Below are 56,264 nucleotides of genomic sequence, written 5' to 3'. Positions count from 1 at the left end.
GCGCTCAGGATCAGCAGCGCGCCGCGCCGGTCCAGTTCCCTGCGGGCCCAGGCGAAGGCCGCAGCAACCCGGGGACGCTGCATCCAGCGGAAACGGTCTGCGCCGATCCGGCGCCCGATCAGGTAGGCGATGTTGTCCCCCGCTATCGCGCCGACGGCAGCAACGGCGGTCACCAGCCAGATATTCGGGGCTCCGGCGGATACCGCGATCGCAGCCAGTGCCACGACCACCGATTCGCTGGGTACCGGCGGGAAGATCCCGTCGATCAGGCAGAGAGCCAGAAGCAGTGGGTAAATCCACCATTGCGCTGCCGCGTCGATGATGAAGACGCTGAGCGCGTCCATGAAAGTCTGCACGAAGTGTTCCTGTCCGCTGGATACCTAGTCCAACGATGCCATGCCGCATCTTGTGCCGCTATCGGGTAGATCCCTGACCGGGCCCCCATCGCTCAACGCCGCAGACCCCGCGGTGCGCCGGGGCATCCCCCGCTCCGGCCGCACGATTTCATCGTAGCGGGGCCGGGGGAACGCCGGGAAGAGCTTGCCCCGGTGGATATATATCCGTGCTGCCCCAGTTGTTTTCAGCTGGGGTCCTGGGCGCGTCAGGCCACCCGGTCGATGATCAGCCGCCGGGCCGGCCGGCTCCCCTCCGGGGCAATAACGACGGCGCCGCGCAGCGCCTCCTTGGCGCGGTCGAACCTTTCGGGGGTATCGGTCAGCAGCGTCATCAGCGGTTCGCCGGCGCGGACCACCGCCCCGGGCTTGGCGTGCATCCGCACGCCGGCCCCGGCCTGCACGGCGTCTTCCTTGCGGGCGCGTCCAGCACCGAGCCGCCAGGCGGCGACGCCGACGGCCAGGGCGTCCAGTTGCATCAGCACGCCGTCGGCCTCGGCGTAGACGACTTCCGACTCCCTGGCCACCGGCAGCCTGGCGTCGGGATCCCCGCCCTGGGCGCGGATCATGGATTTCCAGACGTCCATGGCGCGGCCGTCCCGCAGCGCGGCAGCAGGGTCGGCATCCGTCACGCCGGCGGCGTGCAGCATCTCCTCGGCCAGCCTCACGGTCAGCTCCACGACGTCCTCGGGGCCGCCGCCCGCCAGCACCTCCACGGATTCCTCGACCTCGATGGCGTTGCCGGCGGTCAGCCCGAGCGGCGTGCTCATATCGGTCAGCAGTGCCACGGTGTTCACGCCCGCGTCCTGGCCCAGGGCGACCATGGTTTCGGCCAGTTCCCGGGCGTTGCGCTCGTCCTTCATGAAGGCCCCGCTGCCGACCTTCACGTCGAGCACCAGCGAGCCGGTGCCTTCGGCAATCTTCTTGCTCATGATCGAGGAGGCGATCAGGGGGATCGCCTCGACCGTGCCGGTCACGTCGCGCAGCGCGTAGAGCTTCTTGTCCGCGGGAGCCAGACCGGCCCCCGCCGCGCAGATCACGGCGCCGATCTCGGCCAGTTGGCTCATCATCTCGTCATTGCTGAGCAGGGCCCGCCAGCCCGGAATCGACTCGAGCTTGTCCAGGGTGCCGCCGGTGTGGCCGAGGCCGCGGCCGGACAACTGGGGCACCGCCACGCCGAAGACTGCCACCAGCGGGGCCAGCGGGAGGGTGATCTTGTCCCCCACGCCGCCGGTGGAATGTTTGTCGGCGGTCGGCTTGCCGAGCGAGGAGAAGTCCATCCGCTCGCCGGAGGCGATCATCGCCGTCGTCCAGTGCGCGATCTCTTCCCGGTCCATGCCGTTGAGCAGGATGGCCATGTTCAGCGCGGACATCTGCTCGTCGGCGATGGTCCCGCGGGTGTAGGCGTCGATGGTCCAGGCGATCTGCTCCGGGCTGAGCGTTCCCTTGTCCCGCTTGGTCCGGATGATGTCCACGGCGTCGAATGTTTCGGTCATGTCCTGCTCCTTAGGTGATGCGTTCCGCCCGTCAGGCCAGGTGCTGCGGTCCGAAGGCGTCGGGCAGCACCTGGTCCATGGTCCTGATGCCGGCCGGCGTCATCAGCAGCATGCCGGGCGCGCGGAACTCGTACAGCAGCTGACGGCACCGGCCGCACGGCATCAGGGCGTTGCCCTCCCCGTCCACGCAGCTGAAGGCGGCCAGTTTCCCGCCGCCCGTCATGTTCAGCTGGCTCACCAGCGAACATTCCGCGCACAGGGTCAAGCCGTAGGAGGCGTTTTCCACGTTGCAGCCGGAGACGATCCGGCCGTCGTCGGTGAGCGCGGCGGCGCCGACCGGGAAGCCCGAGTACGGCACGTAGGCCAGCCGCATGGCGGCCTCCGCGGCCTGCTGGAGGGCGTGCCAGTCCACCTGGGCCGTCGTTGGTGCTTCCACGGTCATCCCTTGATGTACGGCACGCCGCTGGCGGCCGGGGGTCGGGCGCGGCCCACCAGGCCGGCGACGGCGAAGATGGTCACCACGTAGGGCAGCATGGCCAGGAACTGGTTCGGCACCGTCGAGCCCAGGGCGCTGAGCACGTACTGGAGGTTGGTTGCGAAGCCAAACAGCAGCGCCGCGAAGAACGCATACAGCGGGTTCCAGCGGCCGAAGATCAGCGCCGCCAGGGCGATGTAGCCCTGCCCGGCGGTCATGTCGCGGCCGAAGCTGGAAACAAGGACCAGGGTGAAGAAGGCGCCGCCGAAACCGGCGACGACGCCGGCCAGCAGCACGTTCATGAACCGCATCCGGTTGACCTTTACGCCCAGGGTGTCCGCCGCCTTGGGGTGTTCCCCGACGGCACGGGTGCGCAGGCCCCACTTGGTGTGGAACAGGCCGAAGTAGATCACGGCCACCGCGACGTACATCAGGTAGCCGACTACCGACTGTTCGAACAGGATGGGGCCGATGATCGGGATGTCGGAGAGCACCGGAATGCTGATGATCGGCAGCCGCGGCGGAGAGTTCCAAGTGGCCGAGTCGGCCGAGAGGACGGTGGAGAACAGGAAACCGGTCAGGCCGGAAACCAGCACGTTGAGCACCACCCCGACGATCACCTGGTTGACGATGTACTTGATGCTGAACACCGCCAGTACCGCCGAGACGAGCACGCCGCCGACGGCCGCTGCGGCCAGGCCGATGAACGCGTTGCCGGAGAGCGATCCGGCAACCGCGGCGGAGAAGGCACCGAACAGCAGCTGTCCTTCGATGGCGATGTTGACGACGCCGGAGCGCTCGCACAGCACGCCGGAGAGGGAGCCGAAAATCAGCGGCACGGCCAGCGTGACCGAACCGGCCAGCAGCCCGTAGAGGGCCACGTTGGGGGTCCGGGCGCTGCCGACCACCCAGGTGAGGAATCCGACCACGAACAGCACGGCAAAGACGGCCACCAGCCAGCCGGGGACCTTTCGTCCGGACCGGACCAGCATGAACGACCAGACGGCGGCGGCGAGCATCAAGACGGCCGTGACCCAGCCGGTGACGACGGCCGAGAGCACCACCGACGGCAGCACCACAGGGTCGTTGGGGTCCGACAGCCGGAAGGTCACCGAGTTGTCCGGTGCCCCGACCGCGAAAACCAGGACGGCCGCGAAAGCCAGGACGGCCAGGATGACCGGCGTCTTCCAGTTCCGCACGGTGTCCGCGGCGGCTGGGCTTTGCTGCGGGGCGGTGGCGGTAACCGTGCTCATGCTGCACCTCCGGTGCTTGCGGTCTTACGGGGTCTTGCCGTCAGCTTGCCCGGCTCGGGGAGCCGGAAGATCGCGCGCACGAGCGGCGGCGCCGCGATGAACAGCACGATCATGGACTGGACCACCAGCACGATGTCGATGCCGGTGCCGGTGTTGGTCTGCATGGTCACCCCGCCGGCGCGGAAGGCGCCGAACAGCAGGCCGGCCGCAAAGGTGCCCCACGGCGTCGAACGTCCCAGCAGTGCCACGGTGATGGCGTCGAACCCGAAACTGGCAGCGACGCCCGAGGTCAGCACGCGTTCGGTGCCGGCCACCTGCGCGACGCCTGCCAGGCCGGCCAGGGCGCCCGCCAGCACCATCACCACGACGTAGCCCTTGGTGACGCTGATGCCGGCGGTGCGCGCGGCGTGCGGATTGGAGCCGACCGCGCGCAGCTCGAAGCCGATGGTGGAGCGGTTAAGCAGCCACCAGCAGAAAACGGTGGCCAGAATGGCTACCACGAAGCCCCAGTGCAGCCGGAAGGTGTCGCCGAAGAGCGGCGGATACATGGCCGTGGCATCCAGCTGCGGGCTGATCGGGTTGGTGGAGCCCGGTCGCTGGAACGCGGGCATGGTCAGCAGGTACAGCACCAGGTTGATGGCCACGTAGTTGAGCATGATCGACAGGATCACTTCGTGGGCACCGGTCTTGGCCTTCAGCAGGCCGACGAGGCCGCCCCACAACGCGCCGCCGATGATGCCGGCGATGATGACCAGGAGCAGGTGCAGGCCCACCGGAAGGTGCCAGCTGAAACCGACCCAGGCGGCCAGGGTGGCGCCGATGATGATCTGGCCCTGCGCGCCGATGTTGAACAGTCCCGCGCGGAACGCCAGCGCCACGCCCAGGCCTGCGCAGATGAGCGGCGTGGCCACGGTCAGCGTCTGGGTCAACGGGTAGATCATCCGGGCGAACGTGGCGCCCTCAAAGTTGAAGATCGAGCCCTGGAACAGGGCGGCGTAGGCGTTGGCGGCGGCCGTCCAGCCGGCAGCCAGCATGTCCTGCGGGCGGGCGAAGAAGTAGCTGGAGGTCCGGGCGACTTCCTCGTTCGTCAACGCGATCAGGATGCCGCCGGCGATCAGGGACAGCACAATGGCGAAGACAGCCACCAGCGCGTTGCCGGAGACGATCCGCTGCATGATGGTCTGATGCGCGCGCAACTCGGGGTGCAGGCTCTCCCCCGTGGGCAACACGGCCGGCGGTGCCTGGGTGCCGTCGCCGAGGGCGGCAGCCGCCTCGAGCCGCTGCTCGTCGCCCTCCGCCGCGGGCGTTCCCGCGTGTTTCGACCGCTTCCCGTGCTTGCCGGACTCGTCCGCGCTCATTCCTCGCCTCCTTCGGCGTCTGTCTGCTGTACTTCGGCGTCCGTCCGGTGTGCCTGTGCTTCCTCTGCGCTCATGCCGGCCATCATCAGGCCCAGCTCGCCGCGCGAGGTGTTGGCGGGGACGATGCCCATCAGCCGGCCCTGGTAGAGCACGGCGATCCGGTCGGCAAGTTCCAGCACCTCGTCCAGTTCGGTGGAAACGATCATCACCGGCGTGCCGACGTCGCGCTCGGCGACGATCCGCTTGTGCAGGAATTCGATGGAGCCTACGTCCACGCCGCGGGTGGGTTGGGAAGCGATAAAGAGCTTCAACGGCCTGGACAGTTCCCGGGCCATGACCACCTTTTGCTGGTTTCCGCCGGAGAGGGTACCGGCCGCCGCCGCCGCAGACTGGGTGCGGACGTCGAACTCCGAAATGTATTGCTCGGCGTTCCGGGCGACCAGGGCCGGCTTCATGGCCAGGCCGCGGGCAAATGGCGGCTGGTCGTAGCGGTTGAGGATGAGGTTTTCGGCCACCGAGAAGGTACCGACCAGGCCCTCGACGCTGCGGTCCTCCGGCACGAAACCGACGCCGGCCTCGATGATGTCCTTGACCTTGCGCCCCACCAGTTCGCGGCCTTCAAGCCTGATGGAGCCGGACACGTGGTCCTGCAGCCCCAGGATCGCCTCGGTCAGTTCGGTCTGCCCGTTGCCTTGGACGCCGGCCACCGCGAGGATTTCGCCGCGCGCTATGCCGAAACTGATGCCGTCCACCACGCGCTGGCCCGTGGCCGAACGCACGGTGAGGTTGTTGACGGTGAACGTTTCTTCGCCCGGCCGGGCCGGTTCCTTGTTGAGGGTCAGGCTGACGGCGCGGCCCACCATCATTTCCGCCAGTTCGGTGGTGGAGGCCGAGGGCGGCGCGTCGCCGATGACCTTGCCACGGCGAATGACCGTGATGATGTCCGAAACCGCCTTGACTTCACGCAGCTTGTGGGAGATGAAGACGATGGCCTTGCCGTCGGCCTTGAGCTGGCCCATGATGCCCAGCAGCTCATCCGTTTCCTTGGGCGTCAGGACGGCGGTCGGCTCGTCCAGGATCAGCACTTCGGCGTCCCGGACCAGGGCCTTGATGATCTCGACCCGCTGCTGCACCCCGACCGGCAGGTCCTCGACCACCGCGTCGGGGTCCACCTCGAAACCGTATTGGTCAGAGATCTCCCTGATCCGGGCCCGGGTCTCCTCCAGATTGAGTTGGCCGCCGGCCTTGGTCGCCTCATTGCCGAGCGCCACGTTCTCGGCCACGGTGAACACCGGGACCAGCATGAAGTGCTGGTGCACCATGCCGATGCCGGCCGCCATGGCGTCCCCGGGGCCGTCGAAGGTCACGGGCTTGTCGTCGACCAGGATCTGGCCTTCGCTGGGCTCGTAAAGCCCGTAGAGGACGTTCATCAGCGTCGATTTCCCGGCGCCGTTTTCACCCAGCAGGCTGTGCACCTGTCCCGGCTGCACCACCAGGTCAATGTGGTCGTTGGCAACCAGGGAGCCGAATCGCTTGGTGATTCCCTTGAGCTCGAGTTTCAAACCCCAACCCACCTGTTCTTTGTCCGTAGGTACGACGGTCGTCATCCAGCGGCGCGGTGCCGGACGGTGCTGCTGCCCGGACGCTGTGCCTAGCCTAAACCGGTTCGGCCGATTACAGCGCGAACCGCCGCCCTCGGCACCGGTGTCCGGTACGGAGGGCGGCGGTCCGCTGCGTGCTTACTGCTGCGGGCTGGCCTTGGATTCGACCTTGATCTCGCCCGAGATGATCGACTCCTTGATGGTTTCCAGTTCCGCCTTGGTCTCGTCGGAAACCGCTGCGTCGAGGTCATGGAACGGGGCCAGTGCCACGCCGCCGTTCTCCAGGGTTCCGACATACGGCGAGCTGTCGAAGTTGCCCTCGGCGTCGGTCTTGACGACTTCCTCGACCGCGTTGCCCATCAGCTTCATCACCGAGGTGAGGATGAATTCCTCGGCCTTGCCGGCGGTCTCGTAGCCGTCGGAGTCGACCCATACGACCTTGGCATCCTTGCCGTCGGCATTGGCTTCGAGCACGGCGTCCAGCGTGCCCAGGCCCACCGGGCCTGCCACCGGCATGATGATGTCGGCGCCCTCGTTGATGAAGTTCAGGGTGTTGGTCTTGCCCTTGCCCTGATCCTCGAAGTTGCCGACGAAGGTGCCGTTCTGGGCTTCCTTGTTCCAGCCGAGCAGTTCGACGTTGGCGTCCTTCTGCTCGTTGTAGTAGTCGACGCCGTCGGCGAAGCCGTCCATGAAGATGGTGACGGTGGGGATGTTCATGCCGCCGTAGGTGGCCACCTTGCCGGTCTCGCTGGTTGCGGCCGCCACGTAGCCGGCCAGGAACGCCGCCTGCGCCGTGTCATAGATGATCGGCTTGACGTTGTCGCTGAACTCCGGGTCGTTGTAGTCGACGATCGCGAAGTTGGTCTCAGGGTTGGCCGCCGCCGCTTCCTTGGTCACGTCGCCCAGCAGGAAGCCGACCGTCAGGACCATGTTGCAGTTGGCCTGCACCATGGCATCCACGTTGGGACCGAAATCGGTCTCGGCCTGGGACTCGGCCTCGCGGATCTTGATGCCCAGCTCTTCCTCGGCCATCTTCAGGCCTTCGTAGCTCGACTGGTTGAACGAGCGGTCGTCGAATCCACCAGAGTCGGAGACGATGCAGCCGAGGTAGTCGGTGCCTTCCGCTGCCGGGCTGCCGCTGGCGCCGCCCTCTTGGGCCGGCGGTGCGCCGCAAGCGGTCAGAACCAGTGCGGACGCGCCCAGCACCGCGGCGGAGAGGCCGGTGCCGCGCTTAATCTTGCGCAGTGAAGTCTTCAATGTTCCTCCATAAAAGAATGTCTGCCCCGCCACAGTTCAATGGTCGCTTCACAAGAAGTGCGGCGTTTGACTTGTACTCCGCGTGGCACAGCACCTGTCCTGCAGGTGCACAGTTGATGACCCTACAGTAGTTCCCACGCGCCCCACCGGCGAAGCAATCGCTACCGGCGCGCGCAGATTGTTCAAAAGTTGTTACTTTTGGGTAGCACCGGCTGCCGTGTCCCGGTGACGCCGGGCGGCCAGCACGGCGGCCTTGGCCATGACGCGCACGCCCACGCCGATGGCGTGCTCGTCGGGAACGTAGTCGCCGCGGTGCAGGTCGAAGGTTTCGCCGCCCGGGCTCCGGGTGCCCAGCCGCATCATGGCGCCGGGCACTTCCTGGGTCATCCAGGCGAAGTCCTCCCCGCCCATCGACTGCGGCGTGAGGGTCACCGCGTCCTCCCCCAGCTCGCTCCGGGCCGCCGCCTCGAGCAGCGTGGTTTCCCGCTCGGTGTTGATCACGGGAGGCACGCCGCGGATGTGTTCGAGCTTGACGTCCACGCCGAACGGTGCGGCCACCTGGTTGACCACCTCGTCCACCAGCTCACCGGCGGCCTGCCAGGCTTCCCCGTCCAGGCAGCGCATGGTGCCGGCCATGTAGCCGACTGCCGGGATCGCGTTGGGGGCGGCGCCCGCCTGGATTTGCCCCCACACGAGCGAGACGGCGCTGCGGACATCGATCCGCCGGTTGATGACGGCCGGGACGCTGACGGCGATCTCTGCTAGCGCGAACACCAGGTCCTCCGTCAGGTGCGGGCGGGACGTGTGGCCGCCGCGCCCGCGCAGTTCGATCCGTATGGTGTCCGAGGCGGAGGTGATGGCTCCGATCCGCGTGCCGACCAGGCCGACGTCGATGCGCGGGTCGCAGTGCAGTGCCAGGATCCGCGGCAGCCCTTCCAGCACGCCCTGCTCGATGACGGCCAACGCGCCGCCGGGCATGGTCTCCTCGGCCGGCTGGAAGATGACCCGCACGCGGGCGGACAGTTCGCCTTCCAGATCCAGTTTGCGCAGGACCAGCGCGACGCCGAGCATCACCGTGGTGTGGATGTCGTGTCCGCACGCATGGCTGATGCCGGTGTTAACCGAGGCGTAGTCGAGGCCGGTTTCTTCCATGATCGGCAGGGCGTCGATGTCCGCGCGCAGCCCGATGGCCAGCGGGCCCTCCCCGATGTCGACGAACAGCCCGGTGCCGTCCAGCAGTTGCGGCTCGAGTCCTGCGGCCGTCAGCCGCTCGGCCAGCTTCCGGGTGGTGAGGAATTCCTTGTGCGACAGCTCGGGATGCTGGTGCAGGTCCCGCCGGAACCGCCGGAGTTCATCCAGCAGTGGCGATGCCCAGACGCCGATATTGAGATTGGCCAGCGGAGTTTCTGAAATCTTCTGCACACCTGCACTCTATCGATTTGAGCGACGTTCCGAGGACGGTCGCCGGCCTTGCACAGGATCAGGCTTTCGCCGCCGGTCCCGGGTGCCTTGCGGCTTTAGAGGACGTCGGTGTCGCCGCTGGCCCTGAGGTGTTCGACGGCGGACTTCACCTTCTGCGCGTGTTCCTTGGTGGTCACCAGCAGCGCGTCCGGGGTGTCGACCACGACGACGTCGTCGATGCCGATCAGCGCGATCACGCGTTTGGTATCGGAGACCACGACGCCGGTGGCCGACTCCGCAAACACCCTCGCCCCTTCGCCGAGCACCGTAAGCCCGGAGGTTTCGCTGGCGGTATTCAACCGCCCGATCGCGGCGAAGTCGCCCACGTCGTCCCAGGAGAAGGAACCGGGGATCATCGCCACGTCCCCGGCGGCCGCCGCGGGTTCAGCCACCGCGTAATCGATCGCCGTCTTGGGCAGGTCCGGCCAGATTCTGCGCATCACCGCGCCGCGGGCCGGGGTGTCCCAGGCCTCGGCGATCTCGGTCAGGCCGGCAAAGAGTTCGGGTTCGTTGGTTTCCAGGTGCTTCAGCAGCAGGTCAACCGGCGCCACGAACATGCCGGCGTTCCAGGAATATTCCCCCGTCGCCAGGTAGCCGCGGGCCACCTGCTCGTCGGGTTTCTCCACGAACTCGGCCACCGCCTGCGCGGAGGGCGCGCCGGGGACCTGCAGCGCCCCGGCGGAACGGATGTACCCGAAGCCGGTGGCCGGATGCGTCGGGGTGATCCCGATCGTGACGATGTAGCCCTCGGCCGCGGTGTACACCGCCTCGCGGACCGCCTGCTGGAACTCCTCCGCCGGGGTGATCACCTGGTCCGCGGCGAAGGAGCCCATGATGATCCGCGGGTCCCGCCGGTACAGGATCGCCGCGGCGAGACCGATCGCCGCCGCAGAGTCCTTCGGTTCCGGCTCCAGCACCAGGTTCGCATCTTGAAGTTCGGGCAGCTGCGCGCACACCGCATGTCGGTGCACCTTGCCGGTCACCACCAGGGTCCGCCCCTGGCACAACGGCTCAAGACGGGAATAGGTGGCGCGGATCAGTGTGGACCCGGAACCGGTCAGGTCGTGCAGGAACTTCGGGGCCGCCGCGCGGGACAGCGGCCACAACCGCGTCCCGGTCCCGCCGGCCGGTATAACGGCATGAAAACGGTCCAACACGGCGTCGTCGTCGGCCGCACCCCGGCCTGCTGCTTGAGTGTTCACGCTCTCCACGGTAATCCAGCCTCGTGGGTACCGCCTTCATCCTGGAGGCCGATTTCTCCCATCGGGGTGGTTTGCCGGTGCCGTATCGGCGCCAACCGGCGCCGCGTCAAAATCCAGGTCCTGCGGGGGCGCGGACCGGCCTCATCCGCCCCGTGGAAGCCGGTACAGCACGGGCGGTTAAGCCCCTGCTGTTAAAAAGGTCACACCCTGCCGTACCTAAATTGAATAAGCCCTCAGCGAAGCCTAGATTAGTCTTGAGCTATAGAGCGCTCTCGCACCGGCGTCAACTCTTGCGTGGAAGCCACGCTGCGCCTCTGCGATGCAGGGAGGGTAATTCAGTGTCGAAGACACCAGCAGGGACCTTATACCGCGGCCGTGAAGGCATGTGGTCTTGGGTAGGACACCGCATCACGGGCGTCGCAATCTTTTTCTTTCTCTTGGTTCACGTGCTCGATACCGCGCTGGTCCGGGTATCCCCGGGCGCCTACGACGCCGTCATGGCCACGTACAAGAACCCGATCATGGCCATTCTGGAAGCCGGCCTGGTAGCGGCCATCGTCTACCACGCCTTTAACGGGCTTCGCGTCATCCTCATCGACTTCTGGAAGAAGGGGCCCAAGTACCAGGCCAAGCTTCTGTGGGGGGTTGTCGGCCTCTGGGTCGTCGTCATGGTTCCGTTCCTCATCCGCCACCTCACGCTCGCTTTCACCGGGGGTCACTAACTCATGTCGGTCAACTCTGAAATCCAGGCTCCCCGCAGCGCCCGCATCGCTCCCGAGTACATGCGCAACAAGGGGCGCAAGGGCAACTTCGAACTGTACGCATGGCTGTTCATGCGGCTCTCCGGCCTCATCCTGGTGGTGCTGGTCTTTGGGCACCTGTTCGTCAACCTGATGGTGGGCGAAGGCGTCCACGCCATCGACTTCGGCTTTGTGGCCGGCAAGTGGGCCGACCCGTTCTGGCAGATCTGGGACCTGGCCATGCTGTGGCTGGCCATGCTGCACGGCACCAACGGCGTGCGCACCATCATCGAGGACTATGCGGAAAAGGACATCACCCGCTTCTGGTTCAAGATGGTCCTCTACGTGGCCTCTGCCGTCATCATCGTGCTCGGCACCCTGGTGATCTTCACCTTCGATCCGTGCCCGGCGAACGCCACCGCCGATCTGCTGCCGTCGTTCTGCCCGGCACCCTAACCGTCCCCGCGACAGACCGCGGCGCCGTTGCCCGTCCTGAACCCCGCACGGCGAAGAAAACCCAGTTTCAACAGAAAGAGCATCCAGTATGCAGGTCCATAAGTACGACGTCGTCATTGTCGGTGCCGGTGGCGCCGGTATGCGCGCCGCGATCGAATCAGGCCAGCGCGCGCACACCGCAGTACTGACCAAGCTGTACCCCACCCGTTCCCACACCGGCGCGGCCCAGGGCGGCATGTGCGCCGCACTGGCGAACGTCGAAGAGGACAACTGGGAATGGCACACCTTTGACACGATCAAGGGCGGCGACTACCTGGTTGACCAGGATGCCGCCGAAGTGATGGCCAAGGAAGCCATCGACGCGGTGCTGGACCTGGAAAAGATGGGCCTGCCGTTCAACCGGACGCCCGAGGGCAAGATCGACCAGCGCCGCTTCGGCGGACACACCCGCGACCACGGCAAGGCCCCGGTGCGCCGCGCCTGCTACGCCGCCGACCGCACCGGACACATGATCCTGCAGACCCTGTACCAAAACTGCGTCAAGCACAACGTTGAGTTCTACAACGAGTACTACGTGCTGGACCTGCTGTTGGTCGAGGAAGACGCCACCCGCGCGGACGGCACCCCCTACAAGCAGAAGCGCGTCGCCGGCGTCGTCAGCTATGACCTGGCCTCCGGCGAGCTCCACGTCTTCCAGGCCAAGTCCGTCATCTTCGCTTCGGGCGGCGTGGGCAAGGTCTTCAAGACCACCTCCAACGCGCACACTCTCACCGGCGACGGCATGGGCATCGCGTTCCGCCGCGGCCTCCCGCTGGAGGACATGGAGTTCGTCCAGTTCCACCCGACCGGCCTGGCCGGCCTGGGCATCCTGCTCTCCGAGGCCGCCCGCGGCGAAGGCGGCATCCTCCGCAACGCCGACGGTGAGCGCTTCATGGAGCGCTACGCCCCCACCATCAAGGACCTGGCGCCGCGTGACATCGTGGCCCGCTCCATGGCCCTGGAGGTCCGGGAAGGCCGCGGCTGCGGTCCGAACAAGGACTACGTGCTGCTGGACCTGACCCACCTGGAGCCGGCGCACATTGACGCGAAGCTGCCGGACATCACGGAGTTCGCGCGCACCTACCTCGGCGTCGAGCCCTACACCGAGCCGGTGCCCGTGTTCCCCACCGCCCACTACGCCATGGGTGGCATTCCCACCAACATCAAGGCCGAGGTGCTGCAGGACAACGACACCGTGGTGCCGGGCCTGTACGCCGCTGGCGAGGTGGCCTGCGTTTCCGTCCACGGCTCGAACCGACTGGGAACCAACTCCCTGCTGGACATCAACGTCTTCGGCAAGCGCTCCGGCATCAACGCCGCCGAGTACGCCAAGACCGCGGACTTTGTCGAGCTGCCGGAGAACCCGGAGCTGTACACGATGGAGCTGCTCGAGACGGTGCGCGGCGGTACCGGTACCGAGCGGGTCGCCCAGATCCGCAAGGAACTGCAGGACATCATGGATGCCAACGTGCAGGTGTTCCGCGACGAGAAGTCCCTGACCGAGGCGCTGAACGTGATCGCTTCGCTGCGCGAGCGCTACAAGAATATCAGCGTCCAGGACAAGGGCCGGCGCTTCAACCTGGACCTGCTGGAGGCCGTGGAACTCGGCTTCCTGCTGGACATGGCCCAGGTGATGACCGTGGCGGCGCTGCACCGCACGGAGTCCCGCGGCGGACACTTCCGCGAGGACTACCCGGACCGCGACGACGAGAACTTCATGAAGCACTCGATGTGCTACCTGGACGTCGACGCCGTGACCGATCAGACGGCCGGCATCCGCATGGATACCAAACCCGTGGTATTCACGCGCTACGAACCGATGGTGAGGAAATACTGATGAGCACCGCGACCGAAATTCCCGAAGGACCGTCCAAGGTCGAGCTGGCTCCCGGGGTCGGCGGCGGCGGCGAAATCCCCAGCTTTGACATTACGCTGAAGGTCCGCCGCTACGATCCGGAGGTTTCCGAGGAAGCCCGCTGGGACGAGTTCAAGCTCACCATGTATGGCACCGACCGCGTGCTGGACGCCCTGCACAAGGTCAAGTGGGAGCATGACGGTTCCGTTTCCTTCCGCCGGTCCTGCGCCCACGGCGTCTGTGGCTCGGATGCGATGCGCATCAACGGCCGCAACCGCCTGGCCTGCAAGACGCTGCTGAAGGACCTGGACACGGCCAAGCCCATCACGGTGGAGCCGATCAAGGGCCTGCCGGTGGAGAAGGACCTGATCGTGGACATGGAGCCGTTCTTCCAGTCCTACCGCGAGATCATGCCGTTCCTGATCAACAACGGCCACGCGCCGACCCGCGAGCGGCTGCAGTCGCAGGAGGACCGTGAGCGGTTCGACGACACCACCAAGTGCATCCTCTGCGCCGCCTGCACCTCCTCCTGCCCGGTGTTCTGGACCGACGGCCAGTACTTCGGGCCGGCGGCGATCGTGAACGCGCACCGCTTCATCTTCGATTCCCGCGACGATGCCGGCGACATGCGCCTGGAGGTCCTCAACGACAAGGAAGGCGTGTGGCGTTGCCGCACCACCTTCAACTGCAGCGAGGCTTGCCCCCGCGGCATCCAGGTGACCAAGGCGATCACCGAGGTGCGCCAGGCCATCCTGCACCGCTCCGTCTAGCCCATCGCGGCGGTCCCCTTCGGGACTGCGCGGTCCTGGTGGCGCCGATTCCTTCCGGGAGTCGGCGCCACCGGTGTTTAAGGTTCCGGCAGGGGCCTCCGCCGGCGCAGGCTCCACGCCCGCTGCCGCAGCGACCGGCCTCCCCCGGCCGCCTGCCGGGCCAGCGCGTCCGCCGTGCCGACCGCTCCCCAGGCGGTGGCGATCAGGTAGACCTGGCTCAGCAGGTAGAACCACACGAACAGACCCAGGATGACGGCGTAAGAAGCCAGCAACGGGTTGCTGCCCGCGTTGCCCAGGAGCGTCGAGGAGAAGTACCTGAGGACGGTACTGCCGACGCCGGCTAGCAAGGCGGACTGGAGCATCACCGGGCGTGGCATCCGGATCCCTGACGCCACGCGGAAAAGGACCACGGCAACCGCCGTATCCAGCAACAGCATGACCACGATGCCGGCAATCCGGGTCAGCGGAACCACGGCATCGCCTTCGATACGGAGCAATTCCACGATCAGGTCCAGCGCGGTATTGGCTATGGCTGCGACGAGCGACGTCACGATCAAGGCCACGCCCACGATCAGCAGCGTGCCGGTGTCCTTGAGCTTGACCAGGACGACGTTCGTATCCAGCGGGGGCAGGTCAAAGATGCCCCGCATCCCCGTCCGCAGCCCGGCGATCCAGCCCAACGAGGTCCAGATCATGACTACGGTAGAGATGATCAGGCTGACCCCGAATGCCTCGCTGCGGGAGAAGAGCTCTTGGGGTGTGGCCAGGCCCCCGTCTCCGGTGTCGATGAGTCCCGGGATGAAGTCGTTCACCACCCGGATGATGGCCATCTGCAGGTCGCGGTTGCCGGAAACCACCAGGCCCAGGATGGAGAAACCGGCCACCAGCATCGCGGCCACGGAGAAGAACATCTTGTAGGCACACCCGGCCGCCAGCAACGACCCGTGCCTCAGGGCGTAGAGATTCATGACCCGCATCAGGCGCCGGGAGTTGAGCGTTGCCAGCCTGTACCTGGCCGCGGCCAGGACGCTTTGCAGGGCGCCTTCTTCGCGCTTGGCGCGGCCTGCTTCCCGCCGCTGCCTTACGGCGGCGAGCAGCAGTTGCTGCCGTTCCAGCGGATCCGGCGTTGCCTCAGCCTGCTCCTGCTGGTCCGGCGCCAAAGGTCAACTCTTCCCGTAGTATCCACACACCAGTCTCGTCGTGCTCGTAGAGCCCCATGCTACTGACCCGGAATGCGGCGTCATAATCAGCGAGCTTGCTTTCGGCCGAGTCCATGCTGGCTTCGCTGACGTCGTGCGCCACGGTCACGTGCGGGTGGAAGCCGAACTCGAGGTCGCGTTCCAGCGGCCCGGACTGGAGTTTTTGGTGCAGCGCGACGCACTCGTCGAAGCCCTCGTCGATGCTCAAGTAGACCACGGGCGAAACCGGGCGGAAACTGCCCGTGCCGCGCAGGGAGAGGGTGAACGGGGACTGCGAACTGGCCACGGCCCGGACGTGCTGCACGGCCTCGTCCCAGTCAAGCACCGGAGTGGTGGTGACCAGGGTGATGTGCGGCGGTATCACCGAGGCCAGCGGGTCTCCGAACGAGGCCCGCCAGCCCTGCAGCTCACTGGCCATCGGCTCCGGGACCCCGATGACCACGCCGACGCAACCGACCGCCGTCCGGGCACCGCGGCCAGCATCGCCGTCGTGTTCGACACGGGCGATGCTGTCCTGGTCCTGCTGGCGCATGGCTAGCGCCCGCCTCCGGCGGGCAGGAAACCTACCTTGGAGTACACATCAGCGAGTGTAGCCGATGCGATTGAACGTGCCCGCTGGGCCCCGCGCGCCAGCAGCCGGTCCAGTTCGGCCGGATCGTCCAGCAGCTCCTGGGCCCGCGCCTGCACCGGGGCGAGGGTTTCGACGACCACCTCGGCCAGATCGACCTTCAGGTGACCGTACATCTTGCCCTGGTACTCCTGCTCAAGCTGCCCGACGGTCTTGCCCGACAGCGTGGAGTAGATGGTGAGCAGATTGGAGATGCCCGGCTTGGCCTCGCGGTCGAAGCGGATTTCCGTACCGTCGTCGGTGACGGCCGACTTGATCTTCTTGGCGGCCTGCTTCGGGTTGTCGAGTATGTTGATCAGGCCGGCTGTCGACTCCGCCGACTTGGACATTTTCGCTGTGGGGTGCTGGAGATCGTAGATCTTCGCCCCCTCCTTGGGGATCACCGCTTCGGGCACCACGAAAGTTTCCCCGAACCGGTGGTTGAACCGCTGGGCGAGGTTCCGCGCCAGTTCCAGGTGCTGGCGCTGGTCCTCGCCGACGGGCACCCCGTAGGGGCGGTATAGCAGGATGTCCGCGGCCATCAGCACCGGGTAGGCGAACAGCCCCACGGTCGCGGCGTCGGTACCGTTCTTCTGCGTCTTGTCCTTGAACTGGGTCATTCGGGAGGCCTCGCCGAAGCCTGTCACGCAGTTCAGGACCCAGGCCAGCTCGGCGTGCTCCGGCACGTGGGACTGGACGAAGAGCGCGGTGCGGTCGACGTCGATGCCGCCGGCGATGTACTGCGCGCAGGTCACCCTGGTGCGGTGGGCGAGATCCTTGGGATCGTAGTCAACGGTGATGGCGTGCAGGTCGGGAATGAAGTAGAAGGCTTCGTACTCGTCCTGCAGCTTGACCCAATTGACGAGTGCCCCCAGGTAGTTGCCCAGGTGCAGGGAGTCGGCGGAGGGCTGCATGCCGGAGAGAAGTCGAGGACGCTCGGCCTGCGGCCGGCCCGCCTGCCCGGCGGCCCGCAGGGCGGTGTCTGTCGGTTCTGTGGTTCCTGTGCTCATCGGGATGCTTCCTAGAACTGGTAGTCGACGACCAGCGGTGCGTGGTCGGAGAATCGGGCGTCGTAGGTGGCGGCACGGTCGACGGCGGCGGTCGTCGCGAGATCGGCCAGCGACGGGGTGGCCACCTGGTAATCGATGCGCCAGCCGGAGTCGTTGTCGAAGGCCTGGCCGCGCCAGGACCACCAGGTGTAGGGACCGCTGACATCCCCGGCCAGCGACCGGTGCACATCGCGCCAACCGATCTCCTCGCCGAAGAAGCGGTCGAAGTAGGCCCGTTCCTCGGGCAGGAAGCCGGCACGCTTGACGTTGCCCTTCCAGTTCTTGATGTCCAGCTCGGTGTGGCCCACGTTCAGGTCGCCGACGACCAGCGCGTAGTCCCGCTCGGCCTTCAGCTGCGGCAGGCGGTGGCACATGGCGCCCAGGAAACGGTACTTGTCCACCTGCTTGGGGGTGTCCACCTCGCCGGAATGGACGTAGGCGCTCACCACCGTCAGGGTCTTTTCGCCGTCGATGCCGTCCACCGCAAAGTCGGCCTCCACCCAGCGGCCGGCGGAGAGAAAGTACTCATCGCCGATGTGGCTGCGGGTGGCAGTGGGCTCCACGCGGGAGGCGATGGCGACACCGGCGCGGCCCTTGGCCTCGGCTTCGGCATGCAGAATGTGCCAGTCGCTGCCCAGCAGCTCACGTACTACCGCGTCCGGTGCGCGCACCTCCTGCAGGCAGAGGATGTCCACGTCCCGGACGGCCAGCCAGTCGGCCATCCCGCGCTTGTAGGCGGCGCGGATGCCATTGACGTTGACGCTGGCAATCCGCAGTGTCTTGCCTGCCTGGATCAGTCCGCCGGCGGCGTCGTGGGAGGTGGTCGGTGGGGTGGAAACGGTTGCCAAAGTCACCCGACTACCTTACCCAACCCTTCAGTTCAGCCAACAACTGTGCCGCTGACCGTTCCGCCGCCGTCTTCCTTGCGGATCATGCCGCGGCCGTTGTGGGCCGTGATCTCTACCGTTTCCAGCGCCCGGTCAACCATGCCCTCGTCTTTGCCGCGGTAGTCGCGGATCACCTTGGCCTGCACCTGGATGATCTTGAAGCTGTGGTCCAGCTTTTCGTCCCGCACGGCGTTCGCCCTGGAGATTTCTTCCTCGACGAGGGCTGTGCCGCCGCCGGGAGCGGGGTTGACCCGCCCGGCGTAATCGGCCTGCACGTTGGCCAGCTTCTCCTTCGCCTTGCGGGTGGCACCGCGGACGCTGAACACCACGAAGGCGGCCAGGGCCAGCCATGCCAGCGACACCGCGACGACGATCCAGCCGATGACGTCGTTCTCATTGGCGGCAAAGATGACCGCGACCAGGAAGACAAGCACCAGCACTGCCAGACTGATGTTGCCGGCCTTGAACGGCAGCTGGCGGGCGGTGGACGAAACGGAAGACTCGGGACCAATTGATCGCATGGGCCTATTCTCTCAAATCCGCGCGCCTGCGTGCGCCGTGTCCGCCCACGGCTCAGCGCCCGCTACCACTGCACCAGGCAGAACGGGTGCCCGGCCGGGTCCAGGTACACCCTGAAGGTCTCGGTGCCCGAGTCCATGCTCGTGGCTCCCAGCTGGAGTACCAGTCCTTCGGCGATGTCCAGGTCCCGGACCCTGACGTCAACATGCATCTGCTGGGGATGCTCCTGTCCCGGCCACTGGGGCGGTTCGTAATCCCGGACCTGCTGGAAGGCGATGGCCGGCCGGTCCGGGGCATCCCCGATGCTGATCCAGCCGTCGTCGTCCTGTTGGACCCGGATCATGCCCAGCAGCTCCTCGTAAAAGGTGGCCAGGGCGTCGCTGTCCGGACAATCGATGACCAGTGCCTGCCACGTGCCGATCATGTGCCAGCTCCTTAGTTGGTTCGGGCCTTTGGACGGTGTCTCCATCATTGATGCGCCGCAAGGGTGTGGCAAGGACAAGGCGGCAGCCCGCCCGCCGCACCTCGCGGTCCGCGCCCGCCGGCCGTCGGTCCGCGGTCCCGCCCGCCGCACGTCGGTCCGCGGTCAGTTCAGGAAGAGCTTGCGCAGCCTGCCAGTGGTCAGGATCAGCCCGAGCACGATCATGACCAGGAAGTACGCCACGTGGATCCAGGTGGCGGCGGTGAAGGCGCCGACGCTGAGCTGGCGCAGCAGTTCCACGCCGTGCCAGAGCGGGAATGCCTGGATCAGCCACTGGATCGGCTCCGGGTAGACGCTGAGCGGATAGAAAGTCGCAGAGAACAGGAACATCGGGAGCATGATGAAGTTGATCCAGTCCATCTGCTGGAACGTTTTCATGTAGCTGGTGATCGCCATGCCGAAGGAAGCGAAGCCGAAGGCCACCACCACGGCTGCGGGGATCATCAACAGCGCCCAGGGCGAGGTGATCAACCCCATCGCCCCCATCACCGCGGTAAAGCCGGTGGCGTAGAGCGCTCCTCGCATCAGCGCCAGCAGGATCTCGCCGAGCGCCACGTCCAGCGGTCCCAAAGAGGTGTACAACATGCCTTCGTAGAGCTTGGCAAAGTTCAGTTTGAAGAAGACGTTCCAGGTGGAGTCGTACACCGCGCCGTTCATCGCCGAGACGGCCAGCAGCGCCGGCGCAATGTAGTTCGCATAACCGATCTCGGTGCCGCCGGGGCCGCTTATCGTGCCGATCAGCGAGCCCAGTCCGATCCCCATCGCCACCAGGTAGAGGACCGGCTCGACGAAGCCGCTGACCATGATCGCCCAGTTGGTTCCCCAGGTCGCCTTGACGCCGCGGGCGAAGACCGCCCGCACGTTGCCGGCATAGAGCGAGCCAAACGGGCGGCGCGCAGGCTCGAGCCGCGGCGGCTGCGGGAGAACGTGCTGGCTCATTTGCCCAGCCTCCTGATATAGATGCGGCGCGCGAAGACCCAGCCGGCCGCGCAGAGGACGGCAAGGTAGGCGACGTGCAGCACGGTCAGCCAGGCCGGTTCAACATAGCCGTAGCTGAGCACCCGGCCCAGCTCCGTCGAATGCCACAGCGGCGAGATCCATCCGATCCAGCGCACCACCAACGGCATGGCCTCCAGCGGAAAGAACGTGCCGGAGAAGAGGAACAGCGGCATCACGATGAACCGCTGCACCAGCGCGAACTGGCCGCGGTCTTCTTCGATGCTGGCCGAGTACGCCATCAGCGGCAGCCCGAAGGCCATCCCGCCCAGGGCCGCCGTGATGACCATCAGCCAGGCGGTGGCCTCGGTTACCGCGCCGAAGATGACCAGGCAGAGGAAATACAAGCCGGTGGTCAGCAGCAGGCGGGCCAGCACGCCCAACGAGTGCCCATTGACCAGTTGGTGGCTCTGCAGCGGCGAGGCGTTGGGACCGAAGTAGGTCTTGCGCCATCGGAACCCCGACATCACCGAGTACGTGTTCTCTTCGCTGGCCACCATGATCGCCGCGGTCGCCAGGAGGGCAGGCGCCACGAAGACCAGGTACGGTACGGACTGGCCGTTTCCGGCGTCGAGCGAGGCGTTGGTGTTGGCGTCCACCAACGTGGCGAGCCCCACGCCCATGGCAAACAGGTATACCAGCGGCGTGCCGACCGCCGTCATCAAGACGGTCCAGCCGTAGCCGCGCAACTGCCGCAGCCAATGCTCCAGGAAGTAGATGGAGCCAAAGGTCCGGGCGCGCTCGGCCGACTGCAGCGGGGTCAGCGGCGAGCGCAGGCCGGTGACTGGCCGCGTCAGGGCGTCGATTTCCCGCAGTGACAGCTGCTCCGGGCTACGCGCATCGACCGAGCCCGCGGCGGCAGCGGCGTGCGGTACGGAGGCTGCAGCGGTCGCGGTTCGCCCGGACTCTTGGGCCGCGGGCGCCGGTGATTCTTCGGCCGCCCGGACCGGAGTTTCTTGGGACGCGCGCGCCGTGGTGTCTTTGGACCCGTGCGCCGCGATTTCTTCGGCCGGGCGCGCCGTGGTCTCCATGTCCTGCCCGCCCGGCACCTGCGGGGGCCGTTGCTCAGTCAATGAGGCTCCTGCCGGTCAGCCGGAGGAAGACGTCCTCCAGGCTGGAGCGCCGGACCAGGGACGTGATCGGGCGCAGGCCCCGGTTGGACACCTGCTCGAGGGCCGCCTCGCCGTCGTCGGCATAGACCAGCACACGGTCCGGCAGCGTTTCGAGCCGCTCCCCGATGCCGGCCAGCTCCGGGGCCACGGTGGTATTCCGCTCGGAACCGAACCGAAGCTCGAGGACCTCGCGGGTGGAATGTTCGCGGATCAGGGCTGACGGCGACCCTTCCGCCATGATCTTGCCCTTGTCCACCACGATGAGCCGGTCGCACAGCTGCTCGGCCTCGTCCATGTAGTGCGTGGTCAGGATCAGGGTCACGCCCGCTTCCTTGAGCCGGAAGAGCCGGTCCCAGAGGATGTGGCGCGCCTGCGGATCGAGTCCGGTGGTCGGCTCGTCGAGCAGCAGAACCTTCGGATCGTTCATCAGCGAACGGGCGATGGTCAGCCGCCGTTTCATGCCGCCGGAGAGGGCATCGACCTTCGCCTTGGCCTTGTCCGTCAGCTGCGCGAACTCCAGCAGTTCGTCCGCCTTGGGCCGCAGGTAGGAGTACGGCAGCCCGAAGTAGCGGCCGTAAACGATCAGGTTGTCGCGGACCTTCAGTTCCTCGTCCAGGTTGTCCTGCTGCGGCACCACGCCCAGATGCGCCCGCACCTCCGGCCCGTGTCGGTCCGGGTCCAGGCCCATGATGCTCAGTTCGCCGGACGTCCGCTGCGACACGCCGCCGATCATCCGCATCGTCGTGGACTTGCCCGCACCGTTGGGGCCGAGCAGCCCGAACGACTCCCCCGCCGGGACTTCAAAGGAGATACCGTCGACGGCGTTGAAATTGCCGTAGGTCTTCACGACGTCCCGGGCGGAAATGACGGCCGCGGAGGTTCGCTGAGGCAACCGGTGTGAGAGAGATGTTTGAGGCACTGCTATAGCCTAGATCACACTAGCGATTGAGGAAAGCCAATCGGGATTTTAGCCTCCGGCGTGTCCGAGTGGCAGCAGGGCCTGACCAAGCTGAGGCGCCGCGGCCGCCGGCGGTAGCTCCCCGGCGCGGCCGCCGGTGGTTGCGCCCGGCGGCGCCGCCGGCGGTGAGGCCCCGCGGCCGGCGGGGACGACTCATCGGCCAGAGCCGCCACTCTGGCGGGGCGCATGGGCCTCGACCGCATACCTGACCACCTCCGCGGCCCGGTCGGTCAGCCTGACCCCTTCGGGCCAGACGATCTTCACGCCAACCGGGCGGACCGCCGGCTCGATTGGCAACGCGGTGAAAGTCCGGCCTTCATAGGTGGCATCGCCGGACGGCCGCTGCACCAGGACCGAGTAGCCGATACCCCGCCCGACCAGCGAGCGGGTCAGCTCGAAGTCAGTGGTGCGGTACTTGATTTTCGGCACGACGGAAGCGTCACGAAACACCGACATCGTGTGATGGCTGCTCGGCGGTGCATCGAGCAGGATCATTGGCTCCTCGGCCAGGTCGGCCAAGCTCACCGCCTCCCGGCCGGCCAGCCGGTGGTCGGCCGGCAATAGCGCGTAGGCATGCATGGCGCCCAGCTGCACCGACTCCAGTCCCGGCCGCAGGTCCATGTCGTAGACGATGGCCAGGTCCAGCTCTCCCGTGAACAGCTTGTCCTGCACGGCATCCTGGGTGCCTTCGACGAAGTCCAACTGCACCTTGGGATGCTCGGCGGCGAAACGCTCCAGCAGCCCGGGCAGAACAGTCGGCGCCAACGTCAGATAGCAGCCCACCACCAGCGGGCCGGCCAGCTCTCCCCCGCCGCTGCTGGTGCTCAGCTCCAGCTCCTCCGCCTCCCGCAGGAAGGTTGCGGCGCGGGCGTGCAGTTGCCGGCCTGCAGGTGTCAGGCTGACGCCGTGTGCCTTGCGGCGGACCGTGAGCTGCGTGCCGAAAATACGCTCCAGTTCCTTCACTGCCGCGGCCACTGCCGTCTGTGAGACATGGAGTTCGTCGGCGGCGGCGGCAATCGTGCCGGCCTCTGCCACTGCGACAAAGTACGCCAGCTGCCGCAGCGTGTACCGAACCAACGCGCCTCCTGCGCCGCAGGGATATAACCAAAGTATTTCGGGGGATATTTCCTCTCTTTATGCACTTTACCGGCGGATATGCCTGCTGTCACACTCGTGGGAGACAAACCTCACGCCGGGCACGGTGCGAGGCCCGCCGGCAAGGATCCGGCAACCCGTTTCCGGACCAACACGACGAGGAGAGCGAGAATGACCGCCGCCACCGAAGCCCGCCCGGTTCCCACCGCGGATTGGGTCACCATCCCGGATCTCTACCGGAACCCGTATCCGATCTATCAGAAGCTGCGGGCCGAAGCGCCCGTGCACTGGGTGCCCGCCGTCAACCGGTACATGGTTACCAGCTACCAGGCCTGCCACGTGATCGAGCAGGACCAGGAGCGTTTTTCGGCCAACGAGACCAATTCGCTCATGAAGCGGGCCATGGGCCACTCGATGCTGCGCAAGGACGACCCGGAGCATGAGGTGGACCGGAAATCCTACGGGAACGTGCTGCGGCCCAAAGCCATCAAGGAGCACTGGAACGCCATCTTCCAGGCCAACAGCGACAAATACCTGGCGCAGTTAAAGGCGGCCGGCCCGGGCGCCGACTTTGTCTGGGAGTATGCCGCTCCCTACGCCGCGGAAAACCTGCGTCTGATCATGGGCTTCCACAATGCCACCCAGGAAGACATGCAGCGTTGGTCGCAGACCATGATCGACGGCACCGGCAACTACGCGGACGACCCGGACGTCTGGAGCAAGTCGGAGCAGTCGTACAACGAAGTCGACGACGCGATCGATGAAATCCTGCCCTACCTGCGCAAGAATCCGGATGCCAGCCTGCTGTCCGGGCTCACCTCCATGCCGATCCCGCTCGAGGCCATCCGGGCGAACATGAAGATGACCATCGGGGGCGGCCTCAACGAACCGCGCGACGTCCTGGGCACCACCGTGTGGGCGCTGCTGGCCAACCCGGACCAGTTGGCGCAGGTGCTCGCTGACGAATCCCTCTACGCGCGCGCCTTCGAGGAGTCCGTGCGCTGGGTCGCACCCATCGGCATGTACCCACGGGAGGTCACGCGCGACACCGTCGTGGAAGGCATGCAGCTGCCGGCCGGTGCGCGGCTGGGCATCGTCGTCGGCGCAGCCAACCGCGACCCGGCGGTGTTCGAGGACCCCGAATCCTTCAACATCAACCGGGAAAAGAAGCCGCACCTGGCATTCGGCGGCGGCAACCACTTCTGCGCGGGCGCCTGGGTGGCACGCGCTTCGGTGGCACACATTGCCATGCCGCAGGTTTTCCGCGAACTGCCGAACCTCCGCCTGGATCCGGACAACGCGCCGGTCGACGCCGGCTGGGTCTTCCGCGGCATGACCAAATTCCCGGTGCTCTGGGGCTAAGACCGGCCCGCGCACCCTTCCGTCCACCCAAACCAGCGCCCACAGCAAGGACAATTTCCCATGGCAAAGATCAGCTTCCACCACTCTGACGGCAACGTTGACGTGCTCGACGTCGACCCCGGCACCTCCCTGATGCGCGCCGCCGTGACCAACGGCGTCGACGGCATCGTCGGCGAATGCGGCGGCCAGGCCATGTGCGCCACCTGCCACGTCTACGTCCGCCCCGAATACCTTGACGGCCTGCCGGAAATCGGCGACGACGAAGACGAAATGCTCGACTGCACCGCCGGCCCCCGCGTCGAAACCCGCAGCCGGCTCGGCTGCCAGATTACGGTCGGCGACGGCCTCGAACAGATCGAAGTCGACGTCCCCGACGACCAGATCTGAGCCGTCCGGCCAACGGCGGCCGCTGCGGCGGCCGCCGTGCTGCCCGGCGCCGCGGCCTGTGGGAGCGGCCCGCAACCAATGCTGACCGAAGCCGCCACGTCGAACCACCGCGACGGCCGGGTGCGGTCCTAGGATCAAGGCACCGCATCTCCCCGCGACACGGCCCGCAGCCGCCTGGGTGCCAACTCACCGCCGGCGACCACTTCGACGAACTCGAAGTCGACATCCCCGACGAGCAGGGGTAACCGGGCCGTTGCGCCCGCCTGCACGTCCCGCACCGAAAGGCCCTCCATGAACAGCCCGGAAAACATCGTCATTGTTGGCAACGGCCAGGCCGGCATCCAGCTGGTGGATTCGCTGCGCAAGGAAGGCCACACCGGGGCCATCACCCTGCTCGGCGAAGAGCCGCACCACCCCTACCAGCGGCCCCCGCTGTCCAAGGACTACCTGGCCGCCGGAAAGACCCCGGCCCCGCTGCCGCTGCGCCCGGAAAAATTCTTCACCACCAACGACGTCGACGCCCGCCTCGGTGTGCGCGCCACCTCCATCGACCGGGCCGCCAAGACCGTCACCCTCGACGACGGCACCACCCTGTCCTACACGAAGCTGGTGCTCGCCACCGGGGCCGCCAACCGCGAACTAAGCGTCCCCGGCGCCGGCTTGGCAGGCATCCACGGCCTGCGCACCCTCACCGACGCCCAGACCCTGCACGCCCGCCTCGACACGGTGGGCTCCGTCGTCGTCATCGGCGCCGGCTTCATCGGCCTGGAGTTCGCCGCCGCCGCCCGCGCCCGCGGCCTGGACGTCACCGTCCTCGAATACGCCGACCGGCCCATGGGCCGGGCCCTGACCCCCACCATGAGCGCGTTCTTCGCCGCCGCCCACCGGCGCCTAAGCGTGAACCTGCGCCTGGGCGAAGGCATCGCCTCCTTCGACGCCGACGAGACCGGGCACGTCACCGCCGCCATCAGCACCACCGGCGAACGCTACCGCGCCGACCTGGTCCTTGTCGGTGTCGGCGTCATCCCGCGCACCGAACTCGCGTCTGCCGCCGGCCTCGAGGTGGACAATGGCATCACCGTGGACGCCACCCTGCGCACCTCCGACCCGGACATCTACGCCATCGGCGACTGCGCATCCTTCCCCAACGCCCACGCCGGCACCCGCACCCGGCTCGAATCCGTGCAGAACGCCACCGACCAGGCCCGGCATGCCGCCCGCGTCATCCTCGGCACCGGGACCGGCGGCTACGCGGATCTGCCCTGGTTCTGGTCCAACCAGGGGCCGCTGCGCCTGCAGATCGCCGGACTGGTTGCTCCCGGCGACGACGTTGTGCTCCGCGGAGACCCCGCCGACGAAAAGTTTTCCGTCTTCTGCTTCCGCAACGGCACCCTCGCCGCCGTCGAATCCGTCAACCAGCCCGCGGACCACATGGCCGCCCGCCGCCTCCTCGCCGCCGGCGCCGCCCTCACCCCCGGCCAAGCCGCCGACCCCGCCTTCGACCTCAAGGCCCACTCCAAACTGCAGCCGGCAGCGCTCTAACAACACCGCCGGTGCGGCGGGCAGCGAGTCAGGTGGCGGGTGGCGGGTCAGGTGGCGGCCGGTCAGCTGGTGGCGGGCCAGGTGCCCGGCGGCAGGTCAGGTGGTGGCGGGCCAAGTGCCCGGCGGCAGGTCAGGTGGTGGCGGGCCAGGTGCCCAGCGGCAGGTCAGGTGGTGGCGGGCCAGGTGCCCGGCGGCAGGTCAGGTGGTGGCGGGTCAGGTGCCGGGCGGCGGGTCAGGTTGCGGTGCCTCCGCCGCTGCCCAGTGCCTGCACTGCATGGCCCAGCACCGCCTCGGCCCTGGGGCTGAGGACCATGGTGTCCGGCCAGATCGCACACATGGTCGTCTGCGATACGGGCGGCGATAGCGGCCGCACCGCGACCGGTCTGCCTTCGACCGTCACGGCCGGGGCGGCCGGCCGTGACATCAGCAGCGCGTACCCCAGCCCCCGCCCGACGAGTGCCTGCACCAGCACCGCCTGCGGCATGGACGTGGCGACGTACGGGCGCAGGCCGCGTTCCTCAAAGACGCGATACGTGTTCGCCGTGCTCGGACTCGACTCGTACATGATGAGGGGTTCGGCGGCGAGGTCCGCCAAATCCACCGTTGGCTGCCCGGCCAAGGGATGTTCCGGCGGCAGCACCGCCTGCAACTCGGTCTGATAGATGGTGCGCTGGCTGTACCCGGCCGGGAGCTCCATGTCGTAGACCATGGCCAGGTCCAGCAGCCCGGCGTCCAGGGCGGGCAGCAGGTCGTCGTGGGAGCCGACCGTGACGTCCACGCTGATGCCCGGATACTGTTCGGGCAGGCGATCGAGCACAGAGGGCAGGACGCTGCTGGCGAAGCTCGCGAAGCACCCCAACCGCACCGGTCCCTTCAGTTCGCCGGCTGCGCCTGAGAGGTCGCTGATCAGTGCTTCCGCATCGCGCAGCAGCAGTCGAGCCCGTTGCGCGAAGAACTGGCCCGACGGCGTCAGCTGGAGGCCGCGAGCCTTTCGCCGCACGCAGAGCTGCTCACCCGCGGCCCGTTCGAGGGCCGTGATGGCCTGCGACAGCGCGGACTCCGAGATGTTCAGGCTGGCGGCAGCCGAGCTCAGTGTCGGATGGTCCGGGAGGGCAGCGAAGAGTTGAAGCTGTCGCAAGGTGAAATCGACCACAGTATTTCAGTCCAATCAAAGAAGTTAGCCGCTTATCTGAAGTTTACCGAGGATTGCGAGGCGTGTCACAATGGTTGTCACGTTCAACGTTCTGCCCCGAATGGTGGCTGATCCCAACCGGCGGGCATCGCCGGGCTGCCAAGCAGACCCGGCGGCGGAACCATACGACCCGGGCCGAAACCCCGGCCTCGTTGTTCCCGCCCGCCTAAGCTCCACCCATCTGGTCGCGCCGGCCTCCTCGGTGTGACCGACCCAAGAGGACAACTATGAGCACTACAGTTTCCGGGCAATCGTCCGCCGCCAATCAGCGTCGCGTCGCGTTTGCCACCATCATCGGCACCACCATCGAGTGGTACGACTTTTTCATCTACGCCACGGCAGCGGGCCTGGTCTTCGCGCACCTCTTCTTCGAGCCGGCCGGCGAATCCATCGGGCTGCTCCTTGCCTTCGCCTCCGTTGGCATCAGCTTCCTGTTCCGGCCGCTGGGCGCCTTCCTGGCGGGCCACTACGGCGACAAGCTCGGACGCCGCGCCATGCTGGTCATCACGCTGATGATGATGGGTGCAGCGACGACGCTGATCGGCATCCTGCCAACCTACGAGACGGCCGGAATCCTGGCCCCGGTGCTGCTGCTCTCGCTGCGCATCCTGCAGGGCATCTCCGCCGGCGGCGAATGGGGCGGCGCCGTCCTGATGGCCGTAGAGCACGCCCCGCGTGACCGCCGCGGCCGGGCAGGTTCCTTCCCCCAGCTGGGTGTTCCACTCGGCATGCTGCTCGCTTCGGGCGTCATGACTTTGATGACCGGCGTGATCTCCCCCGGCGAGGCGTTCCTTGAGTGGGGCTGGCGCATCCCGTTCCTGCTCAGCGTCGTGTTGATCGCCATCGGCTACATGGTTCGCCGCTCGGTGGACGAGTCCCCGGTGTTCAAGGAGATTGCCGACAAGAAGCAGCAGCAGAAGGTCCCCATCGTGGAACTGTTCCGCAAGCACTGGCTGCTGGTCATCCTGGCCGCGTTGATCTTCGCCGGCAACAACTCTGCCGGGTACATGGCCACCGGCGGGTTCATCCCCAGCTACGCCACCAGCGAGGCAGTGGGCATGGAGCGCACCGACGTGCTGCTGGCCATCACGTTCGCCTCGGCCATGTGGTTCATCTTCACCGCCCTGGCCGGCATTATGGCCGACAAGATCGGTCGCAAGCGCACGTACCTGATTGGTTTCGGCGCCCAGCTGCTGACGGTGTTCCCGCTGTTCTGGCTGATCGACACCGGTTCGCTGGGGATGCTGTACCTGGCGCTGGCGCTGTTCAGTTTCGGCCTGGGCTTGAGCTACGGCCCGCAGGCGGCCTGGTACAGCGAGATCTTCCCGGCCTCCGTGCGGTACTCGGGTGTCTCGATCGCCTACGCACTGGGCGCAATTCTCGGCGGTGCGTTCGCCCCGACCATCGCCCAGGCACTGATCAATTCCACCGGGACCAGCAGCTCCGTCTCGGCGTACCTGTTCGGCATGACGATCATCTCCATCATCGCCGTGCTGATCCTGCGCGACCGCCCTGGCATCGATCTGTCGATCAACAACCAGGCCGAGCAGGAAGTCGGGGCCACCGTCTTCGACAAGCGCCGCGGAGTTTCCACCGACGACGCCGTCAAGGCCGGCGTCTAAGCCACCAAGGTTGTGCTGGAGTAACCCCAGCTGACTCAACACCGAGGCGGGTGTCCTGCCGGAGCTATTCCGGCCGGACGCCCGCCTCGGTTGTGTCGGTTCGGTGCGTCGACCTCTTTGGCGCCCGATGGGACGTCGCGCCTCGGTCGTGTCGGTCCGGTGCGTCGAGCTCTTCGGCGCCCCGATGGGACGCCCGCCTCGGTCGTGTCCGGCCGGTCCGTCGAGCTCTTCGACGCCCCGACCGGCGTCGTCTTTTTGCACCAGAACATGCTGCGGGGCCGGCTGTGAGCTCAGGCAGCCTGCTCCGCGGACCAACCACGCCGCTGCAGTGCCGCGGTGATTTTTCGGATCGCGCGGTCTGCGCCGTTGGCCATGTGCCGCCTGGAGATCCGGACTTCGTCCCAGTCTGCTGCCCGGGCCCGTTCGGCCCGCTCGATGTCCCGCGCGATTTGGTCGGCCTGGCCGTGGCCTTCGCCCTCGTATTCGATGGCGATCCGGTATTCAGGCAGCGACAGGTCGGGGCTGTGCAGAATAGCGCCGTCGTCGTCCCTGATCGGCTTGTTCACCTCGGGTTCCGGCAATCCCGCGCTGAGCATGGCCAGCCGAAGCCTGGTCTCGGGCGGAGAGTCCGCTCCGACCCGGGCCAACGCCAAGGCTGCACGAGCCTTGCGCAGGCCCCGCTTTCCGGGGTGGCGGTTCAGCAGGGCCTGGAGATCCTCCCGGGTGGCGAATGGAGCCTCGCACCCTTCGAAGTCCGGCCGCGGAATGCGCAGGAGGTAGTCGGCTATCACCACCAGGTCAGCCAGATCGAGTGTTCCGGCCAAGTCCAGCCATGTCCGCGTGCGCGTCGTGACGCACAGTCCATCCACCCAAGCCACTTCATCCGGGACGAGCCGGGATTGGTGGCCCGCCACGCCGGGGCGTTGCATCCGTGCGCGGTCGCTTGGACGCGAGATATGAACCCGCCGATCGAAGCCGGCGGCAGGTTCGGGAAAGCCCCAAAGGCGTGCCGCGGTGTCATGTGAGGCAGCGCTCGAATCGCTGATCCTCGTGAACGGGCGCACGCGGGCTGCGAGATCGAGACCGGCCGGCTGGAGGGTGCAGATGCCCCGGCTTATGCGGATGAGGCGTGGGTGGCGCAACTGGCTCTTGCTCAGCCCCGACTTCAGACCGTCCTCGATCGTGAACGCTGCGGCCTGCAAGTGTGGCGGGAGCGGCCTCAGCCGTGGCAGGCGCTGTTCAGGTCCCGGTCGGTGTGCTGGGCTCATCCGGACATTATCTAGAGCCGGCGCTAGGGTGTGCGGAAGTTATTCACAGGGTCATCGAGTGGCGGAAAGCTGCAGCGAACGTCGGCGTGTCGCTGCAACTTTCCACCAGTCGATTGTCGCCAAGGTTGCCGCCGCCCCGGGGGCTGCTGACGATTGGCTGCCGTAACAGTTTCGGCCGCCGCTCATGATTGGTCGCCTGCTCAGTCCGGCCGCCCCTGACTCTCCGCCGGTGAGGCCACGCGCCCGGCTGCCGGCTCAGCCCGGCCGCCGCTGACTGTCCATAGCGCGCGGAGGCCAAGCGCCCGGCCGCCGCTGATTCTCCGGCCGCGCGCGGAGGCCAAGCGCCCGGCCGCCGGCTTTACCGGACAAGGCCACCTGTACCAAGCAGCGTGGCCGGAAACGTCAGAGGGCGGCGTCCGGAGTCCGGACACCGCCCTCTTGACGTTCAGCGCAAGGTTCAGCCGGCCTGGCGCTCGGCGGCTCCCACAACGTTGGCCAGCAGCATGGCGCGCGTCATCGGGCCGACGCCGCCCGGATTGGGCGAGAGCCAGCTGGCCACGTTGCGGGCCTCGGGCTCCACGTCGCCGGTCACCCGGGCCTTGCCGTCCTCGTCCTCGACGCGGCTGACCCCAACGTCCAGCACGACGGCGCCGGGCTTGAGGTCGGATGCCTTGATCATGTGCGGCATCCCGGCGGCGGCAATCACGACGTCGGCCTCGCGCAGTTCCGCCGCCAGGTCGAGCGTTCCGGTATGGGCAAGGATCACCGTCGCGTTGATCTCCTTGCGGGTCAGCAACAGGCCCAAAGGGCGCCCCACGGTGACGCCACGGCCGACGACCAGCACGCGTTTGCCCGCCAACTCGACGTCGTGGCGCAGCAGCAGCTCGACACAGCCGTGCGGGGTGCAGGGCAGCGGCGAGTCCAGCGGCTCGCCCACGTTGAGCACCAGCCGGCCCAGGTTCATCGGGTGCAGGCCGTCGGCGTCCTTGGCCGGGTCGATTTTCTCCAGGATGCGGTTGGTGTCGATGTGCTTGGGCAGCGGCAGCTGCACGATGTAACCGGTGCAGGCCGGGTCGGCGTTGAGCTCATCGAGGACCGCTTCGAGTTCCTCCTGCGAAACGGAGTCGGGCAGGTCGCGCCGGATCGACTCGATGCCCACTTCGGCGCAGTCTTTGTGCTTGCCGCCGACGTACCATTTGCTGCCCGGGTCCTCACCGACGAGCACAGTCCCCAGGCCGGGCACTATGCCCCTGGCCTTGAGCGCCGCTACCCGTTCCGTGAGCTCGGTCTTGATTTGCGCCGCGGTGGCCTTGCCGTCCAGCACGCGGGCGGTCGGCGGGGTCGTGTAGAGGTTCATGTCACCACTCCTCGTGGCCGGGGTAGAGCGGGAAGTCGTCGGCGAGCTTCTTCACGCGGGCCCGCAAGGCGGCGGTATCGGCGCTGCCCTTGAGCGCGGTGGCGATGATGTCTGCGACCTCGGTGAATTCGGCCGCCCCAAAACCCCGGGTGGCCAGCGCCGGCGTACCGATGCGCAGCCCCGAGGTGACCATCGGCGGGCGCGGGTCGAACGGCACGGCGTTGCGGTTCACCGTAATGCCAGCCTCGTGCAGCAGGTCTTCGGCCTGCTTGCCGTCCAACTGGGAATTGCGCAGGTCCACCAGGACCAGGTGGACGTCGGTGCCGCCGGTCAGCACGGACACGCCGGCCTCGGCCACGTCGGCGGCGGCCAGGCGCTCGGCCAGGATCCGGGCGCCTTCGAGCACGCGTTCCTGGCGCTGCTTGAATTCCTCGCCGGCGGCAATCTTGAAGGCCACCGCCTTGGCAGCGACCACATGCATCAGCGGGCCGCCCTGCTGACCCGGGAAAACGGCCGAGTTGACCTTCTTGGCGAAGGATTCCTTGCCCAGGATCACGCCGGAGCGCGGGCCGGACAGGGTCTTGTGGACCGTGGAGGTGACGATGTCCGAGTGCGGCACCGGGTTCGGATGCAGGCCGGCGGCGACCAGCCCGGCGAAGTGCGCCATGTCGGTCCAGAGGTAGGCTCCGACCTCGTCGGCGATGGAACGGAAGGCCTCAAAGTCCAGCTGGCGGGGGTACGCGGACCAGCCGGCCACGAGCACGTTCGGACGTTCGGCCAGCGCCTGCTCGCGGACCTTATCCATGTCCACCCGGAAGGTCTTCGGGTCAACCTCGTAGGCGGCGACCTGGTAGAGCTTGCCGGAGAAGTTCAGCCTCATCCCGTGGGTCAGGTGGCCGCCGTGGGCCAGGGACAGGCCCATCATCTTGTCGCCCGGCTGGATGAGGGCGGAGAGGGCGGCCGCGTTGGCCTGGGCGCCGGCGTGCGGCTGGACGTTGGCGAATTCCGCGCCGAAGAGCGACTTGGCCCGCTCGATGGCCAGGTTCTCGGCGACGTCTACGTGCTCGCAGCCGCCGTAGTAGCGCCGTCCCGGGTATCCCTCGGCGTATTTGTTGGTCAGGACCGAGCCTTGGACTTCGAGCACCGAACGCGGCGCGAAGTTTTCGGAGGCGATCATTTCGAGAGTGTCGCGCTGGCGACCGAGTTCGGCGTCGATCACGGCGGCGATTTCAGGATCCACCTGGGACAGCGGCAGATCGGTCACAGAGGGCGTAGAAGTCAAGGGAGAATCTCCTGGGTGGTGGGGCTTATCTCACTGCTACAGGCCAGATTACCGGCTGCAGGCACCCGCACGCATGACGCATGACCTGCCCCGGACACACTCCGGCCCGAACGTGACCTTACGTCCCAGGCGTGCGATCCGAGGTCGGTATATGCAGGAGCGGTAACCGACGGTCTCCGGCCCTGCTGCCGCTTCCTGGTGGTGTCCCACCTAACGCCAGTCGCGGCGAGCCAATCCTAGCAGCCGGTCACGGCACCGGGCGGTCCGAGAGCGCAACCTGCACGCTCCGGGTCTCGTCGTCGCGGCGCACTTCCACGCTGACTGTGTCGCCCGGGTTGTGCTGGCGGATTGCGGCCAGCAGGTCTTCGGCGCTCGCCAGCGCCTCGCCGTCCACGCTCAGCAGCACATCGCCGGCGCGGATTCCCGCCTCGTCGGCCGGGCCGCCGTCGCCTACGGACAGGGCCAGGACGCCCTCCGCCTGGGGCACTCCAAGCTGCTCGGCGATCGCCGCCGTAATGCTGGCGGGAGTCAGGCCCATGAAAGCGTGGTCGGCGGTCCCGTCTTCGAGCAGTTCCTCGGCGACTTCCCGGGCGGTGGCGGCGGGAATGGCGAAACCGAGCGACACCGCGCCGGCCTCCGGCGGGATGTAGGCCTCGCTGATGCCCACCACTTGGCTCCGCGCATTGACGACGGCGCCGCCCGAGTTGCCGGGGCTGATCGGCGCGTCGGTCTGGATCAGGTCCACCAGCGCCAGGCTCGACGAGGCGGAGCCCGGGATGGAACGGTGCAGGCCGGAGATAATGCCTGCCGTGGCAGTATTCTCGAAGCCCAGCGGCGAACCGATCACCACGGCAAGTTCGCCGATCGTCGGCAGCGACGTGTTGAACTCGGCGGCCGGGAGCCCGTCGCGCTCGGTCCGCACCAAGGCCAGATCGGACACCGCATCCGTCGCCAGGACCTTGCCCGCGCTGCGTTGCCCGTCGGCGAAGCCAACCTCGACGGTGGTGTTGTCGCCGACCACATGTTCATTGGTCAGGATCAGCCCGTCTTCGGAATAGACCACGCCGCTGCCCAGTCCGTTGTCGGTAAAGACCGTCACCACGGACGGCTGCACGTTCTCCACGATCTCCGGAATGCCGCCGGCAGGCTGCGCCCCCGCGGGCTGTCCTCCTGCATCACCCGGCGCCTGCGTGGTCCCGCCGGTGGCGGCCAACTCGCTTCCGCCGGTCTCGGCCGGCTCCCCGCCGGTCTCGCCGGTACACCCGGCCAGGCCAGCCAGGAGCGCGGCGACCAGCAGCACGCGCCCTGCACTACGGAGCGTTTTCTCCCGTTCCAAATGCGTCATGGCCCGGACCTTCCGTCGTCGCTGCTGCCACCCTAGACCCATCGGGATGGGCAGAAAACGCCTTACGGCCATCGGATGGATCCGGCACGCGATACTCTTCCCGCCGGCCCGCCACACTCTCGGGCCGGTCTGCCATGGGATCCCGGCCACCGGCCCGCTGCGCTCTCGGACCCGCCCGCCACGCTCCCCTGCCGCCCGCCAGGCTCCCCCGCCGCCCGCCTCACCGTTCCGCCCGCTCGCCACGGAATACCCGGCGGGCGGCCCTCGTTGCACCGGACAGATGTTGAAGTGTCAACAAATCGGAGGGGCATCGTGACGGACCAAGCGAACGGCACCGGTCAACAGCCGCTGCAGGCGGTGGTGATCGGCGCGGGCCAGGCCGGGCTGAGCGCGGCCTACCGGCTGGCCCGCCGCGGCCTGGTCCCGGACCAGGACTTCGTGGTCCTCGACGCCAACGACGGCCCGGGCGGCGCCTGGCGCCACCGCTGGCCCTCGCTGACCTTCGACGCGGCGCACGGCCTGCACGACCTTCCCGGCCTGCCCCTCGGGGTTCCGGACCCGCAGGAGCCGTCCTCCGCCGTCGTCCGCCGTTATTACGGCACCTACGAGCGGCGGTTCAATCTCCCTGTGCACCGCCCCGTGCGCGTGACCTCGGTGGACGACGACGGCGCCTTCCTGCGCGTGCGCAGCGCCACCGGCGGCGAGTGGCTGGCGCGGACCGTCATCAGCGGCACCGGCACCTGGGACAAGCCGCACTGGCCGCACTACCCGGGCCGGGAGACCTTCCGCGGCCGCCAGTTGCACACGCGGGACTTCTGGTCGGCGGACGAGTTCCGCGGGCAGCGGGTCCTGGTGGTCGGCGGCGGGACGTCCGCGCTGCAGTTCCTGCTCCAGCTGGACGCGGCCGGGGCGGACACGCTCTGGTCCACCCGCCGCGACCCCGACTTCACCGCGGCCCCGTTCGACATGGAATGGGGTGTCGACGTGGAACGCAGGGTCAGCGCGCGCACGCGCGCGGGCCTGCCGACCCTGAGCGTGGTTGCCGCCACGGGGCTGCCGCTGACCGAGACGTACCGGAAGGGCATCGACGACGGCGTGCTCGTCTCACGCGGCAAGCTGGCCCGCATCACCGAGCACGGCGTCGAATTTGCCGACGGCTCGGCCGAAAATGTAGACGTCATCCTCTGGGCCACCGGATTCCGGCCGTCGCTGGACCACCTGGCGCCGCTGCGGCTGCGTGAACCGGGCGGCGGGATCCGGATGGGCGACGACGGCGTCTCGGTGGTGAAGGAGCCGCGGTTGTTCCTGGTCGGATACGGCGCATCGGCGTCTACGGTCGGGGCCACCCGCGCCGGCCGGGCGGCGGCCGTGGCCGCGGGCAGGTACCTTGCCGCAGAAGCCGAAGCCCAGCCGGTACCCTAGATGCGTGATTGAAGCTCCCGCCGCCACCGCCTACACCCTGATCCTCTCCTGCCCGGACCGCCCCGGTATCGTGCATGCCGTTGCCGGCGCCCTGGCCGGGGCCGGCGGAAACATCACCGACTCGCAGCAGTACGGCAGCCCGCAGTCCGGCCGGTTCTTCATGCGCGTGGCGGTTGCCACGGACCTGTCCTACACAGAACTCCACGACCGGCTGCAGCCGGTCGCGCAGGAGTTCGGCATGGACTGGAAACTGCGCCGCGACGGCGTGGAGATGCGCACGCTGCTGATGGCGTCCAAGTCGGCGCACTGCCTGAACCACCTGCTGTTCCTGCAGCGCTCCGGCACGTTGCCGATCGAGATCCCCGCCATCGTCTCCAACCACCAGGACCTGGCCGAGCTCGCAGCGTTCTACGGCATCCCCTTCCACCACATTCCGGTCACTCCGGACACCAAGCCGCAGGCCGAGCAGGCCCTGCGGGACCTGGCCGAGCAACACGACGTGGAACTGGTGGTGCTGGCCCGCTACATGCAGGTGCTCAGCAACGATCTCTGCACCGAACTGGCCGGCAAGGCCATCAACATCCACCACTCGTTCCTGCCCAGCTTCAAGGGCGCCAGGCCGTACCACCAGGCGCACGCCCGCGGCGTGAAGCTGATTGGCGCCACGGCGCACTACGTCACCGGGGACCTGGACGAGGGCCCGATCATCGACCAGGAAGTCATTCCGGTCCGCCACGCCCACACCGCCGAGCAGTTCGTGGCCCTGGGCCGGGACGGCGAGGCGCGCACCCTGGCCCGCGCCGTGCAGTGGCACGCCGAACACCGTGTGCTCCTCGACGGCACCCGCACCGTCGTCTTCAACTAGTTCGACGCCGGCGTCCACGCGCCGGGCTCCTCTCGTCGGGGCCCGCTCAGTGGTCCATTTACGACGGCGGTGTCCGCCCCTGTGCCCGGCCCGGCGCAGGGCGTACTCTCATCGGATGGGCAACCATGAGCCTGAACTGAGGGCGTTCTACGACCGGCAGGCGCCCGAGCGCGACCGGCGCTGGAGGGATCCCCGCAGGGACGCAGCCCGGCAGGAATTCATTGCCTCCCTGGTCGCAGCCCGGCGGCACAGCGTGTTGGAGATCGGCTGCGGCACCGGCACGGACGGGCTCGCGTTCAAGGCGGCGGGAATCCATTACACCGGCGTGGATTTGTCCGAGCAGAACGTCCGGCTGGCCCGGACGAAGCACCTGGAGGCGGTGGTCAGCTCGGCCCGGGAGTTGCCGTTCGCGGGGGGAACGTTCTCCGCCGGTTGGACCATGAGCACGCTGCTGCACATCCCCGACCAGGACCTGCCGGATGTTCTCGCCGAAACCATGCGGGTGTTGGCCTCGGGCGCTCCGCTGGCGGTCGGGCTCTGGTCCGGCGACGACGAGGAGGGCATCGTTGCCGACGACGACTTCGAACCGCGCCGCTTCTACAGCCGCCGCAGCGACGCAACCGTCCGGCGGCTCTTCGGGGAGCACGGCCTGATCTCCGGTTTCACCACCTGGGAGCGGCCGGAGTCCGACCGGCACTATCAATTCTTTATCCTGACCAAGCCGTGAGCGGCAGGCTCCGCGGCACGGAAGGTCCGTCACGAAGCTCCTGCGGCGGGTCCGGTGTCGCTAGGCTGATGGGATGGCCCACATCATCACCATCTCCGGCATGCTGCCGGCCGTCGATCCGTCCGCCTTCGTCGCCCCCACGGCGACGCTCAGCGGCGACGTGGCGCTGGCAGCCGACTCCAGCGCCTTCTACGGCGTCAGCGTCCGCGGCGACACCGCTCCCATCCGCGTCGGCGAGCGCAGCAACCTGCAGGACAACGTGGTCCTGCACGCGGACCCCGGTTTCCCCTGCACCGTCGGCGCCGGCGTCAGCGTCGGCCACGCCGCCGTAATCCATGGCTGCACGATCGAGGACAACTGCCTGATCGGCATGAGCGCCACGGTCATGAACGGCGCGGTGGTCGGTGAGGGTTCGCTGGTGGCAGCCGGCGCCGTCGTGCTGGAGGGCACACAGATTCCCCCGCGTTCGCTCGTCGCGGGCGTCCCGGCCAAGGTCCGCCGCCAACTCAGCGAGGACGAGTACCTGTCGGTGTTGGACAACGCCGCCCGCTACGTGGAAATCGCCGCCTTGCACCGCGACGCGATCGACGACGCCGCGGAGGCGTAGCCGCTGAGAGCCCGGTCAGGCCGTGGATTGCTGCAGGTGCCTGGCCGGATCGAGGGTCTCAAAGGCGGCCGCGCCGATCATGAACGTACCGCGCTGCGGAACCCAGAAGCCGCCCAGCCTGGCCTGCTCGGGAAGCGGGCCCGGCGGCCCGAAGTCCGTTGCCCCCAGCCGTGCACTGCTGTTGTCGATGAACCACAGCCGGCGCGGGGCGGCGCGGAACCGCTGCCGGTTCGGGGCGGTCCCCGCCAGCCGCATCCGCCCCAGCCGCAGTGCCGGGCCCGACATGACGCCCATGGCAGCCAGGAAGGGGCCACTCCGCCACAGCCGGTCCGGCGTCTTGGCCGTCATTCCGGACATAAGCCGGGTGACCGGGGTGCCCGAGACGGTTGCGTCCCAAGAGAAGTCGATGTCCGGGATGGACACGGTGAAACCGCGCGGCCCGGTCCAATCAACCGCGATGGCGTGCACCGAGGTGTGCCGCAGACCGCTGCCGAAATACCGGGGACAGGATTTTTCCGCCGGCACCGTGGTGAAGATGCTCCAGTTTTCGGCGGGATCACGCAGCCACACGGAGGTGTAGCCGGGGCCGACCGAGGTGACCGGAAACCGCCGCAGGCCCAGCACATGGCCGGAGGGGAAGGTCAGCCCCGACACGACGTAACCGAAGAACCGTTCGTCGTCGCCGGCGGGAAGCCGTGCGTTGCGTTCCAGATCGTTGACGATGAGCCTGAGGTCTTCCATGTCATTCGCCTCCGCGCGTTGCGGCCAGTCTACGCTCAGGAAAGGGCGGCCGGATCGGTGGCAAGGCCGGCCGCCAAAGGGGCCGCGCCAAGAGGCAGTTGCGTTAACTTCTTGACTACAAGGCGGCGCTGCCGCACGCTTTTCTGTATGCGAGCCGATCAGCCGTCCACCCTCGAGGCCCCGCAGCCTCCGGTGCCGCGCACACCCCAGCTCCGGCCGGGGTCCCAAAGCGCCCTGCGGCGGCGGAACAGCCAACGGGTCCTGCAGGCGCTGATGTTACGCGGCCCGCTTACCCAGGCCGAACTGTCCCGGCAAACGGGGCTGTCCACCGCCACGGTCTCCAACATCGTCAAGGCGATGGCCGACGACGGACTGGTCAGCACCGCGCCCACCACGAGTTCCGGCCGCCGCGCCCTGTCGGTCCTGCTCGATGGCCGTGGCGCGGTTGCCGTCGGAGTGGATTTCGGCCGCCGGCACGTGCACGTGGTGCTGGTCAGCCTCGACCACCAGGTGCTCGCCGAAGGCGCCGTCGAATTGCCGCTCGGCCACGGGGCCGAGCAGGGCATCGACACCGCCGCCCGGCTGGCGCAGCGGCTGTTGGATGAAAACTCCGTTTCCCCCCGGGCCGTGATCGGGGTGGGCGCAGGCATACCGGGCCCGATCGACCGGAGGACCGGCACCGTGATCCACGGTGCCATCCTGCCCGAATGGGTGGGCATCAACCTGCTGGCCCGCCTGCGGGAGAGGTTCGGCACCGACGTCTTCGTGGACAACGACGCAAATCTGGGCGCCCTTGCCCAAGTCAGCTGGGGCCCCTACCGGCACGCGCAGAACCTGGTCTTCCTGAAGATCGGATCCGGGATCGGGGCCGGCCTGGTCCTCAACGGCAAGCTCTATTACGGCCATGTCGGCGTCACGGGCGAGGTAGGCCATGCCACGGTCGCCGAACACGGCATCATCTGCCGGTGCGGCAACCGCGGGTGCCTGGAGACGGTGGCCTCCACCTCCACCATGATCGATCTGCTCAGCCGCGGCCGCGGCGAGCCCATCGGCACCGAGGACATCGTCCGGATCGCACTGGAGGGCGACCCGGCCGTCCTGCGCGTGATCGATGATGCGGGCCTGGCCGTGGGACGCGCCCTCGCCAACGTCTGCAACCTGCTCAATCCCGAGGTCATCGTGGTCGGCGGTTCGCTGACGGGCCTCGGCAGCATCCTGCTGGACCCGATACGGCGCGGGCTGCTGCGCCACGCGGTTCCGGTCGTCGGAGAATCCACGGAGTTGGCGATGTCCACCTTGGGCAGCCGGGCCGAGGCGTTGGGCGCTGCGACGCTGGTGCTTCAACAGGCCGAACTCCCCGTCGCCTAAGCACGGACGGGACCCTCCCGGGGTCGTCTTTGCGTTCAACTCTTGACGACAAGGTGTGTGACGGAGTTAACTTCGGTACTAAGCCACACATCCGTGTGCGGGTCTTGCCGACCCCGTGGCCATGACTGCTGATTGATGGAGGCGTTTATGCGACGCAAATCTTTGCTCGCCGGCGTTGCGGCCGCGGGTTTGCTCCTGTCCGCGTGCGGCGGCGGAAGCGCGGTGGACGAAGCCAACCCTGAGGAAGCGTCGGGGTCGGTAGGAGTCTTCACTTGGTGGGCGGACGGTTCCGAGAAGGTCGGGCTGGATGCGCTGGTGGAAATCTTCACCGAACAGTATCCGGAGCTGAAGTTCGACAACCTTGCCGTCGCCGGCGGCGCCGGCAGCCAGGCCAAGAGCGTGCTGGCGGCCAACCTGAAGTCGGGCAATCCGCCGGACTCGTTCCAGGCGCATGCCGGCGCCGAGCTGCAGGACTACATCGCCGCCGACCAGCTGGAGGACCTGACTTCCTTCTACGAGGACGCCCAGCTCAACGAGGCGTTCCCCCAGGACCTGCTGGACCGGCTGACCGTTGAGGGCAAGATCTACTCCGTGCCGTCGAATATCCACCGGGCCAACGTGGTGTGGGCCAACGTGGACGTGTTGGAGGACGCCGGCCTGGATCCGAACAGCCCGCCGGCCGATCTCGACGCCTGGTTCGCGGACATGGACAAGATCAAGGAGGCGGGGAAGACCCCGCTGGCCGTGGCCGGCACCTGGACCCAGGTCCAGCTGTTCGAGAACATCCTGCTCGCCACCCTTGGCGCCGAGGGCTACAACGGGCTCTGGGACGGCACCACCGACTGGTCCGGCCCCGACGTGACCGAGGCGATCGAGAACTACAAGAAGACCCTCAGCTACACCAACTCCGACCGTGACACCCTCAGCGACTGGGGTCCTGCCACCCAGCTGGTGGAGGACGGCGCCGCCGCCTACAACGTGATGGGCGACTGGGCCGAAGCCAAGTTCGCGCAGGACGGCAAGAAGCCCGGTGAGGACTACGTCTACTTCCCCACCCCGGGCACCGACGGCATCTTCGACTTCCTGGCCGATTCATTCACGCTGCCCAAGGGTGCTCCCAACCCGGCCGGTGCCGAGGCCTGGCTGACCACCATCTCCAGCGTTGAGGGCCAGCAGGCATTCAACGCGGCAAAGGGCTCCATCCCGGCCCGCACCGACGTGCCGTCCGACGAGTTCGGCGAATACCAGCAGAGCGCCATCGAGGACTTCTCGTCCGACACCATCGTGTCCTCGCTGGCCCACGGCGCCGCCGTGCCGGTGGCCTGGCTGAACGAGCTGAGCACCGCCGTCAGCAAGTTCGGCGGCCCGCAGGACGTGGCTGCCCTGCAGGAATCCTTGGCGTCCATCGCCGAGAAGTTCATGCAGTAGCCAGGACGCCCCGGAAGGGCGGGCGCGGCACCACCACCGCGCCCGCCCTTCCATGTCACACCGGCGTGTACGGCGGCACTAGGAGAAGTCCATGTTCAAGAAAGTGAAGACCTGGGGACCGGGGCTGGCCCTGATCGCCCCTACCCTCATCCTGCTGGCGGTCTTCGTCTACGCGTTGATCGCGGAAAACGTCCGCATCTCGATGACCAACCAGCACACGGCCCGGCCGTCGTCGGAATTCGTCGGCCTGGAGAACTACCTCCGGCTGTTCGGGGACGCAGATTTCCAGCACGCACTGCGCAACCTGCTCCTGCTGACGGTGGTGTTCCTGGCCGGCACGCTGATCTTCGGCTTCCTCTGGGCCTGGATCCTGGAGCGGCCCGGCGCCGGCGAGGGGCTGTTCCGCTCGGTCTACCTCTTCCCGATGGCGGTGTCCTTCATCGCCTCGGGCGTGGTCTGGCGCTGGCTGCTGTCAAGCCTGCAGACCAGCGAGCCCGGCGGTGAGCGTGCCACAGGGTTGAACCGGCTGCTGGACAGCACGGGGCTCGGCTTCCTGCAGAACAGCTGGTGGTCCGATCCCAACTGGGGCATTGCCGCCATCGCCGTGCCGGCCATCTGGCAGCTCTCCGGCTACGTGATGGCCCTGTTCCTGGCCGGATTCCGCGGCATCCCGGAAGAACTGCGCGAGGCGGCGCGGATCGACGGCTGCAGCGAGTGGAAGCTCTACCGTCACGTGATCTTTCCGCAGCTGAGCCCGGTGATGCTCTCGGCTGTCATCATCATCGGCCATATGTCGTTGAAGCTGTTCGACCTGATCCGGGCGATCGTTCCCGACGCCAATACCTACGACATCCAGGTCCCGGCCACCATGATGTGGGTCAAGTACATCGGCAGCGACTACGCCGACTCGGCCGCCATCGGCACCATCATGCTGGTGCTGGTCGCGCTGGTGGTCGTCCCGTACCTCGTCTACACCTCACGGCAGGAGAAGCGCTGATGGCCACTGCAACTGTCCCGCCACCCGTCGAGGTTGCCCGGCCCCGGCCGGCGGCTCCCCGCACCGGCCGGCAGAGGATGAACCGGACGCTCAAATACTCCATCCTGCTGCTCTTCGTGTTTGTGGTGCTGATTCCGGCCTACGTCCTGTTCATTACCAGTTTCAAGGGCCCGTCCGACGCCGATCCCTCCACCGCGTGGCTCTTCCCGACGACGTGGGAAACCGCGGGCTGGGCCAAGGCCTGGGACACCCTGGGCCCGGCGTTGGGCCGCACCTTCGCCATGGTCATCCCCGCCTCGATCATCTCGGCCCTGCTCGGATCGATGAACGGGTTCGTGCTCTCCCGCTGGCGCTTCCCCTACGCCAACGTGGTCTTCACCCTCATCCTGTTCGGCATGTTCATCCCGTACCAGGCCGTGATGATCCCGCTGACCCAGCTGATGCAGGGTCTCGGGGTGCCCAACGGCATCCCCTCGCTGCTGGTGCTGCACATCGTTTACGGCCTGCCGATCTGCACCCTGATCTTCCGCAACTACTACGAATCCGTGCCGGCCGAGCTGATCGAAGCGGCGCGCATGGACGGAGCCGGGCTGCTGCGCACCTACGCCTCGGTGATCCTGCCGGTCTCCGCCCCGGGCTTCGTGGTGGTGCTCATCTGGCAGTTCACCTCCGCCTGGAACGACTACCTGTTCGCGGCGTTCTTCTCCTCCGGCTCCAACGGCCCGGTCACCATCGCGCTGAGCTTCCTGGCCGGCGGACAGCTGACCGACTACGCCGCGTCGATGGCCGGCGCGCTGATCGCCTCGCTGCCCACGCTGCTGGTCTACATCATCCTGGGCAAGTACTTCGTCGGCGGCCTGATGAGCGGTTCCGTCAAGGGCTGAGCGGCTCCCCCAACAACACCTGGCGCCTGCCTCCCCGGGGGAAGCAGGCGCCAGGTGTTGTTGTGATCGGGCCTAGATGTTGTGGCTGCCGCCCTCGCCGCGGCGGGTGTCGTCGGCAGCCCGGGCGCCGTCGTTGCGCGCGTCATCGACATGCCGGCCGCCGTCGTCGCCGTACCCCGCGGCCGCGTCTACACCGCGGTCGGGGTCGGCGTCGCCGCGGTGGGCGCCGCCGTCGTGCTTGCGGTCTTTCCGGGCGTCCCGGTCCTTGGTGTTGACGTCGGGGTCCAGGTCATCGGCGCGGCGCAACTGCTCTTCGCTCTCCTGCCGGATTCCCTGGGCGTCGGCCTGCCGCTGCTCGGCAGCCTGGCGCAGGCGGTCGGCTTCAATCTTGGCACGCTCGGCCTCGACGTCCGCCCGCTGGGCCTCGGCCTGCGCCTGGGTGGCGTCCGCCTGGCGTTCCCGCGCCTCCACCGAGGACACCTGCGCGTTCTGCCGCAACTCCGCTGCCTCCCTGCGGTTCTCCTCCTGCTTCTCGAACTTCCGCTTGGTGTTCCGCTTTTGCGCAAAGAAGACAATGACTCCGATGATGATCAGGAGTACAACTATCGCGATGATGATTCCGACGATCATGCCTGTATCCATGGTGCGGGCTCCTCCTCGTTGTGAATTACTGAGCCTGCTTACTTTGTACCATCGATAGGTCCACATCGGTAGGGCAGCGAGGCGCGCGTCAGGACGGGACAAAGGGCAATCGGTGCCCATGGACGTCCCGGCCGCCGGCCGCCAAGATGGAGCCATGGGACAACCGCCCCGGATCGTCACCCCGCCCTGCGCCCGGCCCGGCGCCCCGGATCCGCGCGCAGCCACCGGCCGGACGCTGCGCTGGGGCGTGGTCGCCACCGGGACCATCGCCACCCGGGTTACCGAGGACATCGCCCGGCTGGAGGATGCCGTGCTGCAGGCGGTCAGTTCCCGCAACCAGGCCAACGCGGTGGCCTTCCAACGGCGTTTCGGCTTCGCGACCGCCTATTTCGACGGCGACGCCGGCAAGGGCTACGACCAGCTTTTCGCCGACCCGGACGTCGACGTGGTCTACGTGGCCACTCCGCACGGCCAGCATTACGAGATCGCGGGACGGGCGCTGCAGGCCGGCAAGCACGTGCTGTGCGAAAAGTCCCTGACCATCAACGCCCGGGAAGCCCTGGAGCTGACGGAACTGGCGGCCGCGCGGGGACTGTTCCTGATGGAGGCGGTCTGGACGCGCTTCCTGCCGATCATCAACCGCGTCTGGGACATCCTCGCGTCTGGCGAACTCGGCGAGGTCCGCTGGCTGCAGGCCGACCTCGGATTTCCGGCGGTCTACGACCCGGCCGCCCGGCTGTGGAATCCGGCAGCCGGCGGCGGAGCGCTGCTGGACCTGGCGGTCTATCCGCTGACCTGGGCGCTGGGGACCTTGGGTTTCCCGCAGACGGTGGCCGCCTCCGGCCATGTCAACGACGACGGCATCGACGCGCAGAACGCCATGACGCTCAGCTACCGTTCGGGTGCCCAGGCGCAGCTCGCGTGTTCGTTGCAGGCCGCCTCGCCGCGCACGGCCACCGTCGCCTGCACCGGCGGGTGGCTCCGCAGCAACGCGCCGCTGCATAACCCCACCGAGCTGGCGGTCCAACCGCATTTGGGCCAGCCCCGGGTGGAAACCTTCCCGAGCGTCGGCCGCGGCTACGTTTTCGAGCTGCGTGAAGTCACCCGCTGCGTCCAGTCCGGCCTGCAGCAGAGCCCCACCATGCCCTGGGCGGACACCGTGGACACCATGCGGCTCTTCGACGGGGTCCGCGCCCAGCTGGGGGTCAGCTATGCCAATGACCGTGCGGTGCCGGTGACGGACTGAGCCGAAGAGCAGCGGCCGACACGGCGGCAGCGGACCGGCCCGGACAGCACGACGGCGGACGGCGCACCTTCCCGCGGGAGGTGCGCCGTCCGCCGTCGCAACGGGTGGCTGCTGCCGGACGGGCGCCCGGCGCGGCCTACTTCTTTTCGGTCAGCGTGGCCACGATGCTGTTCAGCGTGGCCGACGGGCGCATGACCTCAGCGGCCTTGGCCGCATCCGGCCGGTAGTAGCCGTCCAGGTCCACCGGGGATCCCTGCACGGCATTGAGCTCGCCGACGATGGCCCCTTCGTTCTGGGCCAGCTCGGAGGCAATGCCGGAGAAGGCCGCGGCCAGCTCGGCGTCGGCGGTCTGGTTGGCCAGTTCCTGCGCCCAGTAAAGGGCCAGGTAGAAGTGGCTGCCGCGGTTGTCCAGCTCGCCGGCCTTGCGCTTGGGCGACTTGTTTTCCAGCAGGAACGTGCCCGTGGCGGCGTCCAGCGTGTCGGCCAGGATCTGCGCGCGGGCGTTGCCCGTGGAGGTGGCCAGGTGCTCGAAGGACACGGCCAGGGCCAGGAACTCGCCGAGCGAATCCCAGCGCAGGTGGTTCTCGGCCAGCAGCTGCTGGACGTGCTTCGGAGCGGAGCCGCCGGCACCTGTCTCGAACAGGCCGCCGCCGTTGATCAGCGGGACGATCGAGAGCATCTTGGCGCTCGTGCCGAGCTCCAGGATCGGGAACAGGTCCGTGAGGTAGTCGCGCAGCACGTTTCCGGTCACCGAGATGGTGTCCTCGCCCTTGCGGAGGCGCTCCAGGGTGAAGGCGGTGGCCTTCTCCGGGGCCATGATCTCGATCTGCAGGCCGTCGGTGTCGTGGTCCTTGAGGTACTCGTTCACCTTGGCGATCAGGTTGGCGTCGTGGGCGCGGGTTTCGTCGAGCCAGAACACGGCAGGGGTCTGGCTGGCGCGGGCGCGGGTGACGGCCAGTTTCACCCAGTCGCGGATCGGCAGGTCCTTGGTCTGGCAGGCGCGCCAGATATCGTTCGGGAACACCTGGTGCTCGATGAGCACGGTGCCGGCCCCGTCGACTACCTGCACGGTGCCGGCGGTCTGGATCTCGAACGTCTTGTCGTGGCTGCCGTATTCCTCCGCCGCCTGGGCCATCAGGCCGACGTTGGGGACGGTGCCCATGGTGGTCGGATCGTAGGCACCGTTGGCGCGGCAGTCGTCGATAACCACCTGGTAGATCCCGGCGTAGGAGCTGTCCGGCAGCACTGCCAGCGTGTCGGCTTCCTGGCCGTCCGGCCCCCACATGTGGCCGGAGGTGCGGATCATGGCCGGCATCGAGGCGTCCACGATCACGTCCGAGGGAACGTGGAGGTTGGTGATGCCCTTGTCGGAGTCCACCATGGCGATGGCCGGGCCCTCGTCCAGGCCCTTGTCGATCAGTTCCTGGACGCCCTTGCGGTCTTCGGGGTCCAGCGCCGCCAGCCCGTTCAGGATGGCGGCCAGGCCGTTGTTCGGGCTCAGGCCGGCAGCGGCCAGCTTGTCGCCGTAGGTTGCGAACAGCTCGGAGAAGTAGGCCTTGACCACGTGGCCGAAGATGATCGGGTCGGAGACCTTCATCATGGTGGCCTTCAGGTGCGCCGAGAAGAGCACGCCTTCTTCCTTGGCGCGGGCCACCTGGGCCGCCAGGAATTCGTCCAGCGCCGCGGCGCGCATGACGGTGCCGTCGATGACCTCGCCGACCAGCACCGGGAAGGCCTCCTTCAGGACCGTGACGGTACCGTCCTCGGCCACCAGCTGGATCTTGATCTTGTCGTCGGCCGGCATGACGACCGACTTCTCGTTGGAGCGGAAGTCATCGGCGCCCATGGTGGCCACGTTCGTCTTGGAGTCGGCGGTCCAGGCGCCCATGCTGTGCGGGTTCTGGCGCGCGTAGTTCTTCACCGACAGGGGCGCGCGGCGGTCCGAGTTGCCCTCGCGCAGCACCGGGTTGACCGCCGAGCCCTTGATCTTGTCGTAGCGGGCGCGGATGTCCTTCTCCTCGTCGGAGGACGGATCGTCCGGGTAGTCGGGCAGCGCGTAGCCGTGGCCCTGCAGCTCCTTGATGGCAGCCTTCAGCTGCGGCACGGAGGCGCTGATGTTCGGCAGCTTGATGATATTGGCTTCCGGCTGCTTGGCCAGTTCGCCCAGTTCGGCCAGGGCGTCGCCGATCCGCTGCTCGGGGGTGAGGTAGTCGCCGAAGACGGCGATGATACGGCCGGCGAGCGAGATGTCGCGGGTCTCCACTTCCACACCAGCCGTGGAGGCGTAGGCCTCAACGATCGGCAAGAACGAATAGGTGGCCAGCATCGGCGCTTCGTCGGTGTGGGTATAGATAATCTTGGCCATGGGTGAGGCGTCTCCCTGCAAAAGTGGGTCTCTTTGGTTACTCAACTCCTCCAATTTACCCGAGGAGGGCAGCCGGGCGCCGGTTGAAGACGCGCACACCGCAGATCGCGAGGACGACGGGAAGCCGCCGTGCCGCAGAAGCCACACGCGTCCGGACCGGTCCCGCGCCCGGCACGACGGCGGTGCACCGACTCCCGAGGGGCGCGACGCCTGGCGGCCGGTGCCGGGCACGCAGGTTCCCTTGAACCTGCGCCCCCGGCACCCTGCCGGCAAGGATTTTCGCCCGTTGACGAGGCCCCGCTGCCCAGCGGGGGGACCGGTCAGTGGAAGAAGTGGCGTGCCCCGGTGAAGTACATGGTGATGCCGGCGGCGTCTGCCGCTGCCACCACTTCTTCGTCCCGGACCGAACCGCCGGGCTGCACTACGGCACGGATGCCGGCATCGAGGAGGATCTGCAAGCCGTCGGCGAACGGGAAGAACGCGTCCGATGCCGCCACGGCACCGCGGGCCCGCTCGGGCGCCCCGGAGCCCTGCACATTGGCCGCTCCCCCGGCAGCGTCCGCCCCGCCGTCGACCGCCACGCCGAGCGTATTGGCCCGCTCGACGGCCAGGCGGCAGGAATCCAGCCGGTTAACCTGGCCCATGCCGATGCCCACCGCGGCGCGGTTGGCCGCGACCAGGATGGCGTTGGACTTCGCGGCCCGGACAGCGCGCCACGCGAAGGCCAGATCCGCCAAGGTCCCCTCGTCGGCGGCCTCGCCGGCGGCCAACGTCCAGTTGGCAGGGTCGTCGCCGTCGGCGTCGATCCGGTCGGAGGCCTGCAGCAGCATGCCGCCGGAGACCTGCTTGTACTCGACCGTGTCCCGGGCAAAGCCGTCCGGCAGGACCAGCAGCCGGATGTTCTTCTTCTTCGACAGGATCTCGACGGCCTCCGGCTCGAAGCCCGGGGCGACAACCACCTCGGTGAAGATGTCCTTGACGGTGTTGGCCATGCCCGCGGTCACCGTGCGGTTTGCGGCGATGACGCCGCCGAATGCGGACACGGGGTCGGTCGCGTGGGCCTTCGCATGCGCATCCGCAATGGGATCGGCGGCGCCCGGGGACGCGACGGCGATGCCGCAGGGGTTGGCGTGCTTGACCACCGCGACGGCCGGCTCGGCGAAGTCGAAGGCCGCGCGCACGGCGGCGTCGGCGTCGACGTAGTTGTTGAAGCTCATGGCCTTGCCGTGCAACTGTTCGGCCTGCGCGATGCCCGGCTCGGCGCCGGTCTCCGCATACAGCGCGGCGGCCTGGTGCGGGTTCTCGCCGTAGCGCAGCGACTCCGAGCGCTCCAGTGCCAGGCCGGCGTACGGCGGGAGCGCCGGCGCCGCCTCGACGGCCTCGGCGTCGTCGCCGAACTGCTCGGCGGTCCACTTGGCCACGGCGGTGTCATAAGCGGCGGTGTGGGCGAAGGCCAACGACGCCAGCCGGCGGCGGGTCTTCAGGTCGAATCCGCCGGAACCCGCCGCCTTCACCACGTCCGCGTACGAGGCGGGATCCACCACGACCGCCACGGACGGATGATTCTTCGCCGCGGCCCGCACCATCGAAGGGCCGCCGATGTCGATCTGCTCCACGACCTCGTCCTGGCTGGCGCCGGAACGCACCGTTTGCACGAACGGGTAGAGGTTGACCACCACGAGGTCGAAGGGCTCGATCTCGAGGTCGGTGAGCTGCCGGACATGGTCATCGAGGCGGCGGTCGGCCAGGATGCCGGCGTGAACGCGCGGGTGCAGCGTCTTGACCCGGCCGTCCAGGCACTCGGGGAAGCCGGTGATTTCGGAAACCTCGGTGACGGGGATGCCTGCGGCGGCGATCTTCTTGGCCGTCGAGCCGGTGGAAACGATGCCGACCCCGGCGCTGTGCAGGCCTTCCGCCAGCTCCTCCAGCCCGGTCTTGTCGTACACCGAGATCAACGCGCGGCGGATGGGAACACGGTCAAGCTGCTTCAGGCTCACACAAATCTCCAAGGAAGAATGGATTCGGGGATGCTCCAAGTCTAGCGTCGGGCTACTGCCGGGCACCGAGTGTGAAGCGGATCCGCGGTGTGGGTAACCTCATGGGGACATACAAAGGAGAACAGCACAACATGTCGGCACCGATGACTGAGGACGCGGCACTGCGGATCGGTCGTTTTTCGCTCGTGGTCTGGCTGCTGGGTCTCCTGGTTCTGTGCGGCGCGCTCGGCTTCGCCGTCCCCCGGCTGCTGCCTCACCTTTTCACCGCCGCGGCCGCCACGGGTGCTGACCCCGGTCCGGCGGACGGACCGGCGGCAGGGAACGCAGCGGATCCGGCGCCCGGCGCCGGGGAAGCGACCGGCACGGCGTCGGCGGCGGCCGGGGAGGGAACCGTGGCAGAAGCCGGCGGCCCCGGCAGCTATGCAGGATCCGGCAACGCGGTCCTCGGCTACCAGCGGCCGGCCGGTTACGACGGTCCGTTCGAGATCGTCATCGACAGCGGCGTGGATGCCAGCGTAGCCGTGGACGACCCGGAGAACCCCGACTGGCCGGTCCACTTCCTCTACAAGTCCGGCGACCGGGACGAACCCTCGGCCGGTCTCCTGGCCACCGCGCGGGAAGAATTTTCACTGCATGTCGAGGCGGACGGCGACTGGCGCCTGGAGGTCCGCCCGGTCGCTTACGCCGTACCGGAAGACGGTAGGGTCGCCGGCTCCGGCCCTGCCCTGGTGCGCTACGAGGGCGATGAGGTACTGGCCGAATTCACCTACACCGGTGACGCCAACATCGCCGTCTACACCTGGCAGGAATCGCGTCGAAACCTGGTGGTCAACAAGATCGGCACCAGCACCACACGGTTCTCCTGGCAGCCGTACCCGGTGACGTATTTCCTGGTGGACACCAGCGAGGGCAGCTGGAGCCTGGACATCGGGCGCTGAGAACTGCGCCAAACCCGCGGCCAAAGCGCCCAGTCCCTGCAACTGTGCCTAAAGTAGAGCCAGATCCCGATCCGTTCCTTAAGGGGAGAGACCATGTCTTTTGCTGAAACGCTTGACCAAGCGTTCAAGGCCCGCATCCCCGTGCTGTATGTCGAAAGCCATGAAGAAGCACGCGTGCACGCCGAAGTGCTCAAGTGCGCCGCCGCGCTGCGCACCCCGCGCCCCGTCTGGACGTGGAACGCCAGCAGCGGGCTCCTCTCCCCCAGCGACGGCCAGCAGTCCAACACCACGGCCCCGGCGCGTGCCCTGGACCGGGTGCTCGGCGCGCACGATCCGGGCGTCTTCATCTTCTTCGACCTGCACGCCTACTTCGGCACCGACCAGCGCCCGGCGGACCCCGAGGTGGTCCGGAAGGTCCGCGAGGTCTCTGCCGCCTTCCGGCAGGGCACCACCGGTCGGGTGCTGATCATCGTCGCCCCGGTGCTGCGCATTCCGCCCGAACTGGACAAGGCCGTCACGTTGGTCGACTTTCCGCTGCCCAGTCATGACGAAATCAAGGCCATGCTGGCGCACATGATCAGCCAGAATTCCGACGGGGGACGGATTAAGGTCAGCCTGGGTGAAGCCGACCAGGAGAACATGGTGCAGGCGGCCCTGGGCCTGACCATGGCCGAAGCCGAGAACGCCTTCGCGCGGGCGATGGTCGACGACGGCGAGCTGACCGCGCACGACGTGCACGTGGTGCTGGACGAGAAGCGCCAGACCATCCGCAAGTCCGGGCTGCTGGACTACGTGGACGTGAACATCAGCCTGGACGAGGTCGGCGGGCTGAACAACCTCAAGCGGTGGCTGGCCAAGCGAAAGGGATCCTGGCTGGATGCCGCTGCCGACTTCGGCCTGCCCGCGCCCAAGGGCGTGCTGATCACCGGCGTGCCCGGCTGCGGCAAGTCCCTAACGGCCAAGGCGATGGCGTCGGCCTGGGGGCTGCCGTTGCTGCGGATGGACATCGGCCGGGTCTTTTCCGGCCTGGTCGGCTCCAGCGAACAGAACATGCGCAACGCCATCGCCACCGCCGAAGCCATCTCGCCGGCGATCCTGTGGATCGATGAGATCGAAAAGGGTTTCTCCGGCACCAGCGGCGAGGGGGATTCCGGAACCTCCGCCCGCGTGTTCGCCTCGTTCCTGACCTGGATGCAGGAAAAGCGCCATCCGGTTTTCGTGGTCGCCACCGCCAACAACATCGACCGGCTGCCCCCGGAGTTCATGCGCAAGGGCAGGTTCGACGAAATTTTCTTCGTCGATCTGCCCAGCGACGCCGAACGCCGGGTGATTTGGCAGATCCAGATGGCCGGCAAGGGCACCGCCGCCAACCAGCTGCACGCCGTCGCCAACGATCCGGCCGCCGTCGGACTCCTCGCCGATGCCTCGGAAAACTATTCCGGTGCGGAAATCGAACAGGCGGTCGTCGCCGCGCTTTTCGATGCCTATGCCGAAGACCGCCCGGTCCGCCTAAACGACCTGCAGCGGGCCGTCGCCAACATGATTCCGTTGGCCATCACGCAGGCCGAGGAAGTGGGCGCCATCCGGCAGTGGGCTGCCTTGCGTGCCGTCGGTGCCACCGGCAGCGAGGATCTGGACGCGGACATTCGACAGCCGATCGACCCGGCGCCACCTGCCGGTGGCCTGCCCGCAGCAGCCGCCGGGCAGCCGGTACGCGGCGGCCGCACCGTGGACTTTTAGACAACACCCGACCTCCCCCGAAGGAAGAGCGATGGACCAGCAACAACTGATCGTCACGGTCAGGCCCGACGGCGCGGTATCGGCCGAGACCCGCAACATCTTCGGCGCCGAGTGCCTGGAATACATCACGGTTTTGGAGGATCTGCTGGAGGCCGAGAGCGTCTCCAGCTCCTACACGGAGGACTACCACCGGACCGCCGTCACCACCAGCGACTACGTCCACAATGAGTCCGCAGACCGATAGCCCCGGAGCGCCCGGCCAGCCGCGCGGCCCGGCCCCGGAGCCCCGCATCCACAACGGCTGCGCTCCGGCGCCGGCCGATGCCGGCCTCATTCGGCACGCGCGGTTCCTCCCGGCCACCGAGGCCGAGGGACCGGGCCGGCGGGCCGCGCTCTGGCTGCAAGGCTGCTCCATCCGGTGTCCCGGCTGCTTCAACCCCCACCTGTGGGCCGCCCACGGGGCAGAGCTCGTCCCGACCCGGCAATTCGCCGCCGATCTCGTCGACCAGGCGGTGGCGGCGGGCGCCGAAGGCCTGACCCTGCTGGGCGGCGAACCCTTTGAACAGGCGGCGGCCAGCGCCGTCGTCGCGCGCGCTTTCCAGGCCGCCGGCCTGTCCGTGATGACGTTCACCGGCTACCTGCACCGTGACCTGCGGCGCTGGGCCGCGGACCGCGAAGACATTGCCGGGCTGCTCGCTGCCACCGACCTGCTCGCGGACGGACCGTACCTGAGGGACCGGCCGGAACTGCACCGGCCCTGGATCGGTTCAACCAACCAGGGCCTGACCGCGCTGACCGGCCGCTACCGCAACCTGCTGGAAGACATTCAGGCACAGCCCGACCGGATCGAGATCCGGGTCGCGGCCGACGGCACCGTCGGCCTGAACGGCTGGGCCACCGACGACCAATTGGACGCCCTGCTGGCGGACCTGGGCGCCCGGGCCGACCGCCCGGCCGCCCGCCGCAGCCCGCTCGCCCCCGCCACCATGCCCCGCCCGGTTCCGGCCGGCGCCGAACCAGGAGAAACCCCATGAGTGTTTCCGTTCTGCTGATCCCCGCGGCCATCGCCGCCGTCGCCACGGTCAATGCCGCCCTCGAGGGCAGGGCCAAGAGCCGTACCGCGGACACGGTGCCGGAGATTGCTGCCGTGCCCCAAATCCAGGTGCAAACCCGGATGCGGGACCTGAACCTGCTGCAGGCTGCCCTAGAAGATACGCAGGCGAAGGTTTCCCGTGTCACCGAGGCCTCCCTCGAGGCGGACTGGGCAGACGTGGCGGCGGTCTTCGAACGCGACGCCGACGGCATTTGGCAGGTCCACTTCAGCGGTGAAGACGTCGACCGGCGGCGCGCGGCCGAGATCGTCCAGGCGATCGACGCCGCGTACGCGCGCCAAGTCCAGCAGGCGGTGCTGCAGAAGCTGCGGGAACGCGCGCACACCGCCGGCCTGGAGCTCGCATCGGAGAGGGTCGAGGAAGACCAGAGCGTCACCATGGTCCTGAATGTCCGCCGCTGACTCTCCCGCCGCCCTCGCGGGCCGGACCGGAACACCGCCCATTCCCTGGCTGGGTGTCGCCAGCCTGTGGCTGCTGCTGCCGCTGCTCGGCCTCGGGGTCTTGGGCTGGGCCGGCTTCGTGATCATCGGCCTGCTGGCGCGCCGCGCCGCCTGGCTGTCCGCCGGCGGCCTCTATTTGGTGGCACTGCTGGTTTCGCTGTTCATGAACGAAGAGGCCGGCCCGACGGCCCGGCTCCTGCTCTGGGCCATCAGCTCACTGCATGCGCTGGGCATCAATCAGGCCTGGCTGCGCAACCGCTGGAACCAGGCGTCCCGCTCCTCCGGCAGCGCGTGGAGTGCCCTCGTCCGCCGGACTCCAGCGGGCACCGGAATGGACAGCACGACGGCGATGCCCACCGCCGCTGCCATGTTCCGCCGTCGTCCCCGTTCCGCCTCGCCACTTGCAGGGACTGCTCCGGCCCCCGCGGGGGCCGCGGCCGATCTCCTCAACGACCCCGGGCTCGACGCGGCAAGCTACTACGCCCAATCCGGCAGACCGGGAGCAGGCGCGTCTTCTGCGCTGCCGGGCGAGCCCGTGGACGTGAACTCGGCACCGGCGGCGGCCCTGCAGAAGCTGCCAGGGATCAGCAGGCACAAGGCGCGCAAGGCCGTGCGGTTGCGCCTGGAGCGTGGGCCCTTCCGCACCGTGGCGGACTTCGCCGCCGCTTTGGATGTGCGGGATCCAGAGCTCGCACGGTTGAACCGGTTGGTGGTCTGCAAGCTTCCGCCGGCCAAACCGGTGCCGTTTGGAAGGTCGGTGGATTACTGATGTCTTCGGCCCAACCGAGCCTGATGTGGAATCTGCGCCAGAGCCTCTGGCTGCTGGTCCCCTTGGGAACCTTCGGGTTCCTGGGCGGAGCTGCCTTGCTGGTGGTCGGTTCGCGGGCGGGGCGGCCGCTGTGGTGGATCCTCGGTCTGGTCCACCTCACCCTCACGGCCGTGGCCATAGCCCTGGTCGACGGCACCGGCGTGCAGGAAGAAATCGCCACGTGGCTGCTCCTGGCATGCTGGCTGGCCGGCAGCAGCTTCGCTCTGGCCATCAACCCCGAATACCTGCGCTTCAAGTGGGACCGGGACCGCGGCGCGGCCCGTCCTTCCCGCACCTCGGGGTCAACAACACGGGCGCGCTCCGGCAGCCAGCTGAACTCCCGCGGTCGGTCGCGCAACCGGTCCGGCTCGGGCAGCCCCAGGTCCGCGCACCGTAGCCGTGCCGGTTCCCGCAAGGGCGCCCCGGCACCCGGAGCCGACACTGGCGGGGAACCCCGGGCGGCCCGGCCGGACGCGCCAGGTTTGGCCGGACCACTTGGCCGGCAGGCTGGAGCTCCGGCGGCTGCCTCACGGGCGACGGCCGATGCCGCGTTCGAACCGGTAGATGTGAATGCGGCCACCGCCCGCGAACTCGAAACGCTGCCCGGATTCTCGCGTGCGCTTGCCAAAAAGGCCGTCCAGGTCAGGGAAAAGCGCGGCGGGTTCACCTCTGAACAGGACTTCGCCGCCGCCCTGGACCTGCCACCGCACATCTTCCAGCGGCTGCGCGGCCGCATCGCCTGCCGGCGCCTGCCGCAGGCACCGCCGTCGTTCGGACGCGTAGTGGATTACTGACGCGGTACCTGGGCAACTTCCGGGACCCCGGGCAGCATTGGCGCTCCGTTAGTCAGCACTCTGCGCGCTCGGGGCCGAAACCGCGGACTGCGCCGAGACCGGCGAGGGCGCGCTCTGGGCCGAGACCGGGCTGGCGGGTGACTGCGCCGAGACCGGCGACGGCGCGCTCTGGGCCGAGACCGGGCTGGTCGGGCTCTCGGCCGTAGCGGCGGAGGCCGCTGTCTTCACATCCTGCCTGTCCAGATTCACCGCAGTCGGGGACACGCTGCTGCTCACGACGGGGGCAACTGCCGGTGCTTCCGGCGCCTGGACGATGCCCGGGCCCAGATCCTGGCTTCCGAACCCGGAGTCCGCGACGGCGGCACCGGCACCGATTGCCATGATGCCGAGGGTTCCGGTCGCGATCCACAAAGTGCGCTTGTTCATGTTGATGCCTTTCATCCTGCGGTGAGGTGCTGATGAATCAACAATGCACGCCGACCGTGAGACGTTCAGGAGAACTCCATGAGAACGTTCTCATCTGCCGCC

The 56,264-nt window shown here is 67.8% G+C and carries 54 protein-coding genes (1 of these 54 only partly in view); 24 read left to right on the top strand and 30 right to left on the bottom strand.

The features are described from left to right. From AC5RW2_RS01830 to AC5RW2_RS01790, 9 genes are all read right to left on the bottom strand, one after another. Window positions 1-356 carry the beginning of a DedA family protein gene (locus AC5RW2_RS01830; protein ID WP_494073565.1) on the bottom strand. The gene continues 550 nt to the left of window position 1, outside the view, so 356 of the gene's 906 nt are visible here — the first part of the coding sequence; it begins with the start codon at window positions 354-356; its stop codon lies beyond the left edge, outside the window. 245 nt (window positions 357-601) lie between these two features. Further along, window positions 602-1,888, bottom strand: a complete 1,287-nt coding sequence (locus AC5RW2_RS01825) for a thymidine phosphorylase (RefSeq protein ID WP_494014404.1) — start codon at window positions 1,886-1,888, stop codon at window positions 602-604. 31 nt (window positions 1,889-1,919) lie between these two features. Further along, window positions 1,920-2,324, bottom strand: a complete 405-nt coding sequence (locus tag AC5RW2_RS01820) for a cytidine deaminase (RefSeq protein ID WP_494073564.1) — start codon at window positions 2,322-2,324, stop codon at window positions 1,920-1,922. A 2-nt stretch (window positions 2,325-2,326) separates the two neighbouring features. Beyond that, window positions 2,327-3,616, bottom strand: coding sequence for an ABC transporter permease (locus AC5RW2_RS01815; protein ID WP_494014406.1), 1,290 nt, complete (start codon window positions 3,614-3,616; stop codon window positions 2,327-2,329). After that, on the bottom strand, window positions 3,613-4,974 hold the full coding sequence (locus tag AC5RW2_RS01810) for an ABC transporter permease (RefSeq protein WP_494073563.1): 1,362 nt from the start codon (window positions 4,972-4,974) through the stop codon (window positions 3,613-3,615). Before AC5RW2_RS01810 ends, AC5RW2_RS01815 begins: the two co-directional genes overlap by 4 nt. Beyond that, a complete protein-coding gene (locus tag AC5RW2_RS01805) occupies window positions 4,971-6,536 on the bottom strand; it encodes an ABC transporter ATP-binding protein (protein WP_494073685.1) in 1,566 nt (521 codons plus the stop codon). Before AC5RW2_RS01805 ends, AC5RW2_RS01810 begins: the two co-directional genes overlap by 4 nt. Before the next feature lie 177 nt (window positions 6,537-6,713). Next, window positions 6,714-7,832: a BMP family lipoprotein gene (locus AC5RW2_RS01800; RefSeq protein WP_494073562.1), complete on the bottom strand. Its 1,119-nt coding sequence runs from the start codon at window positions 7,830-7,832 to the stop codon at window positions 6,714-6,716. A gap of 192 nt (window positions 7,833-8,024) precedes the next feature. Further along, on the bottom strand, window positions 8,025-9,254 hold the full coding sequence (locus AC5RW2_RS01795) for an amidohydrolase (RefSeq protein WP_494014409.1): 1,230 nt from the start codon (window positions 9,252-9,254) through the stop codon (window positions 8,025-8,027). 95 nt (window positions 9,255-9,349) lie between these two features. After that, complete coding sequence (locus AC5RW2_RS01790; protein ID WP_494073561.1) at window positions 9,350-10,495, bottom strand: mannose-1-phosphate guanylyltransferase; 1,146 nt, start codon at window positions 10,493-10,495, stop codon at window positions 9,350-9,352. A 338-nt stretch (window positions 10,496-10,833) separates the two neighbouring features. On the opposite strand from AC5RW2_RS01790, the gene sdhC reads away from it, so the two are divergent. The 4 genes from sdhC to AC5RW2_RS01770 all read left to right on the top strand — a co-directional run bounded on the left by sdhC (window position 10,834) and on the right by AC5RW2_RS01770 (window position 14,355). Continuing rightward, window positions 10,834-11,217, top strand: a complete 384-nt coding sequence (gene sdhC, locus AC5RW2_RS01785; RefSeq protein WP_493987889.1) for a succinate dehydrogenase, cytochrome b556 subunit — start codon at window positions 10,834-10,836, stop codon at window positions 11,215-11,217. 3 nt (window positions 11,218-11,220) lie between these two features. Then, on the top strand, window positions 11,221-11,691 hold the full coding sequence (locus AC5RW2_RS01780; protein WP_494001494.1) for a succinate dehydrogenase hydrophobic membrane anchor subunit: 471 nt from the start codon (window positions 11,221-11,223) through the stop codon (window positions 11,689-11,691). Between the two features lie 88 nt (window positions 11,692-11,779). Further along, complete coding sequence (gene sdhA, locus AC5RW2_RS01775) at window positions 11,780-13,567, top strand: succinate dehydrogenase flavoprotein subunit (protein ID WP_494073560.1); 1,788 nt, start codon at window positions 11,780-11,782, stop codon at window positions 13,565-13,567. Next, window positions 13,567-14,355: a succinate dehydrogenase iron-sulfur subunit gene (locus tag AC5RW2_RS01770; RefSeq protein WP_494001495.1), complete on the top strand. Its 789-nt coding sequence runs from the start codon at window positions 13,567-13,569 to the stop codon at window positions 14,353-14,355. Before sdhA ends, AC5RW2_RS01770 begins: the two co-directional genes overlap by 1 nt. Before the next feature lie 77 nt (window positions 14,356-14,432). On the opposite strand, the gene AC5RW2_RS01765 is transcribed toward AC5RW2_RS01770, so the two are convergent. The 10 genes from AC5RW2_RS01765 to AC5RW2_RS01720 form a co-directional block, all read right to left on the bottom strand. Further along, window positions 14,433-15,515 (bottom strand): YihY/virulence factor BrkB family protein, encoded by a 1,083-nt coding sequence (locus AC5RW2_RS01765; RefSeq protein WP_494073559.1) that lies wholly within the window; start codon window positions 15,513-15,515, stop codon window positions 14,433-14,435. Further along, a complete protein-coding gene (locus tag AC5RW2_RS01760) occupies window positions 15,487-16,086 on the bottom strand; it encodes a 2'-5' RNA ligase family protein (protein WP_494001497.1) in 600 nt (199 codons plus the stop codon). Before AC5RW2_RS01760 ends, AC5RW2_RS01765 begins: the two co-directional genes overlap by 29 nt. A 2-nt stretch (window positions 16,087-16,088) precedes the next feature. Further along, window positions 16,089-17,171 carry a tryptophan--tRNA ligase gene (gene trpS, locus AC5RW2_RS01755; protein WP_494073558.1) on the bottom strand — a complete coding sequence of 361 codons (1,083 nt, stop codon included), beginning with the start codon at window positions 17,169-17,171 and terminating at the stop codon, window positions 16,089-16,091. A gap of 11 nt (window positions 17,172-17,182) precedes the next feature. Further along, entirely contained in the window at window positions 17,183-18,007 is an 825-nt protein-coding gene (locus AC5RW2_RS01750; RefSeq protein ID WP_494073684.1) for an exodeoxyribonuclease III, read from the bottom strand. Window positions 18,008-18,090: 83 nt separating this feature from the next. Then, window positions 18,091-18,618: a hypothetical protein gene (locus AC5RW2_RS01745; protein ID WP_493978594.1), complete on the bottom strand. Its 528-nt coding sequence runs from the start codon at window positions 18,616-18,618 to the stop codon at window positions 18,091-18,093. 62 nt (window positions 18,619-18,680) lie between these two features. Continuing rightward, window positions 18,681-19,040 (bottom strand): VOC family protein, encoded by a 360-nt coding sequence (locus tag AC5RW2_RS01740; protein ID WP_494073557.1) that lies wholly within the window; start codon window positions 19,038-19,040, stop codon window positions 18,681-18,683. Window positions 19,041-19,202: 162 nt separating this feature from the next. Beyond that, window positions 19,203-20,036: an ABC transporter permease gene (locus AC5RW2_RS01735; protein WP_494001500.1), complete on the bottom strand. Its 834-nt coding sequence runs from the start codon at window positions 20,034-20,036 to the stop codon at window positions 19,203-19,205. Then, window positions 20,033-21,166: an ABC transporter permease gene (locus AC5RW2_RS01730; RefSeq protein ID WP_494073556.1), complete on the bottom strand. Its 1,134-nt coding sequence runs from the start codon at window positions 21,164-21,166 to the stop codon at window positions 20,033-20,035. The genes AC5RW2_RS01735 and AC5RW2_RS01730 overlap by 4 nt, the downstream gene beginning before the upstream one ends. Next, window positions 21,159-22,097: an ABC transporter ATP-binding protein gene (locus AC5RW2_RS01725; protein WP_494073683.1), complete on the bottom strand. Its 939-nt coding sequence runs from the start codon at window positions 22,095-22,097 to the stop codon at window positions 21,159-21,161. The genes AC5RW2_RS01730 and AC5RW2_RS01725 overlap by 8 nt, the downstream gene beginning before the upstream one ends. Before the next feature lie 219 nt (window positions 22,098-22,316). Further along, entirely contained in the window at window positions 22,317-23,240 is a 924-nt protein-coding gene (locus tag AC5RW2_RS01720; RefSeq protein ID WP_494001502.1) for a LysR substrate-binding domain-containing protein, read from the bottom strand. Window positions 23,241-23,429: 189 nt separating this feature from the next. Between AC5RW2_RS01720 and AC5RW2_RS01715 the strand changes: the two genes are divergently transcribed. Further along, window positions 23,430-24,620 (top strand): cytochrome P450, encoded by a 1,191-nt coding sequence (locus AC5RW2_RS01715; protein WP_494073555.1) that lies wholly within the window; start codon window positions 23,430-23,432, stop codon window positions 24,618-24,620. A 60-nt stretch (window positions 24,621-24,680) separates the two neighbouring features. Beyond that, complete coding sequence (locus AC5RW2_RS01710; RefSeq protein WP_494073554.1) at window positions 24,681-25,007, top strand: 2Fe-2S iron-sulfur cluster-binding protein; 327 nt, start codon at window positions 24,681-24,683, stop codon at window positions 25,005-25,007. 134 nt (window positions 25,008-25,141) lie between these two features. Here AC5RW2_RS01710 and AC5RW2_RS01705 read toward each other — a convergent pair whose 3' ends face one another. Beyond that, the gene (locus tag AC5RW2_RS01705; RefSeq protein WP_494073553.1) at window positions 25,142-25,318 is read right to left on the bottom strand and encodes a hypothetical protein; all 177 of its coding nucleotides are present in this window, start codon (window positions 25,316-25,318) and stop codon (window positions 25,142-25,144) included. Here AC5RW2_RS01705 and AC5RW2_RS01700 point away from each other — a divergent pair. Further along, a complete protein-coding gene (locus tag AC5RW2_RS01700) occupies window positions 25,299-26,549 on the top strand; it encodes an NAD(P)/FAD-dependent oxidoreductase (protein WP_494073552.1) in 1,251 nt (416 codons plus the stop codon). The two genes, AC5RW2_RS01705 and AC5RW2_RS01700, sit on opposite strands and share 20 nt — an antisense overlap. Window positions 26,550-26,781: 232 nt before the next feature. Here AC5RW2_RS01700 and AC5RW2_RS01695 read toward each other — a convergent pair whose 3' ends face one another. Continuing rightward, the gene (locus tag AC5RW2_RS01695) at window positions 26,782-27,687 is read right to left on the bottom strand and encodes a LysR family transcriptional regulator (RefSeq protein ID WP_494073551.1); all 906 of its coding nucleotides are present in this window, start codon (window positions 27,685-27,687) and stop codon (window positions 26,782-26,784) included. 281 nt (window positions 27,688-27,968) lie between these two features. On the opposite strand from AC5RW2_RS01695, the gene AC5RW2_RS01690 reads away from it, so the two are divergent. After that, entirely contained in the window at window positions 27,969-29,363 is a 1,395-nt protein-coding gene (locus AC5RW2_RS01690; protein ID WP_494001507.1) for an MFS transporter, read from the top strand. A gap of 290 nt (window positions 29,364-29,653) precedes the next feature. On the opposite strand, the gene AC5RW2_RS01685 is transcribed toward AC5RW2_RS01690, so the two are convergent. The 4 genes from AC5RW2_RS01685 to AC5RW2_RS01670 all read right to left on the bottom strand — a co-directional run bounded on the left by AC5RW2_RS01685 (window position 29,654) and on the right by AC5RW2_RS01670 (window position 34,615). Beyond that, the gene (locus AC5RW2_RS01685; RefSeq protein ID WP_494073550.1) at window positions 29,654-30,277 is read right to left on the bottom strand and encodes a putative endonuclease domain-containing protein; all 624 of its coding nucleotides are present in this window, start codon (window positions 30,275-30,277) and stop codon (window positions 29,654-29,656) included. An 811-nt stretch (window positions 30,278-31,088) separates the two neighbouring features. After that, window positions 31,089-31,988, bottom strand: a complete 900-nt coding sequence (locus AC5RW2_RS01680; RefSeq protein WP_494073549.1) for a bifunctional methylenetetrahydrofolate dehydrogenase/methenyltetrahydrofolate cyclohydrolase — start codon at window positions 31,986-31,988, stop codon at window positions 31,089-31,091. Window position 31,989: 1 nt separating this feature from the next. Continuing rightward, window positions 31,990-33,270 carry a serine hydroxymethyltransferase gene (gene glyA / locus AC5RW2_RS01675; RefSeq protein WP_494073548.1) on the bottom strand — a complete coding sequence of 427 codons (1,281 nt, stop codon included), beginning with the start codon at window positions 33,268-33,270 and terminating at the stop codon, window positions 31,990-31,992. 247 nt (window positions 33,271-33,517) lie between these two features. Next, complete coding sequence (locus tag AC5RW2_RS01670) at window positions 33,518-34,615, bottom strand: S1C family serine protease (protein WP_494026110.1); 1,098 nt, start codon at window positions 34,613-34,615, stop codon at window positions 33,518-33,520. A gap of 312 nt (window positions 34,616-34,927) precedes the next feature. Between AC5RW2_RS01670 and AC5RW2_RS01665 the strand changes: the two genes are divergently transcribed. The 4 genes from AC5RW2_RS01665 (at window position 34,928) to AC5RW2_RS01650 (ending at window position 38,236) form a co-directional block, all read left to right on the top strand. Further along, on the top strand, window positions 34,928-36,037 hold the full coding sequence (locus AC5RW2_RS01665; protein WP_494073547.1) for an FAD-dependent oxidoreductase: 1,110 nt from the start codon (window positions 34,928-34,930) through the stop codon (window positions 36,035-36,037). Between the two features lie 4 nt (window positions 36,038-36,041). After that, on the top strand, window positions 36,042-36,902 hold the full coding sequence (purU, locus tag AC5RW2_RS01660) for a formyltetrahydrofolate deformylase (protein WP_494073546.1): 861 nt from the start codon (window positions 36,042-36,044) through the stop codon (window positions 36,900-36,902). 115 nt (window positions 36,903-37,017) lie between these two features. Continuing rightward, entirely contained in the window at window positions 37,018-37,629 is a 612-nt protein-coding gene (locus AC5RW2_RS01655) for a class I SAM-dependent methyltransferase (RefSeq protein ID WP_494026113.1), read from the top strand. Between the two features lie 73 nt (window positions 37,630-37,702). Next, window positions 37,703-38,236, top strand: a complete 534-nt coding sequence (locus AC5RW2_RS01650; RefSeq protein ID WP_494026114.1) for a gamma carbonic anhydrase family protein — start codon at window positions 37,703-37,705, stop codon at window positions 38,234-38,236. 15 nt (window positions 38,237-38,251) lie between these two features. On the opposite strand, the gene AC5RW2_RS01645 is transcribed toward AC5RW2_RS01650, so the two are convergent. Further along, the gene (locus AC5RW2_RS01645; protein WP_494073545.1) at window positions 38,252-38,977 is read right to left on the bottom strand and encodes a hypothetical protein; all 726 of its coding nucleotides are present in this window, start codon (window positions 38,975-38,977) and stop codon (window positions 38,252-38,254) included. A 147-nt stretch (window positions 38,978-39,124) separates the two neighbouring features. Here AC5RW2_RS01645 and AC5RW2_RS01640 point away from each other — a divergent pair, with 147 nt between their 5' ends. The 4 genes from AC5RW2_RS01640 to AC5RW2_RS01625 all read left to right on the top strand — a co-directional run bounded on the left by AC5RW2_RS01640 (window position 39,125) and on the right by AC5RW2_RS01625 (window position 43,654). Continuing rightward, the gene (locus AC5RW2_RS01640; RefSeq protein WP_494026116.1) at window positions 39,125-40,345 is read left to right on the top strand and encodes an ROK family transcriptional regulator; all 1,221 of its coding nucleotides are present in this window, start codon (window positions 39,125-39,127) and stop codon (window positions 40,343-40,345) included. Between the two features lie 147 nt (window positions 40,346-40,492). Continuing rightward, entirely contained in the window at window positions 40,493-41,773 is a 1,281-nt protein-coding gene (locus AC5RW2_RS01635) for an ABC transporter substrate-binding protein (protein ID WP_494014425.1), read from the top strand. 91 nt (window positions 41,774-41,864) lie between these two features. Continuing rightward, window positions 41,865-42,770, top strand: a complete 906-nt coding sequence (locus AC5RW2_RS01630) for a carbohydrate ABC transporter permease (RefSeq protein WP_494014426.1) — start codon at window positions 41,865-41,867, stop codon at window positions 42,768-42,770. Continuing rightward, window positions 42,770-43,654 (top strand): carbohydrate ABC transporter permease, encoded by an 885-nt coding sequence (locus AC5RW2_RS01625; protein WP_494014427.1) that lies wholly within the window; start codon window positions 42,770-42,772, stop codon window positions 43,652-43,654. Before AC5RW2_RS01630 ends, AC5RW2_RS01625 begins: the two co-directional genes overlap by 1 nt. Window positions 43,655-43,726: 72 nt before the next feature. Here AC5RW2_RS01625 and AC5RW2_RS01620 read toward each other — a convergent pair whose 3' ends face one another. Continuing rightward, on the bottom strand, window positions 43,727-44,296 hold the full coding sequence (locus tag AC5RW2_RS01620; protein ID WP_494014428.1) for a hypothetical protein: 570 nt from the start codon (window positions 44,294-44,296) through the stop codon (window positions 43,727-43,729). 154 nt (window positions 44,297-44,450) lie between these two features. Between AC5RW2_RS01620 and AC5RW2_RS01615 the strand changes: the two genes are divergently transcribed. After that, window positions 44,451-45,542: a Gfo/Idh/MocA family protein gene (locus tag AC5RW2_RS01615; RefSeq protein ID WP_494014429.1), complete on the top strand. Its 1,092-nt coding sequence runs from the start codon at window positions 44,451-44,453 to the stop codon at window positions 45,540-45,542. 136 nt (window positions 45,543-45,678) lie between these two features. On the opposite strand, the gene AC5RW2_RS01610 is transcribed toward AC5RW2_RS01615, so the two are convergent. Beyond that, the gene (locus tag AC5RW2_RS01610; RefSeq protein WP_494014430.1) at window positions 45,679-47,907 is read right to left on the bottom strand and encodes an NADP-dependent isocitrate dehydrogenase; all 2,229 of its coding nucleotides are present in this window, start codon (window positions 47,905-47,907) and stop codon (window positions 45,679-45,681) included. A gap of 320 nt (window positions 47,908-48,227) precedes the next feature. Continuing rightward, entirely contained in the window at window positions 48,228-49,904 is a 1,677-nt protein-coding gene (gene purH / locus AC5RW2_RS01605) for a bifunctional phosphoribosylaminoimidazolecarboxamide formyltransferase/IMP cyclohydrolase (protein ID WP_494014431.1), read from the bottom strand. A gap of 131 nt (window positions 49,905-50,035) precedes the next feature. Between purH and AC5RW2_RS01600 the strand changes: the two genes are divergently transcribed. The 7 genes from AC5RW2_RS01600 (at window position 50,036) to AC5RW2_RS01570 (ending at window position 55,736) form a co-directional block, all read left to right on the top strand. Continuing rightward, on the top strand, window positions 50,036-50,842 hold the full coding sequence (locus tag AC5RW2_RS01600) for a hypothetical protein (protein WP_494014432.1): 807 nt from the start codon (window positions 50,036-50,038) through the stop codon (window positions 50,840-50,842). A 93-nt stretch (window positions 50,843-50,935) separates the two neighbouring features. Next, complete coding sequence (locus AC5RW2_RS01595) at window positions 50,936-52,582, top strand: AAA family ATPase (protein ID WP_494014433.1); 1,647 nt, start codon at window positions 50,936-50,938, stop codon at window positions 52,580-52,582. Between the two features lie 31 nt (window positions 52,583-52,613). Next, window positions 52,614-52,826, top strand: a complete 213-nt coding sequence (locus tag AC5RW2_RS01590) for a DUF2997 domain-containing protein (protein ID WP_494014434.1) — start codon at window positions 52,614-52,616, stop codon at window positions 52,824-52,826. Continuing rightward, window positions 52,807-53,616: a 4Fe-4S single cluster domain-containing protein gene (locus tag AC5RW2_RS01585; RefSeq protein ID WP_494014435.1), complete on the top strand. Its 810-nt coding sequence runs from the start codon at window positions 52,807-52,809 to the stop codon at window positions 53,614-53,616. Before AC5RW2_RS01590 ends, AC5RW2_RS01585 begins: the two co-directional genes overlap by 20 nt. Continuing rightward, window positions 53,613-54,095 carry a hypothetical protein gene (locus AC5RW2_RS01580; RefSeq protein WP_494001529.1) on the top strand — a complete coding sequence of 161 codons (483 nt, stop codon included), beginning with the start codon at window positions 53,613-53,615 and terminating at the stop codon, window positions 54,093-54,095. Before AC5RW2_RS01585 ends, AC5RW2_RS01580 begins: the two co-directional genes overlap by 4 nt. Beyond that, complete coding sequence (locus AC5RW2_RS01575; protein WP_494026119.1) at window positions 54,082-54,903, top strand: ComEA family DNA-binding protein; 822 nt, start codon at window positions 54,082-54,084, stop codon at window positions 54,901-54,903. The genes AC5RW2_RS01580 and AC5RW2_RS01575 overlap by 14 nt, the downstream gene beginning before the upstream one ends. Further along, window positions 54,903-55,736 (top strand): ComEA family DNA-binding protein, encoded by an 834-nt coding sequence (locus AC5RW2_RS01570; RefSeq protein ID WP_494014437.1) that lies wholly within the window; start codon window positions 54,903-54,905, stop codon window positions 55,734-55,736. Before AC5RW2_RS01575 ends, AC5RW2_RS01570 begins: the two co-directional genes overlap by 1 nt. Window positions 55,737-55,784: 48 nt before the next feature. On the opposite strand, the gene AC5RW2_RS01565 is transcribed toward AC5RW2_RS01570, so the two are convergent. Then, window positions 55,785-56,162: a hypothetical protein gene (locus AC5RW2_RS01565; RefSeq protein WP_494014438.1), complete on the bottom strand. Its 378-nt coding sequence runs from the start codon at window positions 56,160-56,162 to the stop codon at window positions 55,785-55,787. Window positions 56,163-56,264 lie beyond the last annotated feature (102 nt).

This window comes from Arthrobacter sp. B0316-1-20 (genome assembly GCF_059091865.1).
This window is presented reverse-complemented; position numbering and strand designations above follow the sequence as displayed.

Coding starts and splice junctions, on each gene's coding strand:
- AC5RW2_RS01740 (WP_494073557.1), bottom strand. CDS start 19,040: ATGATCGGCACGTGGCAGGCACTGGTCATCGATTGTCCGGACAGCGAC.
- AC5RW2_RS01735 (WP_494001500.1), bottom strand. CDS start 20,036: ATGAGCCAGCACGTTCTCCCGCAGCCGCCGCGGCTCGAGCCTGCGCGC.
- AC5RW2_RS01590 (WP_494014434.1), top strand. CDS start 52,614: ATGGACCAGCAACAACTGATCGTCACGGTCAGGCCCGACGGCGCGGTA.
- AC5RW2_RS01570 (WP_494014437.1), top strand. CDS start 54,903: ATGTCTTCGGCCCAACCGAGCCTGATGTGGAATCTGCGCCAGAGCCTC.
- AC5RW2_RS01625 (WP_494014427.1), top strand. CDS start 42,770: ATGGCCACTGCAACTGTCCCGCCACCCGTCGAGGTTGCCCGGCCCCGG.
- AC5RW2_RS01620 (WP_494014428.1), bottom strand. CDS start 44,296: ATGGATACAGGCATGATCGTCGGAATCATCATCGCGATAGTTGTACTC.
- AC5RW2_RS01780 (WP_494001494.1), top strand. CDS start 11,221: ATGTCGGTCAACTCTGAAATCCAGGCTCCCCGCAGCGCCCGCATCGCT.
- AC5RW2_RS01645 (WP_494073545.1), bottom strand. CDS start 38,977: ATGGAAGACCTCAGGCTCATCGTCAACGATCTGGAACGCAACGCACGG.
- AC5RW2_RS01700 (WP_494073552.1), top strand. CDS start 25,299: ATGAACAGCCCGGAAAACATCGTCATTGTTGGCAACGGCCAGGCCGGC.
- AC5RW2_RS01640 (WP_494026116.1), top strand. CDS start 39,125: ATGCGAGCCGATCAGCCGTCCACCCTCGAGGCCCCGCAGCCTCCGGTG.
- AC5RW2_RS01575 (WP_494026119.1), top strand. CDS start 54,082: ATGTCCGCCGCTGACTCTCCCGCCGCCCTCGCGGGCCGGACCGGAACA.
- AC5RW2_RS01610 (WP_494014430.1), bottom strand. CDS start 47,907: ATGGCCAAGATTATCTATACCCACACCGACGAAGCGCCGATGCTGGCC.
- AC5RW2_RS01565 (WP_494014438.1), bottom strand. CDS start 56,162: ATGAACAAGCGCACTTTGTGGATCGCGACCGGAACCCTCGGCATCATG.
- AC5RW2_RS01690 (WP_494001507.1), top strand. CDS start 27,969: ATGAGCACTACAGTTTCCGGGCAATCGTCCGCCGCCAATCAGCGTCGC.
- AC5RW2_RS01615 (WP_494014429.1), top strand. CDS start 44,451: ATGGGACAACCGCCCCGGATCGTCACCCCGCCCTGCGCCCGGCCCGGC.
- AC5RW2_RS01600 (WP_494014432.1), top strand. CDS start 50,036: ATGTCGGCACCGATGACTGAGGACGCGGCACTGCGGATCGGTCGTTTT.
- AC5RW2_RS01815 (WP_494014406.1), bottom strand. CDS start 3,616: ATGAGCACGGTTACCGCCACCGCCCCGCAGCAAAGCCCAGCCGCCGCG.
- AC5RW2_RS01760 (WP_494001497.1), bottom strand. CDS start 16,086: ATGCGCCAGCAGGACCAGGACAGCATCGCCCGTGTCGAACACGACGGC.
- AC5RW2_RS01745 (WP_493978594.1), bottom strand. CDS start 18,618: ATGCGATCAATTGGTCCCGAGTCTTCCGTTTCGTCCACCGCCCGCCAG.
- AC5RW2_RS01710 (WP_494073554.1), top strand. CDS start 24,681: ATGGCAAAGATCAGCTTCCACCACTCTGACGGCAACGTTGACGTGCTC.
- AC5RW2_RS01635 (WP_494014425.1), top strand. CDS start 40,493: ATGCGACGCAAATCTTTGCTCGCCGGCGTTGCGGCCGCGGGTTTGCTC.
- AC5RW2_RS01670 (WP_494026110.1), bottom strand. CDS start 34,615: ATGACGCATTTGGAACGGGAGAAAACGCTCCGTAGTGCAGGGCGCGTG.
- AC5RW2_RS01655 (WP_494026113.1), top strand. CDS start 37,018: ATGGGCAACCATGAGCCTGAACTGAGGGCGTTCTACGACCGGCAGGCG.
- AC5RW2_RS01595 (WP_494014433.1), top strand. CDS start 50,936: ATGTCTTTTGCTGAAACGCTTGACCAAGCGTTCAAGGCCCGCATCCCC.
- AC5RW2_RS01825 (WP_494014404.1), bottom strand. CDS start 1,888: ATGACCGAAACATTCGACGCCGTGGACATCATCCGGACCAAGCGGGAC.
- AC5RW2_RS01770 (WP_494001495.1), top strand. CDS start 13,567: ATGAGCACCGCGACCGAAATTCCCGAAGGACCGTCCAAGGTCGAGCTG.
- AC5RW2_RS01810 (WP_494073563.1), bottom strand. CDS start 4,974: ATGAGCGCGGACGAGTCCGGCAAGCACGGGAAGCGGTCGAAACACGCG.
- sdhA (WP_494073560.1), top strand. CDS start 11,780: ATGCAGGTCCATAAGTACGACGTCGTCATTGTCGGTGCCGGTGGCGCC.
- AC5RW2_RS01585 (WP_494014435.1), top strand. CDS start 52,807: ATGAGTCCGCAGACCGATAGCCCCGGAGCGCCCGGCCAGCCGCGCGGC.
- AC5RW2_RS01680 (WP_494073549.1), bottom strand. CDS start 31,988: ATGAACCTCTACACGACCCCGCCGACCGCCCGCGTGCTGGACGGCAAG.
- trpS (WP_494073558.1), bottom strand. CDS start 17,171: ATGAGCACAGGAACCACAGAACCGACAGACACCGCCCTGCGGGCCGCC.
- AC5RW2_RS01650 (WP_494026114.1), top strand. CDS start 37,703: ATGGCCCACATCATCACCATCTCCGGCATGCTGCCGGCCGTCGATCCG.
- AC5RW2_RS01580 (WP_494001529.1), top strand. CDS start 53,613: ATGAGTGTTTCCGTTCTGCTGATCCCCGCGGCCATCGCCGCCGTCGCC.
- AC5RW2_RS01630 (WP_494014426.1), top strand. CDS start 41,865: ATGTTCAAGAAAGTGAAGACCTGGGGACCGGGGCTGGCCCTGATCGCC.
- AC5RW2_RS01705 (WP_494073553.1), bottom strand. CDS start 25,318: ATGTTTTCCGGGCTGTTCATGGAGGGCCTTTCGGTGCGGGACGTGCAG.
- AC5RW2_RS01715 (WP_494073555.1), top strand. CDS start 23,430: ATGACCGCCGCCACCGAAGCCCGCCCGGTTCCCACCGCGGATTGGGTC.